Here is a 57,671-nt window from a genome sequence, read left to right on the forward strand (position 1 = left end):
CGCGGTGGCCAGTGGTGTGTATTCCAGCTTGGCCCGGGCCCGCTCGACCCCGTCGGTGAGAATGCGCCGATGATCGAAGGCCAGCCGCCCCCGCTCGGCGAGCAGCTGCTCCACCGACCAGATCCCCGCCGCGGTCGCCTCCGCCCCCGCCTGCGGCGGCGGCAGATTCGGCACCAGCGCCAGATAGGCGGTACTGATGACCCGCCCACGTGGATCACGACCGGGTTCGCCGTAGGTCGCCAGCTGCTCCAAATGCATGCGATCCCCGCGAAGTCCGGTCTCTTCCTTCAATTCACGCACGGCTGCCGCCGACAAACTCTCCTCCGGCCGCACGAAACCCCCGGGCAACGCCCATCTTCCGCGATACGGCGCGTACAACCGCTGCACCAGCAACCCACACAGAGTGTCGTTGGCAGTGTGCCGAGCGCCCAGGGTCAGAACCACCAAATCGACCGCAACCGCTGCATTGAGGCGAAAACCACTGCCCATGAACGGCATTGTAATCGTCAGGGTGACGATAAAAGTCGGTGGCTGTATCGCTCACCGAATCGCCCGGTGTGAGAAATCCGGCCACCAGCGGAATCCCGGAAGGTGAGCACCAATTCCGCTATCTCTCACGGCGAGGTATCGATATTGGCATATCGAATCCCGGGCAAAAGGCCGCCGAGGGCAACCCACTTTTCGGGCTTCAGCAGCAGTGCGCTGAAGCGGCACCGTCGACGCCGCTCACCCACTCCCCCAGCGCATTGGATGCTCTACTCGGCGGCGCGGCCGGCGAAGTCGAAGGATCCGCCGTCGATTCCCCAGGAGATGATCCGTTCGGGATGAATGCGGATGATCGCACGCTCCTGAGACTGGAACGGCGGCTCCTCGTCATCGAGCGCCTCGGCCGTGCCACGCACCTCGATGCCGCGAATCACGTACGGCTCCAATGACACCTGCTGGTCGACGACGAATGACACCCGGCCGCCCGCCGCGACATTCCGATACTTCCGGCTGGCGCGCATCCGCATACCCCCGATGTCGATCGTGCCGTCGGCGTTCACCCGATACCCGGTCGGATTGTTCTGCACAACGCCGTCGGCCGACACCGTGGCGAGCCGGCCGATCCCGGCCTCCGCGAGGAACTGCTGCTCATTGCTGGTGAAGGTCATGTCGCTACTCCTCGTCCTGAATTCTAGCGGCGCTAGATACTGGAGTTACGATAACATCGCGCTCGCTAGCATGTCTAGTATTGCTAGCTTTTTGGATCATCATCGTCCTGCGCCGGTCGCCATCGACTCGATCGTCGTCGCTCCCCTCGTACTGCGCAGACCGGTGACACCGCAGGGCGCCGCGGCAGCGATGGCGATGGCGATGGCGATGGCGATGAATGGCAGCCCATTACATCGCGCATTGCTGCGCCGGCGACAGCGGGCGAAAGATGCTCCGAATTCGCCCGCCCGTCGTTGACAGGCAAGTATCCACTTGCCTATGGTGGCTTCGTGGGCGATATCTTCAAGGCCCTTGCCGACCCCACTCGGCGAATCATTCTCGATGAACTCGCCGAGCGTGATGGCCAGACATTGTTCGAGATCTGCGTCCGGCTGACCGGACGGCATCAACTGAATTCGACGCGCCAGGCCGTATCCCAGCATTTGGCCGTGCTGGAGGATGCCGGGCTGATCCGCACGCGCAAGCAGGGGCGGTACAAGTTCCACGACCTCGACACCACACCATTGGCCGCCATCTTCGAGCGGTGGCCGATCACCGGGAAAGGGCAGACGCCGTGAAAATCTATGTCACCAGTGTTTTCGTCGACGACCAGCAGAAGGCCCTCGACTTCTACACCGGCGTACTCGGCTTCACCAAGAAGAACGACATTCCGCTGGGTGCGGGGGCTCGGTGGCTGACGCTGGTCTCACCCGAGGACCCCGAGGGCACCGAACTGTTGCTCGAGCCCGACAGCCATCCTGTCGTCGGCCCGTACAAATCCGGACTGGTCGCGGACGGAATTCCGGCGGCATCCTTCCAGGTCACGGACGTGCAGGCCGAGCACGAGCGGCTGACCGGCCTGGGCGTCACCTTCACCCAGCAGCCGTTCGCCGCGGGCCCGGTGACCACCGCCGTATTCGACGACACCTGCGGAAATCTCATCCAGATCGTCACCCCCGCATAGCCGCCCGCCGCAGCACCCGGTAGGTGTGTGCGCCGCGACGTGCCGAGTGGGGGCATGTCGCGGCGCGGGGGTATTCACTGGGCGTGCCGGCGCATGGCTTCGATCAGCGAGGCAGGACGCATATCGGTCCAATGCGATTCGACGTAGTCGAGGCAGAGCCCACGCAGCTGGGGCCCGTACACGATCGTCCATCCACTCGGGACGGCCGCGAACACCGGCCACAGCGAATGCTCGCCTTCGGAATTGGTCAGGACGTAGAACTCGGCATCGTCATCGTCGAATGGGTTGCTCATTCGAATACCTTTCTTGCGGAACTGTTCACGACCACCGGGACGGATCGCGGCGGGCGATGGTGCGGGCCCGCGACGGCCGGGCCCGCACCACGATCAAGCGCCCGGTGTCACCGACACCGCCGATCCGGTGGAGAGCAGGGTGGCCAGTGCGGTGAAGATACTGCCGAGTCCGGCGCTTCCGGTATCCATATCCGATATTCCCTTTCCGATGGGGGTGATTACTTCGGGGTGTACGCGATGCTCGATCCGGAACTGAGGAAGGTCAGTATCTGGGTGAGGATTGCGGCGTAGTCGACTGTGCCGTCCATTTCGTATTCCTTTCTTTCTTCACGGGTCGCGGTCGTCGGCGCGACAGGGCGCTCGACCACCGCACGGAATCACGATTCGATTCCGGGCTTCGGTGGCGAATTTTGTTACTCCTCAGAGCAATTCGCGTCTATCGGGTCATCGATGCCGGTGCGCGGCCTCGTTCAGGACCGCGCCGACGCGCCGGAGCGCCGCCGCGGAAGTCATGCGCCAATGTGTCGCCGGGACATCGTGCGAGCGGATCGCGCCGGTGACCGCGGCCGACCACGCCGAGGCGGCGTCAGCACTCGATACATCCTGTGCAGCAACGAAATACGTCAGGTCGCCGCGGAACTCGCGCGGCCGGTATGCGGTTGCCAGCTCCACCGAACGTGCGGCCGCGTCGACCACCGACTCGATCCGTTCTCGCCCCAGCGCCGCCAGCGGCTGCGGCAATCGGTCCGGCAGGGCGTCGAGATCGTCGAGATCCTCGCCTTCCTCCCCCAGCAGACCGCCCAATAGTTCCGCGATGTCGACGGTCTCGGAATCGTCGACCGCACCGAGCCGGCTGTCCATCATCGCCAGCAGCGCGACCCGTTCACCCTCGTCCTGCAATCGCACCGCGACGGCATGCGCCAGCACACCGCCCAGCGACCAGCCCAGCAGGTGGTAGGGCCCCGCCGGCTGTGCCGAGCGGATCGCCTCGACATAGCGTGCGGCCCACATCTCGACGGAGTCCGGCAACGCCTCACCACGCAGCGCGGGTGACTGCAGGCCGTAGAGCGGGCGGTCGATCGAGGCGGCCAATCCGGCGAAGGACCAGGCCACGCCGCCGACGGGATGGACACAGAACAGCGGTTCGCCGATTCCCTCGCGCCGCAACGTGATCAGCACATCGAGCGCGGCGTCGGGGTTCGCCGCCGGTCGGTCTCCGAGTTCGGCGCTCAGGGCGGCCGGCGTCGAGGCGCTGAACAGGGTCAGGACCGGCACCTGCCGCCCCAGCGCAGTGCTCAGCCGTGCGGCCAGGCCGGTGGCCAGCAGTGAGGTGCCACCGAGTTCGAAGAAGTTGTCGTCGAGACCGACCCGCGGCACTCCGAGTACCTGCGCGAACGTCTCACACACGAGTGTCTCCGATTCCGTACCCGGAGCGCGGAATTCGCGTATCCGCCGCGATGGCGCGGGGAGGGCACGGCGGTCGAGCTTGCCCGTCGCGCTCACCGGCAGCTCGTCGAGGACGAGCACCACGGCGGGCACCAGGTAGCCGGGCAGGCTGCGAGCGACACCCTCGCGCAGACGATCGGCGTCGATCGAGCGGCCGGGTTCGGCCACCACGTACGCCACCAGTTGCTGGTCCAGGCCGTCCGAACCATGGACCAGGACAACGGCGTTCGACACCTCGGGGTGCCCCGTCAGCACCGCCTCGATCTCGCCCGGCTCGATGCGCAGCCCGCGCAGCTTCACCTGGAAATCGGAGCGACCGCGGTATTCCAGTTCCCCGGCGGGGTTCCGGAGCGCCAGATCACCGGTCCGGTACATCCGCTCGCCGGAACCGGCGGGGTTCGCGACGAAGCGGTCGGCGGTCAGATCGGGACGGGCGAGATAGCCGCGCGCCAGCTGGACACCGGACAGGTACAGCTCGCCGACCACTCCCGGAGGAACCGGTCGCAGCCGCGAATCCAGCACGTGCACGGCCGTATTGAAGACGGGTCGCCCGATCGGGACCGCCGTCGCGTCCGCGTCGGTGACCTCGTGGCAGGTGACGTCGACGGCCGCTTCGGTGGGTCCGTACAGGTTGTGCAACGCGGCGCCGGTGCGAGCGCGCAGCCGGTGCGCCACCGCCGGCGGCAACGCCTCACCGGAGGCGAAGACCCGCCGCAGCGATACACAATCGGCGAGATCGGCCTCGGCCAGGAACACCGCGAGCATCGAGGGGACGAAATGCACGGTGGTGACGTTCTCGGCGGCGATCAGCCGGGCCAGATAGCCCGGATCGCGATGTCCCTGCGGTGCGGCCAGGACCAGCCGCGCGCCGACCTGCAAGGGCCAGAACAGCTCCCACACCGACACGTCGAATGTCACCGGCGTCTTCTGCAGCACCACGTCACCGGGAGTGAGCCGGTATTCCGCCTGCATCCACAGCAGCCGGTTGACGATGGACCGGTGGCTCACCGCCACCCCCTTCGGGCGGCCGGTCGAACCCGAGGTGAAGATCACGTACGCGATCGCCTCCGGCCGCAGCGGGGTTCGCCGGTCGGCATCGGTGACCGGGGTATCACCGTACGGCGCCAGGTCCAGCCGGTCGATCGCGATCACCTCACCCTCGATCGCCGAATCCGACAGCGCCAGAACGCATTCCGGCGCGGCGATGTCGAGGATGTGCCGAATGCGCTCTTCGGGCTGCTCCGGATCCACCGGCACATACGCGGCACCTGCCTTGATCACGGCATAGATCGCCACCAGCAGATCGAGCGACCGCGGAAGCGCCACCGCCACTCGATCTTCGGGACCGATACCGCGGGCGATGAGATAGCGTGCGAGCCGGTTGCCGAGCGCGTCGAACTCCGCGTACGTCGTCACACGCTGCGCGACAGCGATTCCGGCACCGTCTTCGGACAGCGCCACCGACTCCGGGTACGTGGCGGCGATGGTGGCGAACAGGGCGTTCACGGTGTGCGGGTGGTTACCCGTGTCCGCCGGGCCCACCAGATCACGAGTGGTGTCGTTGTAGCCGGCCAGGCGGCTGTGTTCCGCGGGGTCGAGCAGATCGATGTCGCCGGACAGCACACCGGCGTCGCCGCACACCGCGTCGACGACTCGCAGAAAACGCGCCACGAATCGATGCACCGTCGCCGCGTCGAACAGATCGGTGGCGTAGGTGACCGCGGCGGAGATGCCGGCCGGCGCACCGGTCTCGTCGTAGGTATCGGTGAGATACCAGTGCAGATCGAATTGCGAGGTGCGGGTGTCGACTTCGAGTTCCCGGACGATCACACCGGGCATCCGGGCCTCGGTGCAGTCCAGGTTCTGGAACGACAGTCCGACCTGGAACAGCGGATGCCGGTCCGTCGAGCGCACCGGATCCAGCAGTTCCACCAGCCGCTCGAAGGGAACATCGCTGTTGGCGAAGGCCGCCAGATCCGCCTCGCGCACCCGGTCGAGCAGTTCGGCGAACGAATCCTGCGGGGCGACCCGCGCGCGCAGCACGAGGGTGTTGACGAACATGCCGATCAGGTCGTCCAGTTCGGCGGTGCCCCGGCCCGCGATGGGGGCGCCGACCGCGACATCCTCGGTGCCGGCCAGCCGCGCCAGCAGGATCGACAGTGCGGTCCGCACCACCATGAACAGCGAGGCGTGCCGTTCCCGGGCGAGCCGGTGCAGGGCGGCGTGCCGCTCTGCGGAGATCTCGAAGGCGATCGCCCGCCCGCGCAGCGACGCCACGGCCGGTCGCGGCCGATCGGCAGGCAGTTCCAGCTGTTCGGGCAGTCCGGCCAGCGCGGTACGCCAGTGCGCGAGCTGCTCGGACACCAGTGCGGTGGGGTCGTCCTCGGAACCGAGCAGGTCCCGTTGCCACAGCGCGTAATCGGCGTATTGGATCGGCAGTGCCGCCCACTGCGGGACGTCGCCGGCGAGACGAGCGGCGTAGGCCACCAGCAGATCACGGGTCAGCGGTCCGGTGGAGGCGCCGTCGGCCGCGATGTGGTGGATCGACAGCGCCACGATGTGCGCGGTCGCGGGCGCATCGCTCACCCGCAGTAGCGCCGCGCGCACCGGGATGTCACCGGTCACGTCGAAGGGCCGCGACAGCAGCTCGGCCACCGCGGATTCCGCCTCGGCCGCCGGCACGTCGCGAACCTCGAATTCGGGTTCGGCCGTGGGCAGGATGTGCTGGCTCGGTCCGTGCGCGGACTCCGGGTAGACGGTGCGTAGCACCTCGTGCCGGTCGAGCACATCCCGCAGTGCCGAGCGCAGCGCGGCGGCGTCCACCGCACCGTCCAGGCGGACCGCGAAGGGCACGTTGTATGCCGGAGAATCGGGGTCCAGCCGATTCAGCACCCACATGCGCTGCTGTGCGGGCGACAGTGGAATCCGCTGCGGACGTGGGTATCCGGTGAGCTCCGGTCGGCCGGCGCCGATATGACCGGTGACCGCGGCGGCCAGCGCCCGGACGGTCGGCGCGTCGAAGACCACGCGCACCGGGATCCGGGCCGACAGCCGGCTGCCCAGCCGCGCGACCACCTGCGTCGCGATCAGCGAGTTGCCGCCCAGGTCGAAGAAGTCGTCATCGGCTCCGACCCGCGGAACCCCGAGGGCCTCGGCCAGTGCCGTGGCGACCAGGCGCTCCCGCGGTGTCGCCGGCTCCCGGTACGGGCGCAGCCGGAACTGAGGCTGCGGCAATGCCTTCCGATCGAGTTTGCCCACCGGTGTCAGTGGCACCTCGTCGAGTACGACGATGGCGGCGGGCACCATGTGCGACGGCAGGCTCCGCGCGGCATGAGCGGTCAGCTCCCGCGAATCGACCGGATGTCCCGGCACCGCGCGCACATACGACACCAGCGCGGTCGCACCGGCCGGGGTCTCGCAGCCCAGGGTGACCGCGAAGTCGATCGCGTCGTGGCCGGTGAGCACGGCATCGATCTCGCCGAGTTCGATGCGGAAACCCCGGATCTTGACCTGGAAATCGGTGCGGCCCAAATATTCCAGCTCCCATTGCCCCGTACCACCGACGATCCAGCGCACCAGATCGCCGGTGCGGTACATCCGGGTTCCGGGCGCGCCCCACGGTGCGGCCACGAAACGCTCGGCGCTCAGCGCGGCGCGGCCGTGATAACCGCGAGCCAGCGCCGCACCCACCACGTACAGCTCACCCGCCACACCCGGCGGTACCGGCTGCATCCGGGCGTCGAGCACGAGGGTCGTGGTGCCGGGCACCGGGGTTCCGATGGTGATCGGGACACCGGCGACCAGATCCGCGTAGGCCGAGGAGATGGTGGCCTCGGTCGGACCGTAGCTGTTGACGAAGCGACGGCCGGGCTGCCATTTCGCCAGCAGTTCCGGTGTGGTGGCATCGCCGCCCGCACCGACGACCTCGAGATCCGGCAGTCCGGCCGGGTCCACCGTCGCCAGCATGGCGGGGGTGATCATGGTGTGTGTGACGCGCTCGGCGCGCAGCAGATCGGCGAGTTCCTGCCCGCCCAGAATCGACGGCGGCGCGATGACCAGCGTGGCGCCGCTGCCGAAGGTGAGCAACCATTCCTCGAGGGATTGATCGAAGCTCGGTGAACAGACGTGCAGGAACCGGTGCCGAGGTTCGACCCGGCACAGCCGGGTGGCGTGTGCGGCCAGATTCGCGACCCGGCGGTGAGTCACCGTGACGCCCTTGGGAAGTCCGGTCGAGCCCGAGGTGTAGATGGTGTAGGCCGCGTTGTCCAGGCGCAGTGGCCGGATGCGCTCGGAATCGGTGATCGGATCGGCGTCGCGCTGCGCGCACACCTGCGCGGTGGCCGGATCGTCCAGTACCAGCCAGTCCGTACCGTCCGGCAGACGCGCGGCGAATTCCATTGTGGTGATGCCTGTCACGGCCTTGGAATCGGTCACCATGTGCCGGATTCGATCGGCCGGATAGCCGGGATCGACCGGTACATAGGCGCCACCGGCCTTGGCGACCGCCCACACCGCCGCGATCATCTCGTAGGACCGGGGCAGGGCGATGGCGACCGCGCGTTCCGGTCCGACACCGGAATCGATGAGGACCCGGGCCAATCGCGAAGACTGCCGATCCAATTCCGCATAGCTGATCGACCGATCACCCACACGGACCGCGACCCGATCGAGGCCGTGGCGCAGGCCGCGGGTCAGGATGTCGGGCAGCAGCGCCTCGTCGAGTACCGGTCCGCCGTCCATCCGGGTGAACTGGTCGTATTCCGCCGGCGACAGCAGCGGCAGCGTACCGACCGGCTGCCCGGGTGCGGCCACGATCGCCTCGAGCAGACCGGTGAACCGGTGCGCGAAGGACTCGATGGTCTCGTGATCGAACAGATCTCGTGCGTAGGACAGATCGGCGAGCAGACCGTCGGCGGTTTCCTGCACCGTCAGCGACAGGTCGAACTGCTCGGCGTCGAAATCGAAATCGACTGTCTCCATCCGTAATCCGGACAGCTCCACATCGCGCTGGGGCAGATTCTGGAAGGTGAGCATGACCTGGAACAGCGGGTGGCGGGCGGTGGACCGCTCCGGGTTCACCAGCTCCACCAGCCGCTCGAACGGCAGATCCGCGTGGCCGAACGCCGCCAGATCGGTATCGCGTGCGACAGCGAGCAGTTCGGTGAAGCTCAGCCGGGCGTCCACCCGGGTGCGCAGCACCAGGGTGTTGACGAACATGCCGACCACCTCGTCGAGTTCGGCCTCACCACGCCCGGCCACCGGGGTGCCCACGGCGATGTCGTCGGTACCCGACAGCCGCGCCACGAACAGCGCCCACGCGGCGTGCACCACCATGAACAGGGTGGCATTGCGCTCCCGGCCCACGGCGGTCAGATCGGCGCGCAGTCGCTGGGTGAGCGGGAAGACCACCCGGCCGCCGCGGGCGGACTGCACGGCCGGACGCGGGCGATCCGCGGGCAGGTTCACCTCGTCCGGCAGGCCCGCCAGCCGCTCGCGCCAGTACCGGGCCTGGGTCGAGATCAGGCTCTGCTCATCGTCTTCCGAGCCGAGCACCCGGCGCTGCCACAGGGCGTAGTCGGCGTACTGGACCGGAAGCGGGGACCACAGCGGTGCGGTGCCGGCGCTGCGCGCGGCGTAGGCGTTCATCACGTCGCGGGTCAGCGGACGCATCGACCAGCCGTCCGCGGCGATGTGATGGACGACGAACACGAGAATGTGCTCGGTCTCCGAAACGCGCAGCAGCGCCACGCGAATCGGTACCTCGGCACCGACATCGAACCCCTGGGCGGCGAGCTCGGCGATGCACCGCCCCACCTCGTCGGCGCCGACCGGCCGTGGGACCGAGTCGATCTCGATCCCGGAGACGGGCAGGATGCGCTGCACCACACCGGAGGCGGTCTGCGGGTACACCGTGCGCAGCACTTCGTGCCGTCCGAGGACATCGACGATCGCCGCGCCCAGCGCGTCCACCCGCAGATCACCGCGCAGCCGCACCGCGACCGGCACGTTGTACGCCGCGGATTCGGGTTCGAACTGGTTGAGGAACCACATGCGCTGCTGGGCGAGCGACAGCGGCAACACCTCGGGCCGCGGTCCCGCGGTCAGGGCGATCCGCGCACCGGTGTGGGTGTCCAGCCGCCGTGCGAGTCCGGCGACGGTCGACGCCTCGAACAGCAGCCGCACCGGAATCCGGGCATCGAGGGCGGCACCGAGACGGGCCGCGACCTGGGTCGCGAGCAGCGAATTGCCGCCGAGTGCGAAGAAATCGTCGTCGGCGCCGACCCGCTCCACACCGAGCACCTCGGCGTAGATCCGGGCGACGGTCGTTTCCTCGGCACCGGCGGGGGCACGGTAGGCGGTGGCCTCGAATTCGGGGCGCGGTAGTGCGGCCCGGTCCAGTTTGCCGTTCACGGTGAGCGGCAGGGCAGCCAGGACGACGAACGCCTCCGGCACCATGTAGGACGGAAGAGTGCGCGCCAGTGCCGTTTTCACGGCCGCGATGTCGAGATCACCGGCCGCGGGCACCAGATAGCCGACCAGCCGGTCCCCCGCTCGTACATCGGACAGCGCGAGCACCGCCACCTGAGCCAGTTCCGGCAGCGCCCGCAGTTCCGCCTCGATCTCACCGAGCTCGATACGGAAACCCCGCACCTTCACCTGGAAATCGGTCCGGCCCCGGTATTCCAGTTCACCGTCGGCCGTCCAGGACACCACGTCACCCGTGCGGTACATACGGGTTCCCGGTGCGAACGGATCGGCGACGAAGCGCTCGGCGGTCAGCTCCGGCCGCCCGTGGTAGCCCCGGGCCAGCTGCGCACCCGCCAGATACAGTTCGCCCGGAACACCCACGGGAACCGGCCGCATCCGCGAATCCAGCACGTATACCGCGCTGTTCGCCTCGGGGCGCCCGATGGGCACGGTCGTCGTATCGGCATCGCCGACGGCGTGGACGGTGATCGAGACCGCGGCCTCGGTCGGTCCGTAGAGGTTGTACAGCCGGGCGGAGCCACCGCGGCGTATCCGCTGTGCGGTGACCGCGGGCAGGGCCTCACCGATGGCCAGGACGCGGCGCAACGAGGCGGGCAGCCGGCCGTCGGCGGCGGTGAGCAGGGCATCGAGCATCGACGGCACCGCGTGCAGGGTGGTGACGCCCTCGCGCGCCATCAGCTCGCAGAGATACACCGGATCGCGGTGGCCGTCCGGTGCGGCGACCACCAGGCGTCCGCCGCAGATCGCCGCGGACCAGAATTCCCAGACCGACAGGTCGAAGGTGGCGGCGGTCTTCAACAGCACCGCGTCATCGCAATCCATCCCGAATTCAGCGGTCTTCCAGAGCAATTGGTTGCCGATGGCCGCATGCGTGACGGTCACGCCCTTGGGGCGGCCCGTAGATCCGGAGGTGAACACGACATAGGCCGGATGCTCCGGACGCAGCGGCGCACGCCGGTCCCGATCGTCGATCGGTGCGGCGGACAGCGCCGACACCTCCAGCGTGTCCAGGTCGATCGCGCCGGGCATCGTCACCGATCCGGCGGTGAGCACACACAGCGGATCGGCGCTGCGGAGGATGTAGTCGATGCGGTCGGCGGGCTGGTCCGGATCGACGGGGACATAGGCGCCACCGGCCAGGGCGACCGCGTACATGGCGGCAACGAGGTCCCGGGAGCGCCGCACTGCCAGTGCCACCCGGGTCTCCGGGCCGACGCCTCGCGAAATCAGGTATCGGGCAAGTCGATTCACCTGTTCGCCGAGTTCGGCATAGCTCACCGTACTGCCGTCGATCACCAGCGCCGGTGCCCCGCCCGACCGCCGCACCGTGGCATTCCAGAGCGCGGGCAGTGTGGTCGCGCCGAGGGTGGGATCGGCGGTGTCGTTCCAGGTTTCGAGCATCCGCAACCGCTCGTGCGGGGCGAGCAGGTCGATCGAGCCCACCGCGCGAGCCGGATCGGCGCATACCGCGTCCAAGACGCGCAGCAGCCTACCTGCGAAGCCGTCGACCGTGGCCGGGTCGAACAGCGCGGTCGCGTAGGTGATGGAGGCGGCCATCCCGAGCGGGGTGCCGTCGGCGGCGTAGCGGTCGGTGATCACGAGATGCAGGTCGAACTGCGAGACCGCGGTGTCGAAATCGGCTGCGCCGACCGTCAATCCGTCCAGTGCGAACGCCGCGGCGTCCTGATTGTGGAAGGAGAAACCGACCTGGAACAACGGATGCCGGGCGGTCGAACGCACCGGATTGAGCACCTCCACCAACCGCTCGAACGGAATGTCGGCGTGCGAGAAGGCCGCCAGATCCCCGTCGCGCACCACGGTCAGCAGATCCGCGAATCCGGCGTCCGGATCGACCTCGGTGCGCAGGACCAGGGTGTTGACGAACATGCCGACCAGATCGTCGAGAGCCTTGTCACCGCGGCCCGCGATCGGGGTGCCGATGGCGATGTCGGTACCGGCCGACAACCGCGCCAGCAGTGCGGCGAACGCGGCGTGCACGACCATGAACAGGGTCGCGCCCCGGGTCCGCGCGATCTCGGTGAGCCGGGTGTGGACCGCGGCGTCCACCGTGAAGTCCACGGCGGCACCGGCGGTGGACACCGTCGCCGGGCGCGGGCGGTCGGTGGGCAGCGCCAGCTGATCGGGCAGACCGGCCAGCGCCCGGGTCCAGTAGCCGAGTTGCCGGGCGGCCAGGGAGGCGGGATCGTCCTCGTCGCCGAGCAGGTCGCGCTGCCACAGGGCGAAATCGGCGTACTGCACCGGCAGCGGCGTCCAGGCGGGGACGCCACCGGCGCGGCGTGCGGCGTAGGCGGTCATCACGTCCCGGGCCAGCGGCACCAGCGAGGAACCGTCCGCCGCGATGTGATGCACCGCTACGACCAGGACGTGTTCCGGACCGTCCGCGTCGGTCACGGCGAACAGCCGGGACCGCAACGGCACCTCGGCCGTCACATCGAAACCGGTGGTCACGAATTCCGAGACCGCACCGACCACCTCGGCGGTGGCCAGTGGCACCGGATCCAGCTGTGGCACCGGCGCTTCCGCGATCGGGAGCACCACCTGGACCGGACCGCTGCCGGTCTCCGGGTACACCGTGCGCAGCACCTCGTGGCGGGCGACCACATCGGCCACGGCCGCCGACAGCGCTGCCACATCCAGATCGCCGCTCAGGCGCATGGCCAGTGGGATCGTATAGGCGGCGGACTGCTCGTCCATCCGGTTCAGCAACCACATGCGCTGCTGGGCGGGCGAGAGCGGGGCCGGGCCGTCCGTGCTGCGCGCGACCGGTGCCGGACGTGCGGGTGTGCCGTCCGAGTCGGCGACGGCGGCCGCCAGCGCGGCCACGGCCGGATGTTCGAACACCGTCCGCACCGGCACGGCCACCTCGAAGGCTGCACCCAGCCGCGCCGCCAATCGGGTCGCGGTGAGCGAGTTTCCGCCGAGTGCGAAGAAGTCGTCGTCGATGCCGATCGCACGGGTACCGGCGAGGCCGAGCACATCGGCCAGGATGTCCGCGACGGTGGCCTCGGCCGAGGTGCGCGGTGCGCGGAACTCGGCGAGGCGGAATACCGGTTCGGGCAGCGCCTTCCGGTCCAGTTTGCCGGTCGGGGTCAGCGGGATGCGATCGATCACCATGATCGCGGCAGGGACCATGTAGGCGGTCAGACTGCGGGCGGCGTGGTCGGTCAGATCGTCTACATCGACGGTCTGTCCTTGGGTGGCAACCACATACGAGACCAGTGCGGTCTCCCCGGCGCCATCGGTATGACCGACGGTGGCGGCGAACGCCACCGATTCGTGGGTGGTGAGAACAGCATCGATCTCACCCGGCTCGATGCGCAGACCGCGCAGCTTCACCTGATGGTCGGAGCGGCCCACGTATTCGAGGACGTAGTCGTCGTCGCGCACCACCCAGCGCACGAGATCGCCGGTGCGGTAGAGCCTTTCGCCGGATCCCTCCGAGTCGAAGGGATCGGCGACGAATCGTTGCGCCGTCAGGGCCGGCCGGGCGTGATAGCCCCGTGCCAGACCGGGACCGCGCAGGTACAGCTCCCCGGTGACGCCCAGCGGCACCGGATGCAGCCGGCCGTCGAGCACCACCGCCGACATACCGTCGATCGTGGTACCCATGTCGAGCGGGTCGCCCGGTCGTTTGACGGTACTGACGGTCGCGAAAACCGTCGTCTCGGTGGGGCCGTAGATGTTGTGGAACTCGCGACCGCCGGCCCAGCGATCCATCAGATCGGTCCCGTAGCCCTCCCCGCCGACGGTCAGGCATCGCAGTCCCGGCAACCGCGCCGGATCCAGCGTGCGCAGGACCGCCGGGGTGATGAAGGCATGCGATACGGCCCGCGCACCGATCAGTTCGGTCAGTTCCGCACCGCCGAACACACCGAGCGGCGCGATCACCGCGGTGGCCGCCCCGGCGAAGGCCATGAGCAGTTCCAGCATCGAGGCGTCGAAACTCGGCGAGGAAGCGTGCAGGACCCGCGCCGCGGTGTCGACCCGATGGTGCCGCCGATGCGCGGCCACGATGGCTGCCACACCGGTGTGGGAGACCACGACGCCCTTGGGCTTTCCGGTGGTTCCCGAGGTGTAGATCATCCACACCGGATGCTGCGGCCGGATCGGGCGGATCGGCTCGTCCGCCGTGATCGGCGCGGTGGCGGTGGTGCGCAGCCGCGCGGTGAGTTCCGGGTCGTCGAGGACCAGGCGCCGGACGGTGTCGGGCAGCGCCGGGGCGTCCTTCACCGTGGTGATACCCACGACCGCGCCGGAATCCGCGAGCATGTGCGCGATGCGCTCGGCCGGATAGCCGGGGTCGACCGGGACGAAGGCGGCGCCGGACTTCACCACCGCCCACCAGGCGACGATCCACTCGACGGAGCGGGTGATCGCGATCGCCACGAAATCCTCGGCGCCGACACCGGATTCGATCAGTACGCGAGCCAGCCGACTGGATTCGGCGTCCAGCTCGGCATAGGTCGTCCGGTCCCCTTCGAAGGACAGCGCGGTGCCGGCGGGGTTGCGCCGGACCGCGTCGGCGAGCAGTGCGCCGACCGTCCGGGACTCGCCCGGTGCCGTGCCGCGCTCGAGCAGCGCGGCCCGTTCGGCCGGGGAGAGCAGGTCGATATCGCCGATGCGGCGGCGAGGTTCGGCGACGGCGGCGCCGAGCACCCGGCCCAGGCGCCGCAGCAGCCCGGCGGCGGTCGCCGGATCGAAAAGATCGGTGGCGTAGGTCAGTTCGAGCGGCAGATGACCGTCGGCGTCGAGTTCGTCGGACACGGTGAACTGCAGATCGAATTTCGCGGCCGGGCGGGCGACATCGACCGATTCGAGGATCAGGCCGGGGACCGCGTGCGTCCGGCCACCGAGGTTCAGATAGCTCAGCGACACCGTGAACAGTGGATTCCGGTCGGCGGTGCGCGGCACGCCCAGGGCGTCGACGACACGGTCGAACGGCAGGTCCGCGTGCGCGAAGGCGGCCAGATCCACCTCCCGGACGTGGTCGAGCAGTTCGGCGAAACTGCGGTCACCGCGCGGATGGGCGCGCAGGGTCAGGGTGTTGACGAACATGCCCACCAGGTCGTCCAGGGCGCGGGCGCCACGTCCGGCGACCGGTGTGCCGATGGCGATGTCCTCGCCGTCGGCCGGGCCACCGGACAGCCGGCCGAGCAGAACCGCCAGCGCGGCATGCCACACCATGAACGGGGTCGCACCGTGCGCGGTGGCGACGCGTTGCACGGCGGCAGCCACGGCGCCGTCGATCCGGCCGCGCACCATCGCACCCTCGCGCGAGGCCACGGCCGGTCGCGGCCGATCGGCGGGAACGGCGAGGTCCGGCAGATTCGCCAGGGTCGCGGTCCAGAAATCCAGCTGTTCGGATTCGGTGGCCGCGAGCGACTGTCGTTGCCACAGTGCGTAATCCGCGTACTGCACCCTCAGTTCCGGCCAGGCCGGCGGTGTCTGGTTACGGCGGGCCAGATAGGCGGCGATCAGATCGCGCAGCAGCGGGTTCAGCGAATATCCGTCGGCGGCGATGTGGTGCACCACCACCACGAACACGTGACTGGTCTCGGATTCGCGCAGCAGCGCGGCCCGCACCGGCGGTGCGATCGTCACATCGAAGCCGGTGGCGGCGAAGGCGGCGACCGCGGCGGGACCGGCGCCGGTACGCGTCTCGAACTCGATCCCGGCCTGTTCCGGTGTCAGCACCAGCTGACGGGCCGACCCGTCGGCGCCGAGCGGGTAGTGGGTGCGCAGCACCTCGTGCCGGGCCACCACATCGGCGAACGCGTCGCGCATCGTGGCCGCGTCCAACTCCCCGAGGATGCGGACCGCCACCGCGATGTTGTCGGCGGCCGAGTCCGGATCCAGCCGGTTGAGGAACCACATCCCCTGCTGGACGGGTGCCAGCGGGATGGTGGCCGGCCGCGGCGCGGCGACCGGACCGAGCGATTCGGTTGCCGGACCGTCGATATCGGCGATGGCGCGGGCGAACTCCGCGACGGTCGGATGTTCGAACAGCGCCCGCACCGGAAGCCGGCGGCCGTACCGCTCTCCCAGCCTGGCCAGCACCCGGGTCGCCACCAGCGAGTTGCCGCCCAGGGCGAAGAAGTCGTCGTCGGCGCCGGCCCGCGCGATACCGAGGACCTCGGCGAAGGTGTCCGCGACCAGTCGTTCCCCCGGGGTGACCGGCGCACGGAACTCGCTGCCACCGAAGGCCGCCGCCACCTGCGGATCACCGGCATCGGGCAGCGCCGCGCGGTCCAGCTTGCCGGAGGCATTGAGCGGGAACTCGTCCAGCACGACCACGGCGGAGGGAACCATGTAGCCGGGCAGCTCCGTCGCGGCCGCCGCGCGCACTCGCTCCGCGGCTTCCGTCGCGGTGACGAATCCGATGAGATGTTCGCCGCCCGGCCCGCTCACCAGCCGCACGGCCGCGGCCGTCACTCCCGGCACCGCGGCCAGCGCCGCTTCGACATCACCGAGTTCGATGCGCTGGCCACGGAACTTCACCTGGAAATCGGTGCGGCCCAGATACACCAGTTCGGCCGTGGCGCCGTCGATTTCCCAGCGGACCAGGTCACCGGTGCGGTACATCCGCGACCCGTGGGCGTCGCCGGCCGCACCGGACGCGAACGGGTTGGCCACGAATCGATCCGCGGTGAGATCGGCCCGGCCGTGATATCCCCGTGCCAGCTGGGCGCCGGCCAGATACAGCTCACCCGCGACTCCCGGCGGCGTCGGCTGCAGGCGCGCATCGAGCACGTAGACGCGGCTGTTCCATTCGGGCAGGCCGATCGGCAGCGCCGCCCGGTCGGTCACGCCGGTGACATCGCGGTGCGTGATGGACACCGCGGCCTCGGTGGGCCCGTACAGGTTGTGCAGCCGGGCATCGCTGATCGCACCGAACGCGCGTACCGTCTCGGCCGGCAGCGCCTCACCGATCACGAACACCAGCCGCAGTGAACGCACCTGCGCGGGACGGGCCTGTGCGGCGAACACACTGAGCATCGAGGGTACGAAATCGGTGACGGTCACGCCGTTGTCGGCGATGATCTCGGCCAGCCGACCCGGATCGCGATGACCGTCCGGCCCGGCCAGCACCAGCGTCGCACCGATCCGCAGCGGCAGGAAGTAGCCCCACAGCGAGACGTCGAAGGTGGTGGCGGTCTTCTGCAGGTACACATCGGAGGCGGCCAGCTGGTATTCGGCCTGCATCCAGGTCGACTGGTTGACGATCGCCGCGTGGGAGACGCTGACGCCCTTGGGTTTTCCGGTGGAACCGGAGGTGAAGATCACGTAGGCGGGATGGGCCGCGTACATCGGGGCGCGGCGCTCGTTCACCGCGATCGGATCGTCGGCGTAGGAGTCCAGCTCGACCGTATCGGCCAGGATCGTCGGGCCGTCGAAGGCGACGGCCGCGCCGGTGGCGGTGACCAGGACCGCGGGCCGCGCGGTATCGATGATGTGGGAGATGCGCTGCGCCGGATGGTCCGGATCGATCGGTACGTACGCGCCACCGGCCTTGAGTATCGCGTACATCGCCACCACGAGCTCCGGTGAGCGCCGAATCGACAGGGCCACCAGCGATTCCGGCCCCACTCCCACGGCGATGAGATGGCGGGCGAGCCGATTGCTGCGACTGTCGAGCTGTCCGTAGCTGAGCTCGGTCGGCGCCGATCCGTCGTCCGGGATGAAGCGCACGGCGGGCAGCCGGGGTGCGACGGCGGCCTGTGCCTCGAATTCGTCGAGTAGTAGTTCCTCGCCGAATCCTCTGTGCGCGGAGGCATTCCATTCGGTGAGGACGCGTTCGCGCTCGCCGGGGGCGAACAGATCGATATCGCCGACCGTGCGGTCCGGGTCGGCGACGACCGCGCGCAGCACCGCCAGCAGCCGTCCGGCCAGGCCCGTCACCGTCGCCTCGTCGAAAAGGTCGGTGGCGTAGGTGAATCCGATTTCCCGCATGGTCACGGTGACCTGCAGGTCGAACGCGTTCACGGCGGTGTCCAGGCGCACCTCGCCGACGGTGAGCTCGGCCGGATCCACGGCCACCGCGTCCAGATTCTGGAAGAACAGCGCCACCTGGAACAGCGGATGGTGGGCCTGTGAGCGCGGCGGATCGAGGACCTCCACCAGCCGTTCGAACGGAATGTCGGCGTGGGCGAAGGCGGCGAGATCGCTGTCGCGGGTGCGCCGCAGCACCTCCGAGAAGCGCTGCGCGCCTGTGATTTCGGTGCGCAGCACCAAGGTGTTGACGAACATGCCGATGAGGTCGTCGAGGACGGCGGCCCCGCGTCCGGCGACCGGTGCGCCGACTGCGATGTCGGCGGTTCCCGACATCCGGGCGAGCAGCACCGCGAGCGCGGCGTGTATCACCATGAACGGTGTGCTGTCGTGGCGCCGGCCGAGTGCGTCGAGATCGGCGCGCAGTCGCTCGTCGAAGGTGACGGTGGTGGTGGCCGCGGTATGGCTCGCGACAACGGGCCTGGGCCGATCGCCCGGCAGATCCAGCCGCGCCGGCAGTCCGCGCAGGTGTTCGCGCCAGAAGCTCAGCTGGCGGGCCGCGGTGGACTCGGGATCGGATTCCGCGCCGAGTACCTCGCGCTGCCACAGTGCGTAATCGGCGTACTGGACGGGCAGATCGCGCCACCGTGGTGCCGTATCCGTACCACGGGCCGCGTAGGCGGTGGCGATATCGCGGGCCAGCGGGCCCATCGAGAAGCCGTCGGCGGCGATGTGGTGGACGACCAGCACCAGGATGTGCTCGTCGGCATCGGTCGCCAGCAGCCCCACCCGCAGCGGCACCGCGACGGTCACATCGAAGGGTTCGGCCACGAATTCGCCGATGACCGTATCGATGTCGTCACCGTGCAGACGCGACAGCACCGGCGCGTGATCGGCGGGCAGGATCTGCTGGTAGCCGACCCCGCCGATATCCGGGTAGCGGGTGCGCAGGGATTCGTGGCGGGCCACCAGATCGGCGAGCGCGGCCTCGAGCGCGGCGATGTCGAGCGTGCCGCGCAGGCGCAGGGCCACCGGAATGTTGTGCACACTCTGGCCGGGATCGAACCGGTTCAGGAACCACATCCGCTGCTGGGCGGGCGAGAGCGGGATCAGATCGGGACGGGGCCGCGCGACCAGCGGTACGGCGGCACCGCGGCCGGCGAATTCCGCGGCCCGTTCGGCCAGTCCCGCCACCGTCGGGGCATCGAAGATCAGGCGAACCGGCAGATCGGCATCGAGGTCGGCGCCGACCCGGGCCGCGACCCGGGTGGCGGTGAGCGAGTTGCCGCCGAGTGCGAAGAAGTCGTCGTCGAGTCCTGCCCGGTCGAGGCCGAGGAGTTCGGCGTACACCGCCGCGACCGATCGTTCGGCGCGGGTGACGGGGGCACGATAGGTACGGACCCGCGATTGCGGTTCCGGTAGTGCGCGTCGATCGAGCTTTCCAGAGGTGTTGAGCGGCAACGCGTCCAGCGTGACGACGACGGCCGGCACCATGTACTCCGGCAGGCCGCGGGCACAGGCCGTCCGCAGCCGCTCGGCGTCGAGGTCGTGCCCCGAGGCCGCCACGACGTAGGCGACGATCCGATCGCCGGTGCCGTGGTCATCGCGCACCACGGCCACCGCCGCCGCCACACCGTCGGATTCGCGCAGGACGTTCTCGATCTCGCCGAGTTCGATGCGCAGGCCGCGGACCTTCACCTGGAAGTCGCCGCGACCGAGGTATTCCAGTTCGCCCGAGGCCCGCCAGCGCACCAGGTCGCCGGTGCGGTACATCCGGGCGCCGGTGTGGAAGGGGTCGGCCACGAACCGGTCGGCGGTCAGATCCGGCCGTGCGAGATAGCCGATCGCCAATTGTGTTCCGGCCAGGTACAACTCGCCGGTGACACCGACCGGCACCGGGCGCAGGGACGAGTCGAGGACATGGACCCGAGTGTTGAACACCGGGCGCCCGATCGGCACCGTCACGGTATCGGCGGTGGTCACCTCGTGGTAGGTCACATCGACCGCGGCCTCGGTGGGACCGTACAGGTTGTGCAGCGCAGCGCCACCGAGCTCCCGCCAGCGTGCCGCGGTACGCACATCGAGAGCCTCACCGGAGGCGAATACGCGGCGCAGGGTCGCCGGAATCGGGGCGGACGCGTCGGCCAGTGCGGCGACGAACGCGGTGAGCATCGACGGTACGAAATGCGCCGTCGTGACCCGCTCCGACTCGATCAACCCCGCCAGATACCCCGGATCACGATGCCCCTCCGACCGCGCGACGACCAGCCGCGCACCCACCTGCAACGCCCAGAACAACTCCCACACCGACACATCGAAAGTCACCGGAGTCTTGTGCAACACAACATCATCCGCATCCAGCCCATACTGCGACTGCATCCACACCAAACGATTCACAATCGCCTCATGGCTGACCGCCACGCCCTTCGGGCGACCCGTCGAACCCGACGTGAAAATCACATACGCCGCATGCCCGGCACGCAACGGACGAACACGATCGGCATCGGTCAACGGCCCCTCGGCCAATCCCGACACATCCACCCGATCCAGATCCACCACCGGCGCATCGATCTGATCCATCGGCGAATCCGCGGCGACCAGAACACGATCCGGCCGTGCGGTGTGCAGGATGTGGCGCACCCGCTCGGCCGGATGATCCGGATCCAGCGGCACGTACCCCGCGCCCGCGGCGAGGATCGCGTGGATGCCCACCACCAGGTCCAGGGACCGGCGCATGTGCACGCCCACCAGAGAGCCGGGGCCGACACCCTGCCGGACCAGATACCGGGCCAGGCGGTTCACCCGGGCGGCGAACCGGGCATACGTCAGCGTCGTCCCGCCGAAGGTGAGCGCGGGAGCGCCCGGGGTCCGCGCGGCCTGCACATCGAAGAGCACGGGCAGTGTCGCGGTGTGATCGACAGCGGCTCCGGTCGAGTTCCACAGCTCGAGGACCCGCAGGCGCTCGGAGATCTCCAGCAGGTCGATGTCACCGATGCGGATCTCGGGATCGGCGGTCACCGTCGTCAGTAATCGCACCAGCCGTTCACCGAAAACCACCACGGTCTGCCGGTCGAAGAGATCGGTGGCATAACGCATCACCGCGTGATACTCGCGACCGTCCGGACCGTCGGTCTCCGCCAGCGACAGCGCCAGGTCGAACTGGGCCACCGGATTGTCCAGCGGCTCATCGGCGACCTCCAGGCCCGGCAGCAGCAGCTCTGTCGCCGACCGCTGCTCGAACGACAGCAGAACCTGCACGATCGGCGCATGGGCCGCAGAGCGCCGCGGATCGAGTTCCTCCACCAGGCGATCGAACGGCAGCTCCGCGTGCGCGAAGGCCCGCACGTCACCGGCGCGGACCTCGGCGAGGAGGTCATCGAACCGCCGGCGCCCGTCGATCCGGGTGCGCAACGGCAGGGTGTTGACGAACATGCCGACCAGATCGTCGAGTGCCGCATCGGTGCGGCCGGCGATCGGCGTGCCGATGGCGAGATCGTCGGCACCCGACAGCTTGGCCAGCAGGGTGGCGTAGGCGGCGTGCAGCACCATGAACGCCGACACTCCCGCACGGCGGGCCAGCGATTCCACGGCCGCGGTCAACGCGGCGGGAACACGGAAGTCGACGGCGGCGCCGGCGCCCGAGGCGGCCGGTGGGCGCGGCCGGTCACCGGGCAGATCGAGGACCGCGGGCAGATCGGCCAGTTCGTCGCGCCAGAACTCGATCTGGCGCGCATACCGCGACTGTGGATCGTCGGCCCGGCCGAGGACCGCGTGCTGCCACAGCGTGAAGTCGGCGTATTGCACCGGCAGCGGGGCCCAGTCCGGTGCCGCTCCGGCGCAGCGCGCCGCGTAGGCGGTCATCAGATCACGTGCCAGCAGTCCGATGGACAGGCCGTCGCCCGCGATGTGATGCACCACCACGAGCAGGAGATTCTCCTGCGGTGCCACCCGGAACACGGTGACGCGCAACGGAATATCGTGGCGCAGGTCGAATCCCGGTGCGGCAGCGGCGGCCAGTGCGTGTTCCGCGTCGTTCGCGTCGGCGGTGCGCAGCGACAGCACCGTCGAGGCGCACTCCGTCGCGGCCCGGATCGATTGCCGCGGCCCCTCGGCGTCCTCGGGGAAGACGGTGCGCAGGGATTCGTGCCGGGTGAGCAGATCGGCGACCGCTTCCGACAGTGCGATCTCGTCCAGCGCACCGCGCAGCCGCAGGGCGAGTGGGATGTTGTACATCGCCGACCCGGGTTCGATGCGGTTGAGCAGCCAGATCCGAGTCTGCGCCGGCGACAATGGAATTCGCTCCGGTCGCGGCGCCGCGACGAGTGGCAGCGCGGCGGTGCCGGCGGCATCGGCGGCGCGGGCCAGCAGGGCCGGAGTGGGAGCACCGAAGATCTCGGCGACATCGAGAGCGCGGCCCAGCGCGGCATTGACCCGCGTCACCACCCGCATGGCGAGCAGCGAATTGCCGCCCACGGCGAAGAAGTCCTCGTCCGCACCCATCCGGTCCCGGCCCAGCAGTCCGGCCATGACCGTGGCCACCACGGATTCGGCGCCCTCGGCGGGGGCCCGATAGGCGTGGGTCTCCCCCGCCGCGAGGGCCGGCAAGGCCGTGCGGTCGAGCTTTCCGGACGCGTTCACGGGCAGTTCGGCCAGCACCGTGAGCGCCGGGGGGACCATGTAGGCGGGCAGCGCCCGGCCCGCGGCCCCCAGCACGGCCGCGGTGTCGACGGTGACGCCCGCGGCGGGGACCACATAGGCGTGCAGACGGGCATTCTCGCCGGACCCGGCCACCACCACGGCCGCCTGGGTCAGCTGATCGTGTGCGGTGAGCGCCGCCTCGATCTCACCCAGCTCGATCCGCAGGCCGCGCAACTTCACCTGGAAATCGTTGCGGCCCAGATATTCCAGCTCACCGGTGCGATTCCAGCGCACCAGGTCACCGGTCCGGTACATCCGGGCATCGGGATGGAAGGGATCGGCCACGAACCGGTCGGCGGTCAGATCCGGGCGCCCGACATATCCGCGGGCGAGCTGCGCACCGGCCAGATACAGCTCACCGGTGACACCCAGGGGAACCGGGCGCAACGACGAATCCAGCACGTAGACGCGGGTATTGAACACGGGACGGCCGATCGGGACCGTCACGGTGTCGGCGGGGGTCACCTCATGGAATGTCACATCGACCGCGGCCTCGGTCGGGCCGTACAGATTGTGGACCGCCGCACCGCCGAGCGCACGCCACCGGGCGGCGCTCGCAGCGCCCAGCGCCTCACCGGAGGTGAACACCCGCCGCAGCGAATCCGGTGCCGCGGTGAGGGCGCCGAGGAAGACCGCGAACATCGAGGGGACGAAATGCGCGGTCGTCACCGCCTCCTCGTCCATCAACCGCGCCAGATAACCGGGATCGCGATGACCACCAGGCCGCGCCACCACCAACCGCGCACCCACCTGCAACGCCCAGAACAACTCCCACACCGACACATCGAAAGTCACCGGAGTCTTGTGCAACACAACATCATCCACACCCAGCCCATACTGCGACTGCATCCAGACCAAACGATTCACGATCGCCTCATGGCTGACCGCCACGCCCTTCGGACGACCCGTCGAACCCGACGTGAAAATCACATACGCCGCGTGCCCGGCACGCAACGGACGAACACGATCGGCATCCGTCAACGGCCCCTCGGCCAACCCCGACACATCCACCCGATCCAGATCCACCACCGGCACTCCTGCCGGGAGGTCCGCCACCCGGGGATCCGAGGCGGTCAGCACGCACAGCGGCCGCGCCGTATCGATCACGGCACGCACTCGCTCGGCGGGATGCTCGGGGTCGAGCGGTACATACGCCGCGCCCGCCGCGACGATCGCATGGATCGCCACCACCAGGTCCAGCGATCGCGGAATCAGCACGGCCACAGCGGTATCCGGCCCGGCGCCGCGGCCGACGAGATAGCGTGCCAGCCGCTGCACGCGCCGGTCGAACTCCCGATAGGACAGACTGCTCCCGTCGAAAGTCACCGCCGGAGCGGACGGGAGGTCGGGCCGGGCGGCGAGCAGTTCGGGCAGCGTGCGGGGTTCGATCGGATGATCGGTGGCATTCGGTTCGGCGAGTAGTCGATCACGCTCGGCGGCCGCCATCACCTCGATATCGGCGATCCGGACGTCGCCGTCGGTGCTCAGCGCGGCCAGAACCCGTTCGAAGCCGTCCACCAGGGATTCGATCGTCGCGGCGTCGAACAGATCCGCGGCATAGTGCACATGGAGCTCGATACCGTCGAGAGTGCCGTCGCCCGTGCGGCATTCAGTCGCCGTCCAGTGCTGATCGACCTGGATCGGCGCCGCGCCGGGCTCCACGGCCGCGATCCGCAGACCGTCCAGCCGCAGATCCGCTCGCGTCTGATTCTGCAGGGTCAGCGATACCTGGTAGAGCGGCGCGTGTGCCTGGGAGCGAACCGGATTCACGGCCTCCACGAGCTGTTCGAACGGCACGGCCGCATGATCGAAGGCCGCCAGGTCGACGGTGCGGACCCGTGCCAGATGATCGGCGAGCCGGTCGTCGCCGGATACCGGGGTCCGCAGCACCAGGGTGTTGACGAACATGCCGACCAGGCCGTCCAGGGACTGCGCCCCGCGTCCGGCCACGGGCGCGCCGATGACGATGTCGTCACCGCCGCCGAAGCGGGCCAGCAGCACCGACAACGCGGCATGCAGCACCATGAACGGCGTCATCCGGTGGGCGGCCGCCAGATCGTGAATCCGCTGATGCAGTGCGGGACTCAGTCGCGCTGTGTGGCCGTCGCCGCGCTGGGAGGCCACCGCCGGGCGCGGCCGGTCGGTGGGTAGCGCCGACAGCTCCGGCGCATCTGCCAGCCGCGCCCGCCAGAACTCCAGTTGCCGTGCCGATTCCGACTCCGGATCGGTGCTCGACCCGAGGACACGCCGCTGCCACAGCGCGTAGTCGGCGTACTGGATCGGCAGTGGTGCGAGTTCGGGTGCCGATCCCGCACTGCGGGCCCGATAGGCGGCGGCCAGATCACCGGTGAGTGGTGCGAAGGACCAGCCGTCCGCGGCGATGTGGTGGACGACGAACAGCAGGATGTGCGTCTGGGCATCCCGATCGGCATCGGGCGCGCGACGCACCCGCAGCAGCCGGATTCGTAACGGCACCGTGGTCGTGACGTCGAAGCGCTCGTGCGCCGACTGCTCGGCGACAGCGCCGATGTCGGCGAGATCGACATCGGCCACCTCGAGCGCCGGCACGCTGGATGCGACGACGACCTGTCGTGCGACACCGTCTGTTTCGGGATAGTAGGTGCGCAGCGTTTCGTGCCGGTCGATCACATCGCCGATCGCGGCGCGCAGCGCGGACACGTTCAGATTGCCGGTCAGCCGCAGCGCGAAAGCGATGTTGTAACTGCCACCGCGGGTGTCGAGGCGGTTCAGCATCCACATGCGCTGCTGGGCGATCGACAGCGGCACGACCTCCGGGCGCGGTGCGACGGCGGACGGACCGGTGTCGCCGGAACCCGCGTCCGACAACGTGATCCGCGCCGCCAGTGCGCGCACGGTGGGCGCGTCGAAGACCGCGCGCACCGGAACATGCTCCGCTGCGACCTGATTCAGGCGCGCGGCGAGCTGGGTCGCGATCAGGGAATTGCCGCCCAGCGCGAAGAAGTCGTCATCGGCGCCCACCTGCCCGGCGCCGAGCAGCGTCGCGAAGATGTTCGCGACCAGGGCCTCGGCCGGTCCGACCGGTGCGCGGTAGCGCACGGATGCCAGCACCGGTTCCGGCAACGCCGTGCGGTCCAGCTTGCCGACCGGAGTCAGCGGAATCTTGTCCAGGACGACGAGCGCGGCCGGAACCATGTGCGAGGGCAACCGGCGGGCCGCGAATTCGGTGAGGCCGGTCGTATCGACCGTGCGGCCCGGCTTCGGCAGCACATAGGACACCAGCATGGTGCCGCGAGTGTCGTGGTCGCGTCCCATCGTGGTGGCGAAGTCGACATCGGGGTGGGCGCCGAGCACGGCGTCGATCTCACCGAGCTCCACCCGGAACCCGCGGATCTTGACCTGGAAGTCGGAGCGGCCGACGTATTCCAGTTCCCAGCGCACGTCCCCGGACCCGGCGGCCTCGGCCGCGCGCCGCCGCACCACATCACCCGTGCGGTACATCCGGCTGCCGGGCGCACCCCACGGATTCGCCAGGAATCGTTCGGCCGTCGCGCCGGACCGATTGCGGTACCCGCGCGCCAGCCCGCCACCGGCCAGATACAGCTCCCCTGCCACTCCCGGCGGCACCGGCCGCAACCGCCGGTCGAGCACCAGCGCCGACATTCCGGGCACCGGGGTGCCGATGGTGACCGGCCGGCCGGCCCGCAGCCGGGCGTAGGAGGAGATGATCGTGGTCTCGGTGGGCCCGTAACCGTTGTGGTAACTGCGCCCGGGTTCCCAGTTCGACAACAGATCGTCGGTGGTCACATCGCCGCCCACCGAAAGCATGCGCAGTTCGGGCAGTTCGGCGGGATCGACGGTCCCCAGCACCGCCGGGGTGATGATCGCGTGGGTGACATGTTCATCGCGCAGCAGCGCGGTCAGTTCCGGTCCGCCGAGCGTCCGCGCGGGCACGATCACCAGCGTCGCGCCGGTGGCGAAGGCACAGATCCATTCGAGTACCGACGGATCGAAGCTCGGCGAGCAGATGTGCAGCATCCGATCCCCCGCGGTGAGCCCGTAGCGCTCGATGGCGTGCCGCGCCAACCCGCCGAGCCCGGCATGGGTGACGGTGACGCCCTTGGGCATTCCGGTGGATCCGGAGGTGTAGATGACGTAGGCGGGATGCGAGATCAGCAGCGGCGCGCGCCGCTCGTCCGCGCGCACCGGCCCCGCGGGCAGGGCGTCGAGTTCGGCCGTCTCCGAAAGGGAGTCGAGCACCAGCCACCGCATGTCACCGGGCAGTCCGTCGACATGGGCGGATGTCGTGATGCCGATCCGCGCGGCGGAATCGGTGAGCATGTGGCGCACGCGCTCCGCCGGATAGGTCGGATCCACCGGGACGTGCGCGCCACCGGCCTGCGCCACCGCGAATGCGGCGGCGACCATCTCGTAGGACCGCGGAAGTGCCACGGCCACCAGCTCTTCCGGTCCCACACCGAGTGCGATGAGCCGGCGGGCCAGGCGGCCGGCGTAGTCGTCGAGTTCGCCGTATCGGACCGAGCGGCCCTCGTGGCGGACCGCGATTCCGTCGCGTCCGGCGGCCGCGCCCGCGCCGAGCAGCTCCGCGAGGGTCGCCGTGGCCATCACCGCATCGGGGCGCACCTCGGTCAGGCGGGTGTATTCGGCCGCGCGCAGCAGCGACATATCGCCGACCGCGGTCTCGGGCGCGGCGACCAGCTGTCGCAGGAGATCGACGAACCGGCGGGCGAGGTCCTCGATCGTGGTGTGCTCGAACAGATCACGGGCGTAGGCGAATTCCGCGTCCATTCCGGTGCCGGTCTCGCGCACGGTCAGCGACAGGTCGAATTTCGCCGTCTCGGTGTCGATGTCGAGGCCGCCCACGCGCAGGCCGGGCAGGCGCAGCTCGGCCGCGGGAAGGTTCTCGAACGCCAATGCCACCTGGAACAGCGGGTGCCGCGCGGTGGAACGCTGCGGATCGAGCAGTTCCACCAGCCGCTCGAACGGAATGTCGGCGTGGGCGAAGGCCCGCAGATCGGTGTCGCGGACAGCGTCGAGCAACGCGGTGAAACTCGCGCCGCCGGGGACGGTGGTGCGCAGTACCACCGTATTGACGAACATGCCGATCAGATCGTCGAGCTCGGCCTCACCGCGCCCGGCGATCGGCGATCCGATCGCGATGTCCTCGGTGCCGGTCATCCGTGCCAGGAAAATCGCCCATGCGGCGTGCACCGCCATGAACGGGGTCGCCTGTCGCGCCGAGGCGATCGCGCGCAGACCGTCGCGGATCTCGCCGTCGATGTCGAAGCGCACCCGCCCGCCCCGATACGTGGGCCGCATCGGGCGCGGCCGATCGGCAGGCAGGTTGAGTTCGTCGGCCAGACCCGCCAGCTCGGCCCGCCAGAACGCGGCCTGTGCGCTCACGATGCTGTCCGGATCGGTTTCGGTGCCCAGGGTCGTGTGCTGCCAGATACTGAAATCGGCGTACTGCACCGGCAGCGGCGTCCACCGAGGTGCGGCGCCGGCCACACGAGAGCCGTAGGCGGACATGAGATCACGCGTCAGCGGCGTGACGGACCAGCCGTCGGCGGCGATGTGATGGGCGACGAATACCAGGACGTGCTCGGCGTCGGCGGTATCGGATTCGATTCGCAGCAGGGCGATTCGCAGCGGAGGCGCGGCGGTGACATCGAATCCGGTCGCGGTCGACGCGGTGATCCGGTCGGCGAGCCCGGCTCGCGTGACGACTTCCGGCTCGAGGTCGACTCGGAGGCCGGCGGCGGGAACGATCTCTTGATACGGACCGTCCGCGTGTCCCGGATAGCGGGTGCGCAGGGTTTCGTGCCGTTCGATCAGATCGGTGATCGCCGCGGCCAGGGCGTCCACATCCAGCTCACCGGTCAGGCGCACCGCGACGGGGATGTTGTGCACCGCCGAATCCGGATCGAACCGGTTGAGGAACCACATGCGCTGCTGCGCCATCGACAGCGGAATGCGCCGTGGCCGGCCTTGTGCGACCAGTGCCGGGCGAGCCGCCCCGACCTCACCGCCCAGCGCCGCCGCGAACCCGGCCACGGTCGACGCCTCGAACAGCGTGCGCACCGGCACCCGCGCCTCGACGATGCGGCCGATCCGGGCACTGACCTGGGTGGCGTCCAGGGAACTGCCGCCGAGGGCGAAGAAGTCGTCGTCGCGTCCCAGCCGTGGCACACCGAGTATCTCGGCGAACACCTCGGCGACCCGCTGCTCCAGTGGTGTGCGGGGTGCGTCGAATTCCGCCGCGGCCAGCACCGGCAGGGGCAGCGCCTCGCGATCGAGTTTTCCACTGCTGTTGAGTGGAAATTCCGCGAGCTCCACGACGGCGGTCGGGACCATGTACGCGGGTAGTACCGCGCCCAGTCCGCTGCGCACCCGATCCACATCGAGCTCGGCGCCCGGCGTGCGGACGACATATCCGGCCAGGTAGTCGCCACTCGCGCCGGTGACCAGACGGACCGCGGCCTGCCCGACGCCCGGTGCCGCCAGCAGCGCGGTCTCGATCTCGGGAAGTTCGATGCGCTGCCCGCGGAACTTCACCTGGAAGTCGATGCGGCCCAGATAGTCGAGTTCACCCTCCGGAGTCCAGCGCACCAGATCGCCAGTGCGGTACATCCGTTCCCCGCCGGCCCTTCTGGACGCAGCGAACGGGTTGGCGACGAACCGGTCGGCGGTCAGGTCCGCCCGGCCGTGATAGCCGCGGGCGAGCTGGACCCCGGCGAGATACAACTCACCGGGTACACCGATCGGGACCGGATGCAGACGCGAATCCAGCACGAAGACCTGCGAGTTCCACTCCGGCTCACCGATCGGCACGCTGCGCACATCGTCGTCGGTGGCCTCGTGACAGGTGATCGACACCGCGGCCTCGGTGGGCCCGTACAGATTGTGCAGTGCGCCTGCGCATTTCGCCGCGAACAAGGCCGCTGTCTCGACGGGTAGCGCCTCGCCGACAACGAATACGCCACGCACACTAATCAATTCGTCCGGCTCGGCGTGGTTGAGGAACACGGTGAGCATCGACGGCACGAAGTCGGTGAGGGTCACCCGCCGCGCCGCGACGGTTTCGGCGAGACCGCGCGCGTCGCGATGACCGTCGGCGGCGGCCAGGATCAGGGTCGCGCCCGCGCGCAACGGCAGGAAGTATCCCCACAGCGACACATCGAAGGTGGCCGCGGTCTTCTGCAGGTAGACGTCGGTCGCGCGCACCCCGTACTCGGTCTGCATCCACTCGAGCTGATTGACGATGGCGCGATGACCGACCGCGACCCCCTTGGGCCGTCCGGTCGAGCCCGAGGTGAACAGCACATACGCCGGGTGGTCCGGATGCGGCGCGGCGCGGCGCTCACCGTCGCGGATACCGGCGGCCGAATAGCCGGTGAGGTCGAGTTCGTCGATGGCGTGCACGGTGACCGCCGCCACACCGTCCGGCAGACCGAAAGCGGCGGCGCGCGTGGTGAGTACGGTGTGCGGGCGGGCGGTGGCGAAGATGTGACCGATCCGCTCGGCGGGATGTGCCGGATCGACGGGTACGTAGGCACCGCCGGCCCGCAGCACCGCGTACATGCCGACCACCAGCTCGACCGAGCGCGGCATCGCCAGGACCACCAGCGTCTCGGGCCCGACCCCCGTCTCGATCAGCAGTCGCGCCAGCCGGTTCGTGCGCTCCGACAGCTCCCGGTAGGTGAGCTCGGTGTCGCCGCACACCAACGCGATGTTGTCCGGGCCGCGCCGGGCCTGGTTGTCGAATCCCTCGTGCAGAAATCGGTCGATCACCCTGTGCCCGCTGGCATTCCAGCTGGAGGTCACATAGTCCAGCTCGCCCGCGTCCAGCAGCTCCAGATCGCCGACCGGCACCTCCGGCGCGGCGGTCGCGCCCGACAGCAGCCGCAGGAATTTGGTGGCGAACTCGGTGATGGCGGGTTCGTCGAACAGGTCGGTGGCGTAGGTGAATTCGGCGCGATAGCCCGCGGTGTGGTCGGCCGGCGTGGAGATCGTCAGCTGCAGATCGAATTTCGCGAATCCAGGATCGAAATCCACCAGCTCGCTGTGCAATCCCGGCAGTTCCGGCGCGCTCAGGGACATGTTCTGCATGAACAGCCCCACCTGGAACAGCGGGTGCCGGGACTGGGAGCGCGCCGGATTCAGCACCTCGACCAGTCGCTCGAACGGAATGTCGGCATGGGCGAAGGCGGCCAGATCGCGTTCGCGGGTATGCCGGACCAGCTCGGCGAAATCGGCTCCGCCGTCGATACGGCTGCGCAGGACCAGCGTGTTGACGAACATCCCGACCAGATCGTCGAGCGCACGTTCGCCACGCCCGGCGACGGGTGTTCCGATGGCGATGTCGCCGGTGCCGGACAGCCGGGCGAGCAGCAACGCCAGTGCCGCGTGCAACACCATGAATGGTGTCGCCCGCAGCCGTTCGGCGAGGGTGTCGATCGCCGAACGCAACTCGGCGTCGATCGCGAAGTCGACGGTCGCACCCCGATAGGAGGCCACCGCCGGGCGCGGGCGATCGGCGGGCAGATCCAATTGCGCGGGCAGATCCGCCAATTCGCGCTGCCAGAAGCCGAGCTGCCGGGCCGCCTCGCTGTCCGGATCGCCGTCGTCGCCCAGCATCCGGTGCTGCCAGAGGGTGTAATCGGCGTACTGCAACGGCAGCGGCACGCGCTCCGGGAGGGCGCCTCGGCAGCGGGCCGTGTACCCCTCGACCAGATCGCGCAGCAGCGGTCCCATAGACACCCCGTCGGCGGCGATGTGATGGACCACCAGCACCAGTGTGTGATCGCGAAGATCGGTGCGCAGCAGCCGGACCCGGACCGGAATCTCGGCCGATACGTCGAAGCCGAGGGCCGCCGTGGCACATACCTCGGTGACCAGATCCTGCGCCGCGGTCGGCTCGGGTATCAGATCCGGCGCGGCCGCCGGCCGGATCACCTGTACCGCACCGTCGGCGGTCTGCGGATAGACCGTGCGCAGGATCTCGTGCCGGGCGATCACATCGGCGACCGCGTCCCGCAGCGCGGGAATATCGAGACGCCCGCGCAGCCGCAGTGCCACCGGGATGTTGTCCACCGCGGCCGCACCGCTCCCGCTCGCCTCGGTCATCGCCAGCCGGTTCAGGAACCACATCCGGCGCTGAGCCGGGGCCAGCGGCACGACCTCCGGTCGCGGCAGCGCGATCAGCGGTGGCCGGACCCGCGCGGTACCGGCCAGGGCCGCGAGACCCGCCGCCGTCGGCCGGTCGAAGAAGTCGCGGACATCGATCGTCGTCTCGAGTGCGGCCGAGATCCGGGCGATGGCCCGGGTGGCGAGCAGCGAGTTACCACCGCGGGCGAAGAAGTCGTCGGTGGCGCCGATGGTTGCCGCACCCAGCAGATCGGCGAAGATGTCGGCGACGGCCCGCTCACCGGGAGTCACCGGGGCACGGAATTCCACCGCGCCACTGCCGAATTCGGGTTCCGGCAGCGCCGTGCGGTCGAGTTTCCCGTTGGCGTTGACCGGCATTGCGTCCAGCTCGATCAGCAGGCTGGGCACCATGTACTCCGGCAGCCGCCGCCTCGCCGCGGCCAGGACCGCACCGGAATCGAACTCGACCCCACCGGCGGGCACCGCATAGCCGATCAGATGATCACCGGTGGCACCGTGATGCAGTACCACCGCCGCCTGCGCCACCGATGCACAGGCCAGCAGCGCCGTCTCGACCTCACCGAGCTCGATCCGCAGACCGCGCAGCTTCACCTGGAAATCGCTGCGGCCCAGATATTCCAGCTCGCGCGGGCCACCGTCACCGCCGGTGTTCCAGCGCACCAGGTCGCCGGTGCGGTACATCCGGTCGCCGGGCGCTGCGTGCGGATTGGCGACGAATCGTTCCGCGGTCAGCGCCGACCGGCCCAGATAGCCGCGGGCCAGTTGCACACCCGACAGATACAGCTCGCCCACCACGCCGTCGGGCAGGGGTTCGAGATTCTCGCCCAGAACCAGCAGATCGGTGTCGTCGGCCGCCACCCCGATCGGGACGGTGTGCACGTCGGCGCCGGTCACTTCGTGTGCGCTGACATCCACCGCGGCCTCGGTGGGACCGTACAGATTGTGCAGACACGCCCCGCTCACATCCCGCAGCGCGGCACCGGTGGCAGCGGGCAGCACCTCACCGGAGGCGAATATCGCACGCAGCGAATCGATCTCGTCGTGCGCGGCGCTGTCCGCGACGGCCGCCGCGAACACCGCCAGCATCGAGGGAACGAAATGGGCGACGGTGATCTGCCTGTCGGCCACGGTCCGGATCAGATAGGCGGGATCGCGATGTCCGCCAGGTGCGGCCAGCACCAGCCGGGCGCCGATCTGCAGGGGCCAGAAGAACTCCCACACCGACACATCGAAGGTGAACGGCGTCTTCTGCAACACGACGTCCGTATCCCGCATCCGATAGCGGCGCTGCCGCCAACGCAGATTCGCGACGATCGCACGATGTGAGACCGCGACGCCCTTGGGCCGTCCGGTCGAACCGGACGTGAAGATGACGTAGGCGATATTGTCCGGACGAGCGCGCGGCAGGTCCCCGGCATCCAGAACTGAACCTTCTTCGACTGTGGCCCAGTCGAATTCGTCGAGTCGAAGCACCGGAGCCGCGCCGAACGATGGCGCGCCCGCGGTGGTGAGTACCACGACGGGTGCGGCCACCTCGAGTACGTGAGCGATCCGCTCGGCCGGATGTTCCGGATCGATCGGCACATAGGCACCACCGGCCTTGTGGATCGCGTACACGCCGACCACCAGCTCCAGTGAGCGCGGCATCGAGAGCCCGACCCGGGTATCAGGTCCGACACCGAGCCGGATCAACGTGCGGGCCAGCGCATTCGCACGGGTGTCGAGTTCGGCGTAGGTCAGCGTCCGATCCTCGAATTCCACCGCCACCGCATCCGGTGTGCGGCGTACCTGTTCGGCGAACAGCGTGGCCAGGGTGTCGGCCGGGGCAAGGCCGGGAGACAGTACATCCGCGGCGGCGGTGAGCGCGTCGTCGAGCAGTTCGGACACCGTCGCCGACAGGGCGCCGTCCCCCGCCTCCAGCAACCCGGGCAACCGGCCCGCGACCACCACCGGAACGATCGCGTCGGGCCCGACAGCGGCTCCCACGGCCGCGACGAGTGCGGCGATCTCGGTACCGAGTTCGGCGTAGGTGATCGTCTCCCCACCGTGCCGTACCGCGATCCGCCCCGGATCGAGATCGGCGACGACCTCGATCAGATGGGGCAGATCCGCGATCCCGTAGGCGCCACGCAGCGCGGGATGCTCGGTGGACCGGACGGGTGTGACCGACGTGAACGACTCTGTATGCGTCATCGGTGGGTTCCTTCCGTGGTGATCACGCGCCGCGCACGCATATGCAGGGCCTCGAGCATGGTGGTGAGACCGCCGGCACCGGCGGTGAGAATGCCGGGCAGCAGTCCGGCGAGTGCGACATTGATCAGGGCGTCCGTTCCGGCGTTCGCGCCCATGGCCCGTCCGACCGCCTCCAGCTTGTGCTGCAGTTCGCCGAATCCGACTCCGCGACCGCCGAATTCGACGGCGACCGAATCGGGCGCCGAACCGGCGGCGGCGGCGATCAGGGCGACCAGATCGTCCGGTATCGGAATCGGCCCGGAGCGGGCCGATCGTCGCTCGCGCTCCTCCGCGGTGCGAATGTCGATGGCTCGCACCGTGATCGACGGGTCCGCGGCCACCGCGCCCAGCACGAGTTCGAGCCGCCGAGCCAGGGTCCGGACGGTCCGGTCGTCGAAGATGTCGGTGGGATAGCAGAATTGCATCCGCAGACCGCGCGCACCGTCGTCGCCGATCTCCTCCAGTGCGGTCAACTGCAGATCGAACTTCGCCTCCGGCAGGCCGGGCTCGAGTGTCTCGACCCGCAGCCCGGGCAGCTCCACCGCGTCCTGTGGGAGATTCTGGAAGGTGAACAGCACCTGGAAGACCGGTGCGTACGCGCTGGTCCGGGTGCGTCCCAGCGACTCCACCACCCGTTCGAACGGCACCTCGGTCCGGCCGAGCGCGGCCAGATCGTCCGCCCGGACCTCGTCGAGCAGTTCGCCGAAGGGCCTCCGGCCGTCGACCTGGGTGCGCAGGGCCACGGTATTGACGAACATGCCGACCAGATCGTCGAGTTCGCGTTCGCCGCGCCCGGCGACCGGTGCGCCGATGACGATGTCGGATTGCCCGGACAGTTTCGCCAGCAGAACGGCGAAGGCGGTGTGGACGGTGGTGAACAGCGTCGTGGCGTGTTCGGCCGCTATCGCCGCCAGTCGGTGGACCCGCTCGGCGTCGAGTGCGAAATCGACTGTCGCACCACGCATGTCTCTGCGGGCGGGGCGCGGCCGATCGCTGGGCAGAGCCAGCAGTTCGGGCGCGCCGGCCAGCCGGTCGTGCCAGTACCGGAGTTGTTCGGCGGCGACGCCACCGGCCGCGGTGTCGTCACCGAGCAGTGTGCGCAACCATTCGCTGTAGTCGGCGTACTGGATCGGCAGCGGCTGCCACTGCGGGGCGTTCCCCGACCGGCGACTCGTATAGGCGGCGATGAGATCGCGGGTCAGCGGCGCCATGGAGTAGCCGTCGGCGCTGATGTGATGCACCACGACGACCAGAACATGCGCGTCGGCCGCCGTTCGCAGCAGACGCACCCGGATCGGCGGCGCGGCGGTGATATCGAATCCCACGCCGACGATCTCGGCGATTCGATCATCGATCTCGTTGTCCCGCACGATGATCGGATCAATATCGAATGCCATGTCGGCGACCGGCACGATCTCCTGCACCGGCCCCTGCCCGGTGTCCGGATAGCGGGTGCGCAGGACCTCGTGCCGGGCCGCCAGATCCGCGAGCGCCGCCCGCAACGCACCGAGATCCAGGTCGCCGCGCAACCGCAGCGCCACCGGAACGTGGTATGCCGCCGAGTCCGGGGTGAGGCGATGGAGCACCCACATCCGCTGCTGGGCCGGTGCCAGCGGCACCGCGCCCGAGGCGGTTCGCGGCCGCAGCACCGGGCGGTCGGACCGTTCGGCCGTATCGAGCCATCGGGCGAGCGCGGCCACCGTGGGCGAGTCGAATACCGCCGCCACCGGCACCCGGACTCCCGCGGCCGTGCCCAGCCGCGCGGCCAGCCGCGCCGCGGACAGCGAGTTGCCACCGAGTTCGAAGAAGTCGGTCTGCGCGCCCACCAGCGCCCCGGCATCGGCCGATATGCCGACCACCTCGGCGAATTCCGTCGCGACCAGCTGTTCGGCCGGTGTCCGCGGCGCCCGGAACTCGCCACGCGGCAGCGCCGGAGCCGGCAGTCGATCACGGTCGATCTTGCCGTTGGCATTGAGCGGCAACGCATCCAGCACGACGACCGCGGCCGGCACCATGTACTTCGGCAGCTCGCCGAACAGCGCCTCCCGCAGCCCGGCGCCGTCGATGCCGTGCCCCGGGACCGCCGCGTAGGCGATGAGCCGGGCGCCACCGCTGTCGTGTTCCGTCGCGACCGCGACCGCCGCCTCGACCCCGGCCTGCCGGCGCAGCGCCGTCTCCACCTCGCCGAGTTCGATGCGGAAGCCGCCGATCTTGACCTGGAAATCCGCGCGCTCGAGATATTCGAGCAGCCCGTCCGCGCGCCGGCGCACGATATCGCCGGTGCGGTACATCCGGCCACCACCGAAGGGATCGGCGACGAACCGCGCCGCGGTCGCCCCGGCCTGCCGGTGATAGCCGCGGGCGAGCTGGTCACCGGCCACATACAGTTCGCCCGGCACGCCCGGCGGCACCGGGCGCAGGCGCCGATCGAGAACGTGGGCGCGGGTGTTCCACACCGGTGCGCCGATCGGCACCATCGGTCCCGGCTCATCGTCGACCCGGTGTGAGGTGACCGACACCGCGGTCTCGGTCGGCCCGTACAGATTGAACAGTGTTGTACCGCTGCCCCTTCCGACCTGCCGGGCGAGCGTGTGTGGCAGCGTCTCACCGATCGCCAGCACCGCGCGCAGCTCACGCGGGAGCCCGTCCGCACCGGCCAGCAACATGCCGAGCAGCGAGGGCACGGTGAACAGCAGACTGATCCGGTGCCGCCGGATGAGGGCGCGCAGCCGCTCGGGATCGCGTTCGGCGCCCGGTTCGGTCACCACGAGCGTGCCGCCGCTGATCATCGTGGCCCAGAATTCCCACACCGACAGATCGAAGGTGGCCGGGGTCTTCAGCACTGTCCGGTCGGTCGCGCCGATACCGAATTCCGTTCGCAACCAGAACAATTGATTGATGATCGCGCCGTGCGACACCGCCACGCCCTTGGGCTGCCCGGTGGAGCCGGAGGTGAAGATCACGTACGCGGTGTGCGCCGCCAGCAGTGGCCGCACCCGTTCCCCGGGTGCGATCGGCGTGGCCGGATACCGCGACAGATCCATTCCCGGATCGACCACCGGGACCTCCGGCCGCAGTCCCGGCAGATCGGCACTGCCCAGCACACAGACCGGCGCCGCGGTCTCGACGATCCGCGTGACGCGATCGGCCGGATGATCGAGATCCACCGGGACGTACGCGCCGCCGGCCTTGGTGACCGCGAACATGGCGATCACCAGCTCCACCGAGCGCCGCAGCGCCAGGATCACGGTGGTGTCCGGGCCGACCCCCATTCCGATCAGGTGCCGGGCCAGCCGGTTCACCCGGTCGTCGACATCGCGGTAGTCGAGTGCTATCGCCTCGGAATCGGTGTCGTCGATGACCGCGACGGCCTGCGGGGTGGTGGCGACCTGGATGTCGAGCAGATCCCCCAGCGTCGCCTCGGCGATGTAGTGCCGGGTCCGGTTACCGTCCTCGACGACGAAGCGGTACTCCTGTTCACCCATCAGCTCCAGATCGCGGATCCGGGTCGCGGGTGCGGCGGCGACGGCCGTCAGTACCCGCGTCAGCTGGGCGGCGATCCGTTCACCGGTGGCGGCGGTGAACAGGTCGGTGGCGCAGCCCAGCGCCAGTTCGATCCCGGCGGGGACACCGGCGGCGCTGTAGTGATCGACGGCGAACAGATGCAGATCGAATTGCGCCGTCTCGCTGTCGGATTCGATCCGGGAGACGGTCAGGCCGGGCAGTTCCAGCTGCGCGCGGTCGTGGTTCTGGAACGACAGGCCCACCTGGACGAGTGGATGCCGGGCGGTCGAGCGCCGCGGGTTGAGTATCTCCACCAAGCGCTCGAAGGGCACCTCGGTGTGCGACAGCGCGGCGATATCGGTGGACCGCACGTTCCGCAGCAGCGTCTCGAACGAGGCGTCCACATCCACCGCGGCCCGCAGCACCACGGTGTTGACGAACATGCCGATGACCTGATCCAGCGCGGCATCGTTACGACCGGCGACCGGCGTGCCCACCGCGATGTCGGAGGTGTCGCACAGCCGCGCCAGGACCGCCGCGAAAGCGGCGTGCACCACCATGAACAGCGTCGCGCCGTGTTCGCGGGCCAGTCCGGTCAGCCGGGCGTGCACGTCCGCGGTGAGGGGGAATTCGACGCGGCGGCCCCGCAGGCTCTGCTTCGCCGGACGGGGACGGTCGGTCGGCAGATCCAGTTGATCGGGCAGTCCGGCCAGGGTGTCGCGCCAGAAGGCCAGCTGCCGGGAGACGAGTGAGTCGGCGTCGGACTCGTCTCCCAGCAGCTGGTGCTGCCACAGCGCGTAGTCGGCGTACTGCACCGGCAGCGGCGACCAGCCGGGCCGGTCACCCCGGACCCGGGCCTGGTAGGCACCCATCAGATCGGTGACGAAGGGCACGATCGAGGAACCGTCGGCCGCGATGTGGTGCAGCACCACGGCCAGCACATGGTCGTCCGCCGCGAGCTCGAAGATCCGGGCTCGCACCGGGACATCGGTGGTCACGTCGAATCCGGCGTCCGCGAGATTCCGGATTCGGTGCCGCAGTTCGTGTTCGGTGACCGCGACGATGTCGGCATCGACCCGGACGCGATCGGTGGGAAGGATCACCTGGGTCGCCGCGCCCTCGATCTCCGGATACACCGTCCGCAGCGATTCGTGCCGCGCGAGCACATCGCGCAGCGCGGCGGTCAGCGCGGCCGGATCCGCACCGCCGGACAGCCGCAGCACCAGCGGAATGTTGTAGGCGGCCGAGGCCGGGTCGAACCGGTTGAGGAACCACATGCGTTGCTGAGCGGGTGAGAGCGGCAGCCGGTCGGGTCGCGCAGCGGCCGTCAGCGTGGGGCGGTCCGCACCGGCGATCGCCCGCATCGCGAGGTCGTGTACCCGGGGGTGTTCGAACAGGGTGCGCACCGGCACGGTCACGCCGAGTGCGGCGCCGATACGGGCCACCGCCTTGGCCGCCGCCAGGGAACCACCGCCCAGGGCGAAGAAGTCGTCGTCGGCGCCGACCGCGCGACCGGGCTCGCTCAGTACCTCGGCGAACGCATCGGCGACGAGTTGTTCGGCCGCCGTCGCCGGGCGCCGGTACACCGCGGTCTCGAAGACCGGCGCCGGTAGCGCCCGGACGTCCCGTTTCCCGTTGACGGTCAGCGGAATTCGATCGACCGCCACCACGGCCGCCGGAACCAGGTGCTCGGGCAGCCGGTCGGCCAGAGCCTGGCGCACCCGGCGGGTGTCGAGCTCACCGACCACGTAGCCGACGAGGCGATCGTCACCGCCGTCGGCGCGCACCACCACGGCGGCCTGTTCCACACCGTCCACGTCCAGCAGCGCCGCCTCGATCTCGCCGAGTTCCACTCGGAATCCACGCAGATTCACCTGCTGATCGGCGCGGCCGAGATACTCCAGTTCGCCGGTGGCCGTCCACCGGGCCAGATCACCCGAACGGTAGGTGAGCGACCCGGCCGCACCGTAGGGATCGGCGACGAACCGCCCTGCGGTCAGGCCCGGCCGGTGCAGATAACCGCGCGCGAGTTGTCCACCGGAGACATGGATTTCGCCCGGTACACCCACCGGCACCGGCCGCAGGCGCGAATCCAGCAGCCGCACCGCGAGCCCCGGCAGCGCACTGCCGATCACACCGGCCGCGCCGATGTCCGCGCCGAGTTCCCGGAACGACACGTGCACGGTCGTCTCGGTGATGCCGTACATGTTGATCAGGCGCGGGCGGTGTGGATGGCGCGCGAACCAGTCCCGCAGCCGCGCCGGCTCCAGCGCCTCACCGCCGAACACGACACAGCGCAGCGCCAGTTCGGCGGGCGGCTGCGCGGCGTCCGCGCTCATCAGCTGATAGAACGCCGACGGCGTCTGGTTGAGCACGGTGACGCCCTCGGCGATCAGCAGTTCGCGGAACTGCTGCGGTGAGCGGGAGGTGAAGTAGTCCACCACCACGACCCGGCCGCCGTGCAGCAGCGCGCCCCACAGTTCCCACACCGAGAAGTCGAAGGCGTAGGAGTGGAACAACGTCCACACATCGGCACTGCCGAATTCGAATCGTTCGCGTGTATTGTCCAGCAGCCGTGTGACATTGGCGTGTGGAATCTGGACACCCTTGGGCGTGCCGGTGGAACCGGAGGTGTAGATGACGTAGGCGGTGTTGTCCGGTCGCAGCGGCGCCCGCCGTACGGCATCGGTGATCGGCGCCGGGGAGAACGCACCCGCCGGATCACCGACATCGATGATCGGCCCGGCGAACCAGCCGGCGTCCGGACCATCCGCACCGCCGATCGCGCAGACCGGCCGGGCATCGGCGAGCACATACTCGATCCGGTCGGCGGGGTAGTCGGGATCGACGGGCAGATATCCGGCACCGGACTTGACGACCGCGAGCAGGGCGACGACCAGCTCCGCGGTGCGCGGAAGAGCCACCGCCACCAGGGTTTCCGGTCCGGCTCCCGCGGCGATGAGACGGCGTGCGAGCCGGTTGGATCGCTCGTCGAGCTCACCGTAGGTGAGTGTGACCTCGCCCGCGCGCACCGCGATCGCGGTCCGGTCGCGAGCGGCGACCGCGTCGAAACGTGCCGCGAGCGTGCCACCCTCGGCCCTCCCGCCACCGGTGACCGGCCATTCGTACAGGGTGCGATGCTGCTCCTCGGCACTGAGCAACTGGATGTCGCCGACGACGACGGTGTGATCGTGGCTGACCGCGGCCAGCACCTGTTCGAACCGGCGGGCCAGCTCACGAATCGTGGCCGCGTCGAACAGATCGGTGGCATAGCCGATGTCGACCGTCATACCGCCGGCCCGATCGTCGGCGTCGATGGATTCGAGCACGGTGAACTGCAGATCGAATTCGGTCGACACCGCGTCGACCGCTTCCGGCGTGACCTGCAGGCCGGGCAGTTCGATGGCCGGGAGCGCGAAGTTCTGGAAGGTCAGCACCACCTGGAACAGCGGATGCCGGTTACCGGCGCGTGCGGGCGCCAGCATCTCCACGATCTGCTCGAACGGCACATCGGCCTGGGAGAGCGCCGAGATGTCCTGTGCTCGTACGAGATCGAGCACGGTGTCGAAATGGTCGCGACTGTCCACCTCGGTGCGCAGGACGAGAGTATTGACGAACATGCCGATCATCGGGTCCAGCGCGGCTTCCCCGCGCCCCGCGACCGGCGTGCCGATCGCGATGTCCGCGGTGCCCGACATCCGCGACAGCAGGACCGCCAGCGCGGCGTGCACGGTGCTGAACAGCGTGGTCTCATGTTTGCGAGCCAGCTCGCCCAGTTCACCGTGCAGATCGGAATCGATCCGGAATCGGTAGCTTGCGGCCCGGTGCGAGGGCGTCACCGGACGCGGCCGGTCGGCGGGCAGCGTGAGCTGATCCGGTAGTCCGGCCAGCCGGCCGCGCCAGAATTCCCGCTGCCGGGCCAGTTGCGATCCGGGATCGGCGGAGTCGCCGAGCACCTCGGCCTGCCACCGGGTGTAGTCGCGATACGTCACCGGCAGCTCCGGCAGCTCCGGCGCCCGGCCGTCACGGCGCGCCGCGTAGGCGGTCATCACATCGCCGGCGAGCGGTCCCAGGGAGAATCCGTCGGCGCAGATGTGGTGGAGCACCAGCAGCAGCACATGGTTGTCGGGCGCGAGCTCGAAAAGCACGGCACGGAAACCGGTTTCGACGGTCAGATCGAAGGGTTCGGTGCCGATGGCGGCGATCCGGGCGGTGAGGGTGCGGTCGTCGACGGGCTCGGTGCGCAATCGCGGCACATGACCGCCGGCCGGGTCGACGATCTGGACCGGTCCGTCCGGGGTATCGGCATAGCGGGTGCGCAGAGTTTCGTGGCGTGCCACCACATCGGCGAGCGCGGCCCGCAGGGCGTCGACCCGCAGTTCACCGCGCAACCGCAGGACCAGCGGAATCAGCTCGATCGAGCCGGCGGTCCGCTGCTCGGCGCGGAACTGGTCGAGGAACCAGATCCGCCGCTGCGCCGCCGAGAGCGGTACCGGTGCCGAATGGGTTCGAGCGGTCAGCGGCGGGCGTGCGCCGGTGCCCGCTTCCCGCCGCGCCCGCATCGCCAGGCCGGACACGGTGGCGGCCTCGAAGAGCAGGCGGACCGGCAGATGCGCGTCGAGCGCCGCGCCGATGCGGGCGAGGACCTGGGTGGCCAGCAGCGAATTCCCGCCGAGTTCGAAGAAGTCGTCGTCGCGGCCGACCCGTTCGGCGCCGAGCAACTCGGCGAAGACCGATGCCACCAGCTGCTCGGTGGAGGTCTCCGGTGCCCGGAATTCCCGCATCCGCCGGACCGGTTCCGGTAGCGCCGCACGATCGATCTTGCCGGAGCCGTTCAATGGCAGCTCGTCGAGGACGACACAGTCCGATGGCACCATGTAGGCCGGTAGTCGCTGCGCCAGCGCTGTTTTCACCGCATCCGGATCGATATCGGCGCCCGCGACGGGTACCGGGTAGGCGACCAGACGATCACCGGTGTGCGGATCGCTGTGCACGATCACCACCGCCCGGTCGACATCCGGCAGATCGGCGAGTGCGGCTTCGATCTCGCCCAGTTCGATGCGCAGACCGCGCACCTTCACCTGAAAGTCGGTGCGGCCGTGGTACTCCAGCTCACCGGCCGCGTTCCAGGCGACCAGATCACCGGTCCGGTACAGCCGGGCGCCGTCACCGAACGGGTCGGCGACGAATCGGGCGGCGGTGAGGTCGGGCCGCCGCACATAGCCCTCCGCCAATTGCGTTCCGGCCAGGTACAACTCGCCCGCGACGCCCACCGGCACGGGGCGCAGCCAGGCATCCAGGACGTAGACGCGGGTGTTGTGCACCGGGCGCCCGATCGACACCGTCACGGTGTCGGCGTCGATCACCTCATGGAATGTCACATCGACCGCGGCCTCGGTCGGACCGTACAGATTGTGCAGGCGGGCCCCGGTGGCGGCACGCAACCGCTGCGCCACTCCCACGGGCAGCGCCTCACCGGAGGTGAACACCGTCCGCAGCGAGCCCGGTCGCGCGTGCGCGACGAAGAGGGCGAGCATCGAGGGGACGAAATGCGCGGTCGTCACCGCCTCCTCGTCCATCAACCGCGCCAGATAACCAGGATCGCGATGACCACCAGGCCGCGCCACCACCAACCGCGCACCCACCTGCAACGCCCAGAACAACTCCCACACCGACACATCGAACGTCACCGGAGTCTTGTGCAACACAACATCATCCGCATCCAGCCCATACTGCGACTGCATCCACACCAAACGATTCACGATCGCCCCATGGCTGACCGCCACGCCCTTCGGGCGACCCGTCGAACCCGACGTGAAAATCACATACGCCGCATGCCCGGCACGCAACGGACGAACACGATCGACATCGGTCAACGGTGCGGCCGAATAGCCGGAGGTGTCGCACAGGTCGATGTCGAGCACGACACCGGCGTCATCGGTCGCGAGTTCGACGCCGTCGGTGGAGCGGGTCAGCACGCACACGGGCCGCACCGCATCGAGCACCGCCCGGATGCGCTGCTCCGGATGGTCGGGATCCACGGGCACGTAGGCGGCTCCCGCGGCGATGACGGCATGGACCGCGATCACCAGATCGGCACAGCGCCGCATCCCGATCGCGACGGTGTTCCCGGGTCCGGCACCGATCGAAATCAGCAGCCGGGCAAGCCGGTTCACTCGCTCGGACAGTTCGGCGTAGGTCCATTCGGCGCCCTCGAAACGGAGGGCCGGCGCGTCGGGACACCGGTGCGCCCGTTCGGCGGACAACGCCGCCAGGGTCGTCGCGGGCAGTGCGCGATCGGTGCGATTCCAGGCCACCAGGATCTGCTCCCGCTCCCGATCCGAGAGCAGATCGACCGCGCCGATCGGCCTGGCGGGGTCGGCGACGACGACGTCCAGCAGGGTGCCGAGCCGTCGTGCGCAGGCCGCGATCGTGACCTCGTCGAACAGATCCGTCGCGTACTCGAAGACGGCCGCGACACCGCCGTCCGGCTGCTCTTCGAGCGTCAGTTGCAGGTCGAATTTCGCGGTGCCCGAATCCAATTCGAGCATCTCGGTCCGCAGCCCGGGTAGCCGTGGCGGTGTGGTGGCGGCCTGTCGCAGATCCAGCATGACCTGGAACAGCGGATGCCGGGCCGCCGAGCGCAGTGGATTCAGCACCTCGACGAGGCGTTCGAACGGGACGTCGCGATGGGCGAAGGCCCGCAGATCACCGTCGCGAACCTCCGCGAGCAGTTCCGCGAAGGACAGCTCGGGGGCCACCTGCGTCCGCAGTACCAGCGTATTGACGAACATGCCGACCAGCTCGTCCAGCGCCGCCGCACCCCGGCCGGCCATCGGGGTGCCGATCGCGATATCGCGCTGTCCGGACAGCTTGGCCAGCAGTACCGCGGTTGCCGCGTGCAGGGCCATGAAGAAGGTGCTGCCGTTCCGCTCGGCCAGCGCCCGCAGCCCGGCGATCGGTTCGGCGGCGAGGGTGAACCGGTACCGCGCACCGCGTCCGGAGGCCACCGCCGGGCGCGGGCGATCGCCCGGCAGGGCCAATACGTCCGGGAGTCCGGCCAATTCGTCGCGCCAGAACCGGATCTGTCCGGCGAACAGAGACCTCGGATCGTCCTCCGATCCCAGCACCTCGCGCTGCCACAGCGCATGGTCCGCGTACTGCACGGGCAGCGGCTGCCACCGCGGCGCGGAACCGGCGGCGCGCGCGGCGTAGGCGAGGATCAGATCCCTGGTCAGTGGGGCGATCGACCAACCGTCCGCGGCGATGTGGTGAATGGAGACCACGAGTACGTGTTCTTCGGGGGCACAGCGCAGCAACGTCGCGCGCAGCGGCGCCGCATCGCGCAGCACGAAACCGGCCGCGGCCAGTTCCCGCAGCCGCGGCGGCAGCTCGGCCGCGTCCACCGGCTGCGGCGTGAGGTCGACCGGCACCTGATCGGCGGCGACGATCTGCTGATACGGCACGCCGTCGACATCCGGGTACCGGGTCCGCAGCGCCTCGTGCCGGTCCAGGACATCACGAACCGCTGCCGCCAGCGCGGCACCGTCGAGCGCACCGGACAGCCGCACGGCGGTGGTCAGATTGTCGACCGCCGATTCCGAATCGAACCTGTTGCGGAACCACATCCGCTGCTGCGCATACGACAGCGGCACCACCTCGGGTCGCGGACGCGCGGCCAAGGCCGGCTGCCGCCGGGATGCCGAGTCCCGCAGCCGCCGAGCCAGACCCGCCACATCGGAGTGCTCGAACAGCGTGCGCACCGCGACCTCGCGGTCCAGCGCATCGGCCAGCCGGGCCGAAACCTGCGTGGCGATCAGCGAATTGCCGCCCAGGGCGAAGAAGTCGTCGTCGAGTCCGACCCGACTCACCCCGAGGACCTGCTCGAATACCACGGCCACCGCGCGCTGTTCGGCGTCCGCGGGTGCCCGGAACCGGGCGGTGGTCAACACCGGATCGGGCAGCGCCGCGCGATCGAGCTTGCCGGACGGGGTCTGCGGCAGGGCGGACAACCCGACGTAGGCGCCGGGCACCATATAGGAGGGCAGCTGTTCGGCCAGCCGGTCCGCCACCAGACTCCGCGGATCGCCGTCCCCGACGACATAGGCCACCAGCATCTCACCGGCATCGTGCCGGTACACCCGCACCGCGGCACCCGCCACACCCGGTGTCGCCAGCAGCACCGCCTCGATCTCACCGAGCTCGATCCGCTGCCCGCGCAGTTTCACCTGAAAATCGCTGCGGCCCAGATATTCCAGATCACCGCCGCGCGACCGGCGCACCAGATCACCGGTGCGATACATCCGGGAGCCGGCCGGGCCGAACGGATCGGCGACGAATCGTCCCGCGGTCGCCGCGCCGCGCCCCAGATATCCGCGCGCCACCTGCGCACCGGCCAGATACAGTTCACCGACCACCAGATCGGGCACCGGGCGAAGCCGCTCGTCGAGCACCAGGACACGGCTGGCGCGCACGGGTCCACCGATCGGCACCGGGCCGCGGCGCTCGACATCGGCCCGCGCGTGGGTGGCGTGCACCGTGAATTCGGTGGGCCCGTACAAATTGTGCACGGCGGCGTCGCAGACCGCCGCGAACGCCCGCACCGCGGCGCCGCCCAGCGCCTCACCCGCCGCGAAAACGGTACGCAGCGTGCGGATGTCGTCCGTGTCGACAGCGTGGGCGAAGGCGGTGAGCTGGGACGGAACGAACGAGGTCATCGTCACCGCGTGCCGGGCGATGACGGCGGCCAGATACGCGGTGTCGCGGTGACCGTCGGGTTCGGCCACCACCAGCCGCGCGCCGGCGCACAGCGGTGCGAACAGTTCCCATACCGAGACGTCGAAGGTCGGCGGAGTCTTGAACAGCACCACATCGCCCTCGCCGATCCCGTATTCGGCGATGATCCAGGCGATCTGGTTGTCGAGCGACCCGCGCTGCACCGTCACCCCCTTCGGGGTGCCGGTCGACCCGGAGGTGAACAGGACGTAGGCGGTGTTCGCGGACCGGACCGGCTGGATGCGATCGACATCGGCGAGCGGACGGCCGGAGTACTCGCGAGCGGCATCCACCGAGACCGCGGGCACTCCCAGCTCCGGCACGTCCCCCGCGGTGAGCACGCAGACCGGTTGCGCGGCGGCCACGAGCTGCCGCAGTCGTGCCAGCGGCTGATCGGGATCGATCGGCAGGTACGCGCCACCCGCGGTCAGTACCGCGCAGGCGGCGATCACCAGCTCCGCGGAGCGGCGCATTCCCAGCACGACCGTCGATTCCGGCCGCACCCCGAGGGTGATCAGATGACGAGCGAGCCGATTGATCCGCGCGTCCAGCTCGGCATAGGTGAACTGCCGATTCGCGTCGACGACGGCCACCACATCGGGGCACCGGCGCACCTGCCGCGCGAACTCGCTCAGCACCTCGGCGGCCGGGGCGTCTGCGTCACGACGCCCCGACTCGAGGCAATGCTGTGATTCGGACCCGTCGAGCAGGGACAACTCGCCCACCGGCAGGGACGGCTCACCCACGGCGTGGGTGAGCAGCTGCTGCCACCACCGCGCGTACTGCGCGATGGTTTCCGGGTCGAAAAGATCTGTGGCGTAGGTGAACTCCGCCGTGATCTCCGCCGGTGCCGGACCTTCCCCGGGACCGGCACCGGCGAAGCTTTCGGTGACCGTGAGTTGCAGGTCGAACTTGGTCACTCCGGTGTCCAATGTACCCGTCCGCACGGACAATCCGGGTAACTCGACCTCGATGTCCCGAGTGTCGGCGACTCCCAGCATCACTTGGAACAACGGGTGACGTGCCGCCGACCGCACCGGGTTCAGCGCCTCGACCAGTTGCTCGAACGGCAGCTCCGCGTGCGCGAAGGCGGCGAGGTCGGTGTCTCGAACCCGTTCCAGCACAACGCTGAAGGGCTCATCGGCGGCGATCGGCGTCCGCAGGACCAGGGTGTTGACGAACATGCCGATCAGATCGTCGAGTTCGCGGTGCCCGCGGCCGGCCACCGGTGTGCCGATCACGATGTCGTCGCTGCCGCTCACCCGGGCCAGCAGCGCCGCCAGACCGGCGTGCAGCACCATGAATGTCGAGATGCCGTGGGCGCGCCCGAGTTCGACGATCGCGGCATGCAACGACGCGGGCAGCTCGAATCGGTACACCGCGCCCTGCCCACCGGCGACGGCAGGACGCGGCCGGTCCGCGGGCAGATCCAGTTGTTCGGGAATCCCGTCCAGCGCCTGGGTCCAGTAGGTGAGCTGCCGCGCGGCCACGGACGCCGGATCGGCGAGGTCGCCGAGCCTGTCCCGTTGCCACAGTGCGTAATCGGCGTATTGCACGGCCGGCGCGTCATCGAAGGACACGCCGCCCGCCAGCCGCGCGGCGTAAGCGACGCCCACCTGCCGGGCCAGCACGGGCAGCGACATTCCGTCGGCGGCGATGTGATGCAACACCACACCCAGCGCGTATTCGTCGGCGGCAATGGCGAACAACGCGGCCCGCACCGGAATTTCGTGCGCCAGATCGAATCCGGCTCCGGCAAATTGGCGGAGCTCTTCCTCGAGTTGTTCGGCGGCAACGAATTTCACCGGAAAGTTTTCCGACTCGACCCGGGTGGCGGGAAGAATATTCTGATGAGCCGCCCCGGCCTCGTCGGCCGGGAACACCGTGCGCAGCACCTCGTGCCGCGCCACCACGTCCGCGAGCGCACGGCGCAATGCGGTGCTGTCGACCGGCCCGCTCATCCGGACCACGAAGGGCATGTTGTAGTCGGCGCTGCCGGTGTCGAATCGATGCAGGAACCAGATCCGCTGCTGTGCCGGCGACAGCGGCAGCACCGGCGGGCGCGGCCCCGCGACGGGGCCGGCCGCCTCGCACATGTCACCGGTTTCGAAGGCCCGGTCGATCAGCTCGGCCAGTGCCTCGACCGTGGTCGCCTCGAACAACTCCCGCACGCCGATCCCGGACCCGAGATCGGCGTTCAACCGTGCGGCCACGCGGGTGGCGGCCAGTGAATTACCGCCCAGGGCGAAGAAGTCGTCGTCGAGTCCGATGCGGTCCCGGCCGAGCACCGCACCGAAGGCTTGGGCCACCGCCCGCTCCGAGACCGACCGCGGCGCACGGCAACTGCCCGCCGACCGCTGTGGCGCCGGCAGCGCGGCGCGATCCAGTTTGCCGGACGCATTCACCGGCAACGCGTCGAGCAGCACATACGCCGCCGGAACCATATATCCCGGCAGCTGTCTCGCGGCCACCCCGCGCACCCGCGCCGTGTCGATCGCATCGGGCCCGGATTCCCCGATTCCGACGAGGTAGGCCACCAGCTGTGCCCCGGCCCCGGCATCGTCGCGCACCACGACCACGGCCCGGCCCACTCCGGGTACCTGCCCCAGCACCGTCTCGATCTCACCGAGCTCGATACGCAGACCGCGCAGCTTCACCTGGGAGTCGGTGCGCCCCAGATATTCCACCTCGCCGTCGGCGGTCCAGCGCACCAGGTCACCGGTGCGATACATGCGCGCACCGGGCCCGGCGTCGGATTCACTGCCCGCGAACGGATCGGCGACGAACCGTTCGGCGGTCAGCTCCGGCCGCCCGACGTAGCCACGAGCGAGCTGAACCCCCGACAGATACAGCTCACCCGCAACACCGACGGGCACCGGCCGTAGCCGTGCGTCGAGCACGTACAGCCGGGTGTTGTGCACCGGTGCGCCGATCGGCACCCCGGCGGTATCGAGCGGCCCCACCCGGTGCGCGGTGACATCCACCGCTGCCTCGGTGGGCCCGTACAGATTGTGCAACCCCGCACCGGGGACCGCGGTCAGCAGTCGCTGCGCCACCGGCCCCGGGAGCTGTTCACCGGACGCGAAAACGTGCCGCAGCGACATCAGTTCGTCCGGGCGCGGCGCCGCGGCCAGAAACGCCGCCAGCATCGACGGCACGAAATGCACAGTCGTGACCCCGTATTCGGCGATCACCTGCCGCAGGTATGCGGGATCACGGTGCCCGTCCGGGGTGGCGAGCACCAGACTCGCGCCGATCTGCAAGGGCCAGCACAGTTCCCACACCGACACGTCGAAGGTGGCGGGCGTCTTCTGCAGCACCACATCGTCGGCGCTCAGTCCGTAGGCACTCTGCATCCAGACCAGCCGGTTGACGATCGCCGCGTGCGGGACCGCGACCCCCTTGGGCCGTCCGGTCGATCCGGAGGTGAACAGGACGTACGCCGGATGTCCCGGCCGCAGCGGCGAGCGGCGCTCCGCATCGGTGACGGGCTCGGCCGAATGTGCCCCCGTCTCCAGATCCTCGAGATCGATCCAGTCCTCGTCGCCGTCGCCGTGATCGTCGCGGGTGGTCAGCACGGCGACCGGCTCGGCGATCCCGAGCACGTACCCGGTGCGTTCGGCGGGATGATCGGGGTCCAGCGGCAGGGGGGCCGCCCCGGCCGCGAGCACCGCGTACATCGCGACCACCAGCTCCGTGGAGCGCCGGATATGCAGCGCCACCGTGGTTTCCGGCCCGGCGCCCCGCGCGATCAGCTCTCGCGCCAGCCGGTTCGCCCGGTGCGACAGTTCGGCGTAGGTGAGCGTTTCGCGACCGCGCAGTGCGATCGCGCCGGGCGTGCGGGCGACCTGCCGGGCGAACATCGACGCCAGCGTCGCGCCCCGGCCCGCGAGCTCATCGATGTCCACCTCGGTGGCATTCCAGATCCGCAGCGTCACTTCCCGTTCCAGATCGGTGGTGACCTCGACGGAGGCCGGCGACCGATCCGGATCGAGATTCACCAGCCGCTCCAGGAAGCCGACGAAGCGCGCGTGGTGCCGGGCGATGTCGTCGCCGGAATAGAGATGGGGGTTCGCCTCGAAGTCGACATGCACCCGGTCGCTGTCGCCGTAGTACACGTTCAGGCTCATGTCCTCGACGGGACCGGTGGACAGTACGTGGTAGCGCCCGACGGTATCGCCCAGGGTCAGATCGCTGCGGAACAACATGATGTTGGCCAGCGGCCCGAACAGCGCACGCCGGGTCGCCGGCTGATCCATCCCCGCATCCCGCCGGATGTCCTCGTGCCGATACCGCTGGTGCCGCAGTGCCCCCGCGACCTCGACCCGGGTCCGGCGCAGCAGCTCTGCCCAGCCGGCCTCGCCGATCCGCAAGCGCAGCGGAACGATATTGGACAGCATGCCCGCCGAACGCCGCATGACCGCCGTCGTCCGGGCGGTGACCGGCAGGCTCAGCACCGCCTCGTCCCGGCCGGTCGATCGGGCGAGGTAGGCCGCGAAGGCCGCCAGCAACACCACCGCGGCCGTCGAATCATGTGCTGCGGCAAGATCGTTCATCCGGGCGACGATCCGGTCCGGCAGCTGCCGGCCGTAGACCAGATTGCCCGCTGCCCGAGGGGCGGTGCGTCCGTTGAGTGTGGTCGCACCGTCGAGATCGCGAACCCGCTCACCCCAGTACTGCCGATCGGAATCGAACCGGCTGCTGCCCACATACTTCTGTTCCCCCGCGACCAGCGATTCGAGGGTGCCGGCCGTCGCCGGGTCCGGCTCGAGCCCGCGCACGGCGGCGGTGTACCGCTCGGCGACCCGCATGGTGTTGGTGAGCGCCCCGAATCCGTCGAGCACGATGTGATGCGCCCGCAGATACCAGAACCAGCGCCGCTCGCCGACCCGCAGCACCGCCCCCGCGAACAGCCGGTCCGAGACCAGGTCGATCGGTGCGGTGTATTCGGCGCGCATCCACTCGTGCGCGGCGGCGACCGGATCGTCGGCCGCGCGCAGATCCACCGGCTCGATCTCGACCGGCAGCCGCGGATCGACGACCTGGTAGGGATCGCCGTCGGTTTCGCCGAGTCGCGCGACCGTGGACCCGAATTCCCGGGCCGCGTCGATCGATACCCGCCGCAGCACCTCGACATCGAGGTCACCGTGCACGTCGACGTACTGGGCGATGGTGATCGGTGTCCGCGGATCGAGCAGCTGTGCGTACCAGACGCCGAGCTGTGCGGGCGTCAGCGGAAACGGCGACGGTTCACCGACGGTCGTGCTCGCGGCGTCCTGCCGCTCATCCGGTCCACACCCGCTCAACTCCGAATCCTGCACCAGAGCCCTCCTCGATCGACGAAATACCCAGCAACCGAACGTTTTCGGGCAGCACGAAACAGGCCCCGGATGCGGCCCGGAGGCACGCGCGGAGGCATGGCCACAGATGGTTCGGCGAAGACACCACACGCCCCGACCGCGTGGGTGCGAAGAATCGAAATAGATTGCGTCTCAGTAATTTCGGTGAACCAGAGTGGTCACCAAGTCATATCGAACCGACACCCTCCAACATCCCGGCCGACGCATTCCCCGGCCTCATCTCCTGCGTCCGGTGGCGAATCACGCACACCGTGTCATGCAGCGAACATTAGGCCGAAGACTTATAAAAAGGAACGAGATCCTTCAAAAAAAATCGGACCGATGTCCAACTCGACCGATAACCGGACAGAGATGTGCCCGAAACCACAGTGTGACCTGCGAGTGTGAGTCAGAGCACTTTCAGACGCGGAGCCTACGAGCCGAAACGTTGCATCTGCGTTGCATCGGCCCCGATTCGCCGGTCGAGCACCCGGATTTTGGCCTCGATCTGGGCATACAGGGCGGAATCGCGATCCGCGGTCGCGCGATAGGCCACCCACGCGGCCGCATCGTCACGCCCCTCGGCGCCCGATGTCCATCGGCCGAGCACGGCGGCGTCACCGGATCGCAACACCGCGGTGCGCAATCGCACCCGCAATTCATCGCGGATGTCTATCACTCCGGGAGCTGTCGAACGGGGCAGCACCGGGCCGGTGTAGTGGTGCACCGCGCTGTGCACATCCCCGGAATCCAGCGCCGCGCGCAATGCCTCCACATCCGTCGACACCGGGACCCGCAGCCGATAGGGCCGCGAGCCGAAGACCTCCGGTCCCACCACCGACCGCAGTCGCGACATGGCCGCCCGGATGGTGGCGTTGTCGAGATCGGTGTCGTCGAGCAGCAGCGCCAGATGATCGGCCGACAAGCCCTCGACGTGTTCGGCCAGCAGCAGCAGAATCTCGGCATGGCGCTGCGACAACGCGATTCGCTCACCGTCGACGGACAACTGCGGCTGCCCCAGCCCCAGCACCTCGAGCGCCAGGCGGCCGGTGGTTCGCGCCGCCGGTCGATCCGCCACCGGGCGCGGTCCACCCCGCTGTTCGGTACGCACGGCGGACAGCACCAGATCCATCTCCGCCGCGGTGGCCGCCGCCTTCACCAGCGCCAGGATTTCGGGACGGGCGACGCGCACGCCGCCCGCGATCATCAGGACACCGGCCAGGCGACCGTCCGGATCGTGGACGGGCGCGGCCGCTCCGGTGAGCTGATGCATCCGGTGCAGGAAATGTTCCGGGCCGTGGATCCAGGTCGCGCGGCCGGTGCGAACCACGAGGCCCACGGCATTGGTTCCGATCCGGCGTTCGGACAGATCATCGCCCTCCCGCAGCCCGACCTCGGCCGCGGCCTCGACTCGGTCCGGATTGCCGTGCACCGACAGCACCCGGCCGAACTGATCGGCGACAACCACGATCAATCCGATCCCGGTGGCATCCTGCAACAGCAGTTTGTCGACCAGTGGCATCACCGCGGCTATCGGATGGTTGTCGCGATAGCGCTGCAGATCGGAGCCCCGCAGCCCACGACCGTCGAGAATGTCCATCGGATCGACGCCGCCGCGCAGACTACGCAACCACGACTCCAGAACCAGCGGACGTAGTAATCCGGGCAGCTGGTTGAGCTGATCTCCCCCGACACTGAGATATCCATGGGCCTGAGCGGCATAGGCTTCCAGCGCACCGAGCTGCGTCCCGGGCTCGACCCTGTGCCCTGGGCGGTTATCGCCTGTGAGATTGCTGACCATTTGCCTTTCTTTCCCGTCCCACACTGTACCGGCGGGTCGGGAACGGCATGGGTGAAGCTTGCGGTTTGTCCGGCAGGTCACACCGGGTCCGGATCATCGGGAAATGTGAGGCAGGCGGCATCGCAGTGACACTGTGTCGCCCGTCATCAATGGCGCGGGACGGCCGGGCGCAACGCGGCAACATTACGAGCCCGGATGGCACCCGACCACAGGCCGGTGCCATAAGCGATATCGTCGAGCCGCTTGCAGAACAGATAGCGCAGCGGGTCCAGGCCACCGGCGTCGCGATGAGTGAACCAGTCGGCCAGTCCGTCCGCGATCGCCAGGGTCAGCGCGATCCGGCGAATCCGGCGCGAGGCGATCATCGCCAGCACCGTCACCGGCCAGTAATGCCGGCACAGCGCCGAGACGATGCGCCACACTCCGCCGGAGAAGCCACGGGCCAGGTGGATCGCCGCCACCCGGGTCGGGTTGTCGAGCTCGGCGAAGACCCGCCGCAGCCGGATCAGCGCGGCGACCAAAGTCGCGATCCCGCCGAGTATTCCGGCCCGCGAGGCCGTGGCCAGCAGTGCCGTCGCCGCGATCGTCCAGAACGGCACCGACAGCGGCGCGACCATACCCGTGTGCCGTCGGGCCAGCGGCGCCGCGCTCGCGCCGTGGGACACCTTGCGCCCGAACCACTTCCCGAATGAGGCCGGCTGATCACAGGCCACGTGCGCGGCCGGCTCGTAGCGTAGCCGCCAGCCGGACCGCTCGAGGCGCCAGCACAGATCGATATCGGCGGCCGAGCGCATCTGCTCGTCGAAGCCGCCCTCCGCCAGCAGCGCGCGCCGGCGAACGAGCAACGCCGCGCCCGGAGCATAGGAGACCGAGCCGCGCGAACTGACCGCGGTTTCGCGGCGGCCGAAATCCAGCGACGAACGCGCGCTCTCGTACCGGCCCAGCACACTGGCATCCGGTTCCCGAGCCACGATCCGCGGTGCGACCAGCGCCACCTCCGGATCGCTGAAATGCCCCAGCATGACCTCGAGCCAGCCCGCGCGCGGCACCACCTCCGAGTCCAGGAACGCCACGAACTCCGTTGTCGCGGCGAGCAATCCGGCATTGCGCGCCGCGACCACCCCGTGCCGGGTGTCGTGGCGCAGCACGGTGACCCGGCAGCGCCCGCCGGTGCGCGGAATTCGGACCGGCCGATCCGACCCGTCGTCCACGACCACCACACTGTGCCCGCGCAGGGTCGCCAGCAGCCGCTGCAGTCCCGCGGCGTCGTTGTGATGCGGCACCACGACGGTGACGTCCTCGGGCGACGGCAGCAGCCGCGGACGCGGGTTGGCGACCCCGGAGTCGAGCAGCCGTCTGGCAACCACAGCGGACTTGGGATCCGTCACTTCGAGATACCCGTCACCGATCAGGGCGGCCGCATCCGGAGCCAGCTTCAGCAACCTCGTCGGCGTACCACCGACCAAGAGCCTTCCACCGGAATAGGCGCGCACCCGAGGATCGATTCGCACCCCGAACCCGTTGGGTAGTCGATCATGGCGCATTCCAGGAATGCTATGCGCAAACCGCTCGCGGGACATCCTCAGTCGAAAAAAACGGCCGGAATTCGATACCGAATCCGGGCACCGGCACCGCATTCGGCTTCGCGGGCCGTCAATGGCGGTACACAGTAATCGGCTATCACACAGCAACATTCACTTACCGGGCGACTCTTCCGTTTCGAAGCAACTCCGGCGCACCCTCGGCTAATCCACAGCTCGATGCCTCGCCGGACCGCGTACCAGCCACCACCCTGTACCGGACCGATGCGGCGAACTCGCACTCTAGACTGCGGAAGGCAAGCACGTTGAACAGCAGATGACGGATGTCCGACGGGCGAGCCGCGACAGGTCTCGAGGTGGCATGGGAGTAGGACGGATGCAGACGAGCGGCGGCGGCAACACACTCTCGGAAGCCGAGATCGTCGAGGCCGCATTGCGCGTGGTGCGCGCCGACGGAGTGGAGAAGCTGTCGATGCGACGGCTCTCGCGCGAACTCGGCGTCTCCCCCATGGCGCCCTACTATTACGTCGCCGACAAACGCGAACTGCTGGATCTGGTGGCCAGCGCGGCCCTGACCGGAGTACGCACCCCGCCACCGGAGTTCGGCACCTGGCAACAGCGACTGCGGGAACTGATCGATCAAATCGACGAGAAGCTACGCAAACACCCGGGATTGGGTGACGTGCTCATCGAACAGACTCTCGGCAAACAACTCGATCTGATCGCCGCCGTGATGGGAATCCTGTCCGACGCCGGATTCGACGACCGCAATGTGCTGGCCGCCTACGCCACCATTCACACATATCTGTTCGGCCGCGCCCGGGTCAATCCGCGTGACCACTCCGCATTGGCCGACACACCACTTCCGGATGCCGTCGAGCGGGCCGTGAAGCATCTGAGCGATCTGCGTGGCAAATACTCCTACGACTTCGGCATGGAGGTGCTGATCGCGGGGCTCGAGGCCCAGCTTGTCCGGCAGCGGGACGGGCACGTATCATAAATTAGAACACGTTCTAGTTTGCGGTAAGGTACAACCCGACCCGCTGACGTCCGGCCCGAGAGGACACCATGACCACCGTCGATCCCGTCGTACCGCACAGCTCGCGATCAGCCGTGCTGCGGGTCGCCGCTGTCGTCGAGGAGACGGCCGACGCCTGCTCCCTGGTCTTCGATGTGCCCGAGGATCTGCGCGAACGCTTCGCCTATCAGCCCGGCCAGTTCCTGACGCTGCGCATTCCGAGTGAGCGCACGGGTTCGGTCGCACGCTGCTATTCGCTGGCCAGTTCACCGCACACCGACGACCGGCCCAAGGTCACCGTCAAACGCACCGTCGACGGATACGCCTCGAACTGGGTGTGCGACAACGTCAAAACCGGTGACGAGATCGAGGTCCTGCCGCCGTCGGGCATCTTCACCCCGAAGGATCTGGACGAGGATCTGCTGCTGTTCGCCGCCGGCAGCGGAGTCACTCCGGTGATGTCGATCCTGAAGTCCGCCCTCGCGCGCGGCAGTGCGCGGATCGTGCTGGTCTACGCGAACCGCGATCCGGAATCGGTGATCTTCGCCGAGGAACTCCGTGAGCTCACCGCCAAGAACCCGCAGCGACTGGTGGTGCTACATTGGCTGGAGGTACTGCAGGGACTGCCGACCGTCGAAGGATTGGCCGCGCTGTGCGCGCCCTTCACCGACCACCGCGCCTTCATGTGCGGCCCCAAACCCTTCATGGACCGCGTCCACGACGCGCTGGCCCAACTGGAGGTGCCACGCACCCGCACCCACGCCGAGGTGTTCAACTCGCTGTCCGGTGACCCGTTCGCCGACACCGCGCCCGCCGAAGTGAGCGAAGAGGATGCCGCCGACGCCGCCACCGTAGAGGTGGAACTCGACGGCGAGACGCACTCGATGCAGTGGCCGCGTCGCCAGACCCTGGTCGACATCATGCTCGCCAAGGGCCTGGACGTGCCGTACTCCTGCCAGGAGGGCGAATGCGGCTCCTGCGCCTGCACCGTGCTGGAAGGCAAGGTGGAGATGGACAATTCGGAGATCCTGGATCCGGAGGACATCGAGGCCGGCTACATCCTCGGCTGCCAGGCGCATCCGGTCACCGACCATCTGAAGATCCAGTTCTGAAATCTTGGCCTTCGCTTCGGCGGGGTTCGCGGCCCCTTGGTCTCGCCGTTCGGGTACCGCTCGCTGGTGATCACGGCCGCAATCGTG

At 69.2% G+C, this 57,671-nt stretch carries 11 protein-coding genes (1 of these 11 only partly in view); 4 read left to right on the forward strand and 7 right to left on the reverse strand.

The genetic code is table 11. The features are described 5' to 3' along the window. Both AB0L57_RS28865 and AB0L57_RS28870 read right to left on the reverse strand, forming a co-directional pair. Window positions 1-489 carry the 5' portion of an NUDIX domain-containing protein gene (locus AB0L57_RS28865; protein WP_364968691.1) on the reverse strand. 222 nt of this gene lie to the left of the window's left edge, so 489 of the gene's 711 nt are visible here — the first part of the coding sequence; its start codon is at window positions 487-489; the stop codon falls past the left edge of the window. A 266-nt stretch (window positions 490-755) separates the two neighbouring features. Next, window positions 756-1,154 carry a PPOX class F420-dependent oxidoreductase gene (locus AB0L57_RS28870; RefSeq protein ID WP_364968693.1) on the reverse strand — a complete coding sequence of 133 codons (399 nt, stop codon included), beginning with the start codon at window positions 1,152-1,154 and terminating at the stop codon, window positions 756-758. Between the two features lie 330 nt (window positions 1,155-1,484). Between AB0L57_RS28870 and AB0L57_RS28875 the strand changes: the two genes are divergently transcribed. Both AB0L57_RS28875 and AB0L57_RS28880 read left to right on the forward strand, forming a co-directional pair. Continuing rightward, window positions 1,485-1,772: a metalloregulator ArsR/SmtB family transcription factor gene (locus AB0L57_RS28875; protein ID WP_364968695.1), complete on the forward strand. Its 288-nt coding sequence runs from the start codon at window positions 1,485-1,487 to the stop codon at window positions 1,770-1,772. Continuing rightward, window positions 1,769-2,158 carry a VOC family protein gene (locus tag AB0L57_RS28880; protein WP_364968697.1) on the forward strand — a complete coding sequence of 130 codons (390 nt, stop codon included), beginning with the start codon at window positions 1,769-1,771 and terminating at the stop codon, window positions 2,156-2,158. Before AB0L57_RS28875 ends, AB0L57_RS28880 begins: the two co-directional genes overlap by 4 nt. 74 nt (window positions 2,159-2,232) lie before the next feature. Here the strand turns inward: AB0L57_RS28880 and AB0L57_RS28885 are convergent, their stop codons facing one another. The 5 genes from AB0L57_RS28885 to mftF all read right to left on the reverse strand — a co-directional run bounded on the left by AB0L57_RS28885 (window position 2,233) and on the right by mftF (window position 55,457). Further along, window positions 2,233-2,451 (reverse strand): MbtH family protein, encoded by a 219-nt coding sequence (locus AB0L57_RS28885; RefSeq protein WP_364968699.1) that lies wholly within the window; start codon window positions 2,449-2,451, stop codon window positions 2,233-2,235. A 444-nt stretch (window positions 2,452-2,895) separates the two neighbouring features. Continuing rightward, on the reverse strand, window positions 2,896-34,455 hold the full coding sequence (locus tag AB0L57_RS28890; protein ID WP_364968701.1) for a non-ribosomal peptide synthase/polyketide synthase: 31,560 nt from the start codon (window positions 34,453-34,455) through the stop codon (window positions 2,896-2,898). Then, the gene (locus tag AB0L57_RS28895) at window positions 34,452-52,094 is read right to left on the reverse strand and encodes a non-ribosomal peptide synthase/polyketide synthase (protein WP_364968704.1); all 17,643 of its coding nucleotides are present in this window, start codon (window positions 52,092-52,094) and stop codon (window positions 34,452-34,454) included. The genes AB0L57_RS28890 and AB0L57_RS28895 overlap by 4 nt, the downstream gene beginning before the upstream one ends. 451 nt (window positions 52,095-52,545) lie before the next feature. Then, window positions 52,546-53,913, reverse strand: coding sequence for a GAF domain-containing protein (locus tag AB0L57_RS28900; RefSeq protein ID WP_364968707.1), 1,368 nt, complete (start codon window positions 53,911-53,913; stop codon window positions 52,546-52,548). 146 nt (window positions 53,914-54,059) lie between these two features. After that, a complete protein-coding gene (gene mftF, locus AB0L57_RS28905; RefSeq protein WP_364968710.1) occupies window positions 54,060-55,457 on the reverse strand; it encodes a mycofactocin biosynthesis glycosyltransferase MftF in 1,398 nt (465 codons plus the stop codon). A gap of 358 nt (window positions 55,458-55,815) precedes the next feature. Here mftF and mftR2 point away from each other — a divergent pair, with 358 nt between their 5' ends. Both mftR2 and AB0L57_RS28915 read left to right on the forward strand, forming a co-directional pair. After that, on the forward strand, window positions 55,816-56,454 hold the full coding sequence (gene mftR2, locus AB0L57_RS28910) for a mycofactocin system transcriptional regulator MftR2 (RefSeq protein WP_364968711.1): 639 nt from the start codon (window positions 55,816-55,818) through the stop codon (window positions 56,452-56,454). 68 nt (window positions 56,455-56,522) lie between these two features. Then, on the forward strand, window positions 56,523-57,584 hold the full coding sequence (locus AB0L57_RS28915) for a ferredoxin--NADP reductase (protein WP_364968714.1): 1,062 nt from the start codon (window positions 56,523-56,525) through the stop codon (window positions 57,582-57,584). Window positions 57,585-57,671: the final 87 nt, after the last annotated feature.

Source organism: Nocardia sp. NPDC052254 (assembly GCF_040679495.1).
GTDB lineage: Bacteria > Actinomycetota > Actinomycetes > Mycobacteriales > Mycobacteriaceae > Nocardia.

Coding starts and splice junctions, on each gene's coding strand:
- AB0L57_RS28870 (WP_364968693.1), bottom strand. CDS start 1,154: ATGACCTTCACCAGCAATGAGCAGCAGTTCCTCGCGGAGGCCGGGATC.
- AB0L57_RS28885 (WP_364968699.1), bottom strand. CDS start 2,451: ATGAGCAACCCATTCGACGATGACGATGCCGAGTTCTACGTCCTGACC.
- AB0L57_RS28890 (WP_364968701.1), bottom strand. CDS start 34,455: ATGACGCATACAGAGTCGTTCACGTCGGTCACACCCGTCCGGTCCACC.
- AB0L57_RS28900 (WP_364968707.1), bottom strand. CDS start 53,913: ATGGTCAGCAATCTCACAGGCGATAACCGCCCAGGGCACAGGGTCGAG.
- mftF (WP_364968710.1), bottom strand. CDS start 55,457: ATGCGCCATGATCGACTACCCAACGGGTTCGGGGTGCGAATCGATCCT.
- mftR2 (WP_364968711.1), top strand. CDS start 55,816: ATGGGAGTAGGACGGATGCAGACGAGCGGCGGCGGCAACACACTCTCG.
- AB0L57_RS28915 (WP_364968714.1), top strand. CDS start 56,523: ATGACCACCGTCGATCCCGTCGTACCGCACAGCTCGCGATCAGCCGTG.